Annotated in this window: 57 protein-coding genes (2 of these 57 only partly in view); 25 read left to right on the top strand and 32 right to left on the bottom strand. The window is 54.6% G+C overall.

Annotated elements, in window-relative coordinates:
* Positions 1-118, bottom strand: partial view of a MipA/OmpV family protein gene (locus IM313_RS19985; protein WP_048959711.1) — the beginning only. Its footprint begins 629 nt before the window's first position; 118 of the gene's 747 nt are visible here — the first part of the coding sequence; the start codon lies at positions 116-118; its stop codon lies beyond the left edge, outside the window.
* 430 nt (positions 119-548) lie between these two features.
* Between IM313_RS19985 and yeaG the strand changes: the two genes are divergently transcribed.
* From yeaG to IM313_RS19970, 3 genes are all read left to right on the top strand, one after another.
* Complete coding sequence (gene yeaG / locus IM313_RS19980) at positions 549-2483, top strand: protein kinase YeaG (protein WP_014883443.1); 1935 nt, start codon at positions 549-551, stop codon at positions 2481-2483.
* Positions 2484-2557: 74 nt separating this feature from the next.
* A complete protein-coding gene (locus IM313_RS19975; RefSeq protein ID WP_028012767.1) occupies positions 2558-3841 on the top strand; it encodes a YeaH/YhbH family protein in 1284 nt (427 codons plus the stop codon).
* 99 nt (positions 3842-3940) lie between these two features.
* On the top strand, positions 3941-4447 hold the full coding sequence (locus tag IM313_RS19970; RefSeq protein ID WP_049136801.1) for a YbaK/prolyl-tRNA synthetase associated domain-containing protein: 507 nt from the start codon (positions 3941-3943) through the stop codon (positions 4445-4447).
* Positions 4448-4452: 5 nt separating this feature from the next.
* On the opposite strand, the gene yoaI is transcribed toward IM313_RS19970, so the two are convergent.
* Entirely contained in the window at positions 4453-4557 is a 105-nt protein-coding gene (gene yoaI, locus IM313_RS19965; protein WP_088205013.1) for a small membrane protein YoaI, read from the bottom strand.
* Positions 4558-4701: 144 nt separating this feature from the next.
* On the opposite strand from yoaI, the gene IM313_RS19960 reads away from it, so the two are divergent.
* Complete coding sequence (locus tag IM313_RS19960) at positions 4702-5148, top strand: DUF441 domain-containing protein (RefSeq protein ID WP_008500737.1); 447 nt, start codon at positions 4702-4704, stop codon at positions 5146-5148.
* Here the strand turns inward: IM313_RS19960 and IM313_RS19955 are convergent.
* Positions 5132-5923 (bottom strand): helix-turn-helix transcriptional regulator, encoded by a 792-nt coding sequence (locus IM313_RS19955; RefSeq protein ID WP_045261611.1) that lies wholly within the window; start codon positions 5921-5923, stop codon positions 5132-5134. The genes IM313_RS19960 and IM313_RS19955 overlap by 17 nt on opposite strands.
* Before the next feature lie 99 nt (positions 5924-6022).
* On the opposite strand from IM313_RS19955, the gene IM313_RS19950 reads away from it, so the two are divergent.
* Positions 6023-7210 carry a CynX/NimT family MFS transporter gene (locus IM313_RS19950; protein ID WP_192970922.1) on the top strand — a complete coding sequence of 396 codons (1188 nt, stop codon included), beginning with the start codon at positions 6023-6025 and terminating at the stop codon, positions 7208-7210.
* 31 nt (positions 7211-7241) lie between these two features.
* Here IM313_RS19950 and IM313_RS19945 read toward each other — a convergent pair whose 3' ends face one another.
* The gene (locus IM313_RS19945; protein WP_028012763.1) at positions 7242-7949 is read right to left on the bottom strand and encodes a CTP synthase; all 708 of its coding nucleotides are present in this window, start codon (positions 7947-7949) and stop codon (positions 7242-7244) included.
* A gap of 101 nt (positions 7950-8050) precedes the next feature.
* On the opposite strand from IM313_RS19945, the gene IM313_RS19940 reads away from it, so the two are divergent.
* Complete coding sequence (locus IM313_RS19940) at positions 8051-8395, top strand: DUF488 domain-containing protein (protein ID WP_041910484.1); 345 nt, start codon at positions 8051-8053, stop codon at positions 8393-8395.
* On the opposite strand, the gene IM313_RS19935 is transcribed toward IM313_RS19940, so the two are convergent.
* Complete coding sequence (locus IM313_RS19935) at positions 8396-8701, bottom strand: hypothetical protein (RefSeq protein ID WP_192970921.1); 306 nt, start codon at positions 8699-8701, stop codon at positions 8396-8398.
* Positions 8702-8781: 80 nt separating this feature from the next.
* Positions 8782-9036 (bottom strand): DUF333 domain-containing protein, encoded by a 255-nt coding sequence (locus IM313_RS19930; protein ID WP_045261615.1) that lies wholly within the window; start codon positions 9034-9036, stop codon positions 8782-8784.
* 308 nt (positions 9037-9344) lie between these two features.
* Here IM313_RS19930 and IM313_RS19925 point away from each other — a divergent pair, with 308 nt between their 5' ends.
* Together IM313_RS19925 and IM313_RS19920 are read left to right on the top strand one after the other, a co-directional pair.
* On the top strand, positions 9345-10364 hold the full coding sequence (locus tag IM313_RS19925; protein ID WP_045630223.1) for a sensor domain-containing diguanylate cyclase: 1020 nt from the start codon (positions 9345-9347) through the stop codon (positions 10362-10364).
* A 45-nt stretch (positions 10365-10409) separates the two neighbouring features.
* Positions 10410-10508 (top strand): YoaK family small membrane protein, encoded by a 99-nt coding sequence (locus IM313_RS19920; RefSeq protein WP_014883431.1) that lies wholly within the window; start codon positions 10410-10412, stop codon positions 10506-10508.
* A gap of 126 nt (positions 10509-10634) precedes the next feature.
* On the opposite strand, the gene IM313_RS19915 is transcribed toward IM313_RS19920, so the two are convergent.
* Positions 10635-10883, bottom strand: coding sequence for a GlsB/YeaQ/YmgE family stress response membrane protein (locus IM313_RS19915; RefSeq protein ID WP_028012758.1), 249 nt, complete (start codon positions 10881-10883; stop codon positions 10635-10637).
* 278 nt (positions 10884-11161) lie between these two features.
* On the bottom strand, positions 11162-12646 hold the full coding sequence (locus tag IM313_RS19910; RefSeq protein ID WP_232948098.1) for a sensor domain-containing diguanylate cyclase: 1485 nt from the start codon (positions 12644-12646) through the stop codon (positions 11162-11164).
* 172 nt (positions 12647-12818) lie between these two features.
* Between IM313_RS19910 and IM313_RS19905 the strand changes: the two genes are divergently transcribed.
* The gene (locus IM313_RS19905; RefSeq protein ID WP_192970920.1) at positions 12819-14318 is read left to right on the top strand and encodes an EAL domain-containing protein; all 1500 of its coding nucleotides are present in this window, start codon (positions 12819-12821) and stop codon (positions 14316-14318) included.
* 1 nt (position 14319) lies between these two features.
* Here IM313_RS19905 and IM313_RS19900 read toward each other — a convergent pair whose 3' ends face one another.
* From IM313_RS19900 to icd, 3 genes are all read right to left on the bottom strand, one after another.
* A complete protein-coding gene (locus IM313_RS19900) occupies positions 14320-14565 on the bottom strand; it encodes a DUF2543 family protein (RefSeq protein ID WP_028012755.1) in 246 nt (81 codons plus the stop codon).
* Positions 14566-14634: 69 nt separating this feature from the next.
* Positions 14635-14982 (bottom strand): DUF1304 domain-containing protein, encoded by a 348-nt coding sequence (locus tag IM313_RS19895; RefSeq protein WP_028012754.1) that lies wholly within the window; start codon positions 14980-14982, stop codon positions 14635-14637.
* 77 nt (positions 14983-15059) lie between these two features.
* On the bottom strand, positions 15060-16310 hold the full coding sequence (gene icd / locus IM313_RS19890) for an NADP-dependent isocitrate dehydrogenase (RefSeq protein WP_003857898.1): 1251 nt from the start codon (positions 16308-16310) through the stop codon (positions 15060-15062).
* A gap of 117 nt (positions 16311-16427) precedes the next feature.
* Here icd and rluE point away from each other — a divergent pair, with 117 nt between their 5' ends.
* From rluE to IM313_RS19850, 8 genes are all read left to right on the top strand, one after another.
* Complete coding sequence (rluE, locus tag IM313_RS19885; protein WP_045261618.1) at positions 16428-17081, top strand: 23S rRNA pseudouridine(2457) synthase RluE; 654 nt, start codon at positions 16428-16430, stop codon at positions 17079-17081.
* Between the two features lie 9 nt (positions 17082-17090).
* Positions 17091-17564 (top strand): NUDIX hydrolase, encoded by a 474-nt coding sequence (locus IM313_RS19880; protein ID WP_028012752.1) that lies wholly within the window; start codon positions 17091-17093, stop codon positions 17562-17564.
* Positions 17565-17604: 40 nt separating this feature from the next.
* The gene (gene mnmA / locus IM313_RS19875) at positions 17605-18717 is read left to right on the top strand and encodes a tRNA 2-thiouridine(34) synthase MnmA (protein WP_192970919.1); all 1113 of its coding nucleotides are present in this window, start codon (positions 17605-17607) and stop codon (positions 18715-18717) included.
* Between the two features lie 26 nt (positions 18718-18743).
* Complete coding sequence (hflD, locus tag IM313_RS19870) at positions 18744-19373, top strand: high frequency lysogenization protein HflD (RefSeq protein ID WP_013097081.1); 630 nt, start codon at positions 18744-18746, stop codon at positions 19371-19373.
* A 19-nt stretch (positions 19374-19392) separates the two neighbouring features.
* Entirely contained in the window at positions 19393-20763 is a 1371-nt protein-coding gene (gene purB / locus IM313_RS19865) for an adenylosuccinate lyase (protein WP_014883421.1), read from the top strand.
* 123 nt (positions 20764-20886) lie between these two features.
* Positions 20887-21558: a two-component system response regulator PhoP gene (gene phoP / locus IM313_RS19860; RefSeq protein WP_025911763.1), complete on the top strand. Its 672-nt coding sequence runs from the start codon at positions 20887-20889 to the stop codon at positions 21556-21558.
* A complete protein-coding gene (phoQ, locus tag IM313_RS19855) occupies positions 21559-23022 on the top strand; it encodes a two-component system sensor histidine kinase PhoQ (RefSeq protein ID WP_045630113.1) in 1464 nt (487 codons plus the stop codon).
* 90 nt (positions 23023-23112) lie between these two features.
* Entirely contained in the window at positions 23113-24234 is a 1122-nt protein-coding gene (locus tag IM313_RS19850; RefSeq protein ID WP_047364295.1) for a cupin domain-containing protein, read from the top strand.
* Between the two features lie 42 nt (positions 24235-24276).
* On the opposite strand, the gene pepT is transcribed toward IM313_RS19850, so the two are convergent.
* Positions 24277-25500, bottom strand: coding sequence for a peptidase T (pepT, locus tag IM313_RS19845; RefSeq protein WP_032644861.1), 1224 nt, complete (start codon positions 25498-25500; stop codon positions 24277-24279).
* A gap of 237 nt (positions 25501-25737) precedes the next feature.
* On the opposite strand from pepT, the gene potA reads away from it, so the two are divergent.
* The 4 genes from potA to potD are packed head-to-tail and all read left to right on the top strand — an operon-like array spanning position 25738 to position 29546.
* Positions 25738-26886: a spermidine/putrescine ABC transporter ATP-binding protein PotA gene (potA, locus tag IM313_RS19840; RefSeq protein ID WP_167401640.1), complete on the top strand. Its 1149-nt coding sequence runs from the start codon at positions 25738-25740 to the stop codon at positions 26884-26886.
* Positions 26870-27727, top strand: a complete 858-nt coding sequence (gene potB, locus IM313_RS19835; protein WP_041910497.1) for a spermidine/putrescine ABC transporter permease PotB — start codon at positions 26870-26872, stop codon at positions 27725-27727. Before potA ends, potB begins: the two co-directional genes overlap by 17 nt.
* A complete protein-coding gene (gene potC / locus IM313_RS19830) occupies positions 27724-28515 on the top strand; it encodes a spermidine/putrescine ABC transporter permease PotC (protein WP_048959704.1) in 792 nt (263 codons plus the stop codon). The genes potB and potC overlap by 4 nt, the downstream gene beginning before the upstream one ends.
* A complete protein-coding gene (potD, locus tag IM313_RS19825; protein ID WP_028012743.1) occupies positions 28512-29546 on the top strand; it encodes a spermidine/putrescine ABC transporter substrate-binding protein PotD in 1035 nt (344 codons plus the stop codon). Before potC ends, potD begins: the two co-directional genes overlap by 4 nt.
* A 39-nt stretch (positions 29547-29585) precedes the next feature.
* Here the strand turns inward: potD and cobB are convergent, their stop codons facing one another.
* Genes cobB through lolC form a run of 5 tightly spaced genes read right to left on the bottom strand, consistent with a single transcriptional unit; the run spans position 29586 to position 34525 of the window.
* Positions 29586-30407, bottom strand: a complete 822-nt coding sequence (gene cobB / locus IM313_RS19820; protein ID WP_041910499.1) for a Sir2 family NAD+-dependent deacetylase — start codon at positions 30405-30407, stop codon at positions 29586-29588.
* A 14-nt stretch (positions 30408-30421) separates the two neighbouring features.
* A complete protein-coding gene (gene nagK, locus IM313_RS19815; RefSeq protein ID WP_028012741.1) occupies positions 30422-31333 on the bottom strand; it encodes an N-acetylglucosamine kinase in 912 nt (303 codons plus the stop codon).
* 54 nt (positions 31334-31387) lie between these two features.
* Positions 31388-32632: a lipoprotein-releasing ABC transporter permease subunit LolE gene (gene lolE, locus IM313_RS19810; protein WP_028012740.1), complete on the bottom strand. Its 1245-nt coding sequence runs from the start codon at positions 32630-32632 to the stop codon at positions 31388-31390.
* Positions 32632-33333, bottom strand: coding sequence for a lipoprotein-releasing ABC transporter ATP-binding protein LolD (gene lolD / locus IM313_RS19805; protein WP_008500772.1), 702 nt, complete (start codon positions 33331-33333; stop codon positions 32632-32634). The genes lolE and lolD overlap by 1 nt, the downstream gene beginning before the upstream one ends.
* Positions 33326-34525 (bottom strand): lipoprotein-releasing ABC transporter permease subunit LolC, encoded by a 1200-nt coding sequence (gene lolC / locus IM313_RS19800; protein ID WP_028012739.1) that lies wholly within the window; start codon positions 34523-34525, stop codon positions 33326-33328. Before lolC ends, lolD begins: the two co-directional genes overlap by 8 nt.
* A 256-nt stretch (positions 34526-34781) precedes the next feature.
* Here lolC and IM313_RS19795 point away from each other — a divergent pair, with 256 nt between their 5' ends.
* From IM313_RS19795 to IM313_RS19785, 3 genes are all read left to right on the top strand, one after another.
* Positions 34782-35855, top strand: coding sequence for an acyltransferase family protein (locus tag IM313_RS19795; RefSeq protein ID WP_063437660.1), 1074 nt, complete (start codon positions 34782-34784; stop codon positions 35853-35855).
* Positions 35856-36004: 149 nt separating this feature from the next.
* Positions 36005-39451 carry a transcription-repair coupling factor gene (gene mfd, locus IM313_RS19790; protein ID WP_063942645.1) on the top strand — a complete coding sequence of 1149 codons (3447 nt, stop codon included), beginning with the start codon at positions 36005-36007 and terminating at the stop codon, positions 39449-39451.
* Positions 39452-39600: 149 nt separating this feature from the next.
* Positions 39601-40566 (top strand): L,D-transpeptidase family protein, encoded by a 966-nt coding sequence (locus IM313_RS19785; protein ID WP_192970918.1) that lies wholly within the window; start codon positions 39601-39603, stop codon positions 40564-40566.
* 152 nt (positions 40567-40718) lie between these two features.
* Here the strand turns inward: IM313_RS19785 and IM313_RS19780 are convergent, their stop codons facing one another.
* The 10 genes from IM313_RS19780 to bhsA all read right to left on the bottom strand — a co-directional run bounded on the left by IM313_RS19780 (position 40719) and on the right by bhsA (position 50518).
* The gene (locus tag IM313_RS19780) at positions 40719-40991 is read right to left on the bottom strand and encodes a hypothetical protein (protein WP_192970917.1); all 273 of its coding nucleotides are present in this window, start codon (positions 40989-40991) and stop codon (positions 40719-40721) included.
* Positions 40991-42370, bottom strand: a complete 1380-nt coding sequence (locus IM313_RS19775; RefSeq protein WP_192970916.1) for a hypothetical protein — start codon at positions 42368-42370, stop codon at positions 40991-40993. Before IM313_RS19775 ends, IM313_RS19780 begins: the two co-directional genes overlap by 1 nt.
* Positions 42370-42627: a PAAR domain-containing protein gene (locus tag IM313_RS19770; RefSeq protein ID WP_192970915.1), complete on the bottom strand. Its 258-nt coding sequence runs from the start codon at positions 42625-42627 to the stop codon at positions 42370-42372. The genes IM313_RS19775 and IM313_RS19770 overlap by 1 nt, the downstream gene beginning before the upstream one ends.
* Positions 42627-43337, bottom strand: a complete 711-nt coding sequence (locus IM313_RS19765) for a hypothetical protein (protein WP_192970914.1) — start codon at positions 43335-43337, stop codon at positions 42627-42629. Before IM313_RS19765 ends, IM313_RS19770 begins: the two co-directional genes overlap by 1 nt.
* 2 nt (positions 43338-43339) lie before the next feature.
* On the bottom strand, positions 43340-44056 hold the full coding sequence (locus tag IM313_RS19760) for a hypothetical protein (RefSeq protein ID WP_192970913.1): 717 nt from the start codon (positions 44054-44056) through the stop codon (positions 43340-43342).
* A gap of 3 nt (positions 44057-44059) precedes the next feature.
* Positions 44060-44770: a hypothetical protein gene (locus IM313_RS19755; RefSeq protein ID WP_045261632.1), complete on the bottom strand. Its 711-nt coding sequence runs from the start codon at positions 44768-44770 to the stop codon at positions 44060-44062.
* A gap of 13 nt (positions 44771-44783) precedes the next feature.
* A complete protein-coding gene (locus tag IM313_RS19750) occupies positions 44784-46922 on the bottom strand; it encodes a DUF3274 domain-containing protein (RefSeq protein WP_192970912.1) in 2139 nt (712 codons plus the stop codon).
* Positions 46919-49432, bottom strand: a complete 2514-nt coding sequence (locus tag IM313_RS19745; protein ID WP_192970911.1) for a type VI secretion system Vgr family protein — start codon at positions 49430-49432, stop codon at positions 46919-46921. The genes IM313_RS19750 and IM313_RS19745 overlap by 4 nt, the downstream gene beginning before the upstream one ends.
* Positions 49433-49630: 198 nt before the next feature.
* Positions 49631-49831, bottom strand: a complete 201-nt coding sequence (locus IM313_RS19740) for a hypothetical protein (protein WP_126327399.1) — start codon at positions 49829-49831, stop codon at positions 49631-49633.
* A gap of 429 nt (positions 49832-50260) precedes the next feature.
* Positions 50261-50518: a multiple stress resistance protein BhsA gene (bhsA, locus tag IM313_RS19735; protein WP_023332711.1), complete on the bottom strand. Its 258-nt coding sequence runs from the start codon at positions 50516-50518 to the stop codon at positions 50261-50263.
* Between the two features lie 244 nt (positions 50519-50762).
* On the opposite strand from bhsA, the gene comR reads away from it, so the two are divergent.
* Positions 50763-51398 carry a TetR family copper-responsive transcriptional repressor ComR gene (gene comR, locus IM313_RS19730; protein WP_028012732.1) on the top strand — a complete coding sequence of 212 codons (636 nt, stop codon included), beginning with the start codon at positions 50763-50765 and terminating at the stop codon, positions 51396-51398.
* Positions 51399-51457: 59 nt separating this feature from the next.
* Here the strand turns inward: comR and IM313_RS19725 are convergent, their stop codons facing one another.
* The 5 genes from IM313_RS19725 to thiK form a co-directional block, all read right to left on the bottom strand.
* A complete protein-coding gene (locus IM313_RS19725; RefSeq protein WP_028012731.1) occupies positions 51458-51997 on the bottom strand; it encodes a glycine zipper 2TM domain-containing protein in 540 nt (179 codons plus the stop codon).
* 193 nt (positions 51998-52190) lie between these two features.
* Positions 52191-53495 carry an NAD(P)/FAD-dependent oxidoreductase gene (locus IM313_RS19720; RefSeq protein WP_028012730.1) on the bottom strand — a complete coding sequence of 435 codons (1305 nt, stop codon included), beginning with the start codon at positions 53493-53495 and terminating at the stop codon, positions 52191-52193.
* A gap of 237 nt (positions 53496-53732) precedes the next feature.
* Positions 53733-54275: an alpha/beta hydrolase YcfP gene (gene ycfP, locus IM313_RS19715; RefSeq protein ID WP_008500781.1), complete on the bottom strand. Its 543-nt coding sequence runs from the start codon at positions 54273-54275 to the stop codon at positions 53733-53735.
* Positions 54276-54309: 34 nt separating this feature from the next.
* Entirely contained in the window at positions 54310-55335 is a 1026-nt protein-coding gene (gene nagZ, locus IM313_RS19710) for a beta-N-acetylhexosaminidase (RefSeq protein ID WP_192971186.1), read from the bottom strand.
* Positions 55336-55346: 11 nt separating this feature from the next.
* Positions 55347-56112, bottom strand: the 3' portion of a protein-coding gene (thiK, locus tag IM313_RS19705; RefSeq protein ID WP_192970910.1) for a thiamine kinase. The gene runs 59 nt beyond the window's last position; the window shows 766 of its 825 coding nt (coding positions 60-825); the start codon falls outside the window, past its right edge; it ends in the stop codon at positions 55347-55349.

Here is a 56112-nt window from a genome sequence, read left to right as displayed (position 1 = left end):
TGTATGGGCTGTTAATGACGCCAACGCCCGCACCCACCGTCCACTGACTTTCCGCCTGAGCGGTGCTAACTGCGGTCGCGGCAAGGATGCCCAATGCCAGAAGTTTGAGTTTGGTCACAATCCATTCTTTCCTGTAGTCAAATAATCAGCGGGTGAAGTGTAACCGCCATTCCCGTACATCCCAAAATTTTTTGCCTGCTAATCAGTCTGATTAACCCATTATTTTTAACTTTTCAGATGACAACCCGCTTTCATTTATATGACCGCTGAATGAAAAACGTGCTTAAGCCTTATAACCCGGGTGGAAATTTTTGGATGAGTTATTGATATGTCATTGAAATTAGTTTTTCTCAGCATGCAAGTTTGGCAAATGCCATCTACGCTTAAATTTAAGAAGAGTTTTCCTGAACACCTGCGGTTCTTAGCGTCTGACCTGGCACACAGGTTGCTGCTCTGGCAGTGGGGTGCGAGAGATTCTCTTCCGGGAGCCTCCACTACTCATACGAACGGCTCTTATCCTGTGCTAAAAAACGAAAGGACGGCATGCCATGAATATATTCGATCACTATCGCCAGCGCTACGAAGCTGCCAAGGACGAAGAGTTCACACTGCAGGAGTTTCTTACCATTTGTCGGCAAGATCGCAGTGCCTATGCCAATGCGGCAGAACGGCTATTGATGGCTATCGGTGAGCCAAACATGGTTGATACTGCCCTGGAGCCACGGCTTTCCCGTCTATTTTCGAATCGGGTGGTCGCCCGATATCCGGCGTTCGAAGAGTTCTATGGTATGGAAGATGCCATTGAACAGATTGTCTCCTATCTGAAGCATGCCGCCCAGGGTCTGGAAGAGAAGAAACAGATCCTCTATTTACTCGGCCCCGTCGGCGGCGGTAAATCCTCGCTGGCTGAACGCCTGAAGTCGCTGATGCAGCGCGTACCGATTTACGTGCTGAGCGCCAACGGCGAACGCAGCCCGGTGAACGACCATCCGCTGTGCCTGTTTAACCCGCAGGAAGATGCGCAAATTCTGGATAAAGAGTTTGGCATCCCGCGTCGCTACCTCGGCACCATTATGTCGCCGTGGGCGGCAAAACGCCTGCACGAATTTGGCGGTGATATCACCAAATTCCGCGTCGTGAAAGTGTGGCCATCCATACTGGAGCAGATCGCTATCGCCAAAACGGAACCGGGTGATGAGAACAACCAGGATATCTCGGCGCTGGTGGGTAAAGTCGATATCCGTAAGCTGGAAAACTTCGCACAAAACGACCCGGATGCCTATGGCTATTCCGGTGCGCTGTGCCGCGCCAACCAGGGGATTATGGAATTCGTCGAGATGTTTAAAGCACCGATCAAAGTGCTGCATCCTCTGCTGACGGCGACCCAGGAAGGGAACTACAACGGGACGGAAGGGATCTCCGCCCTGCCGTTTAACGGGATTATTCTCGCCCACTCGAACGAATCGGAATGGGTAACCTTCCGTAATAACAAAAACAATGAGGCCTTCCTTGACCGCGTGTACATCGTCAAGGTGCCTTATTGCCTGCGGATCTCCGAAGAGATCAAAATTTACGAAAAACTGCTTAACCACAGTGAGCTGGTGCATGCGCCATGCGCTCCTGGCACGCTGGAAACGCTCTCGCGCTTCTCCATCCTGTCGCGTCTGAAAGAGCCGGAAAACTCCAGCATCTATTCGAAAATGCGCGTCTACGACGGTGAAAGCCTGAAAGATACCGATCCGAAAGCGAAATCGTACCAGGAATACCGCGATTACGCCGGGGTTGATGAAGGGATGAACGGCCTCTCCACGCGTTTCGCGTTTAAGATCCTCTCACGGGTCTTTAACTTCGACCACGCGGAAGTGGCGGCCAACCCGGTTCATCTGTTCTACGTCCTGGAGCAGCAAATCGAGCGCGAGCAGTTCCCGCAGGAGCAGGCTGAACGCTACCTTGAGTTCCTGAAAGGCTACCTGATCCCGAAATATGCCGAGTTCATTGGCAAAGAGATCCAGACGGCCTATCTGGAATCCTATTCAGAATACGGGCAGAACATTTTCGACCGCTATGTCACCTATGCTGACTTCTGGATCCAGGATCAGGAGTACCGCGACCCGGATACCGGCCAGCTGTTTGATCGTGAATCCCTGAACGCGGAGCTGGAAAAAATCGAGAAGCCTGCTGGGATCAGCAACCCGAAAGACTTCCGTAATGAGATTGTGAACTTCGTCCTGCGCGCCAGAGCGCATAATAACGGGCGCAATCCGAACTGGACCAGCTACGAGAAGCTGCGCACGGTTATTGAGAAGAAAATGTTCTCCAATACCGAAGAGCTGCTGCCGGTGATCTCGTTTAACACCAAAACCTCAACCGACGAGCAGAAGAAACACGACGATTTTGTCGACCGTATGATGGAAAAAGGCTACACCCGCAAACAGGTTCGCCTGCTCTGCGAATGGTATCTGCGCGTGCGTAAATCGTCCTAAAACAAGTGCCCGGTAGCGCCTGCGCCTGCCGGGCCAACAAAAACGCAAGTTGGCAAATGCAGTACGGGGGGTATATGACCTGGTTTATTGACCGGCGTCTTAACGGCAAAAACAAGAGCACGGTGAACCGCCAGCGCTTCTTGCGCCGTTATAAAGCGCAAATTAAACAGTCGATCTCCGAGGCCATCAACAAACGCTCGGTGACCGACGTCGACAGCGGCGAGTCTGTCTCCATCCCTACCGATGACATCAGCGAACCGATGTTTCATCAGGGGCGTGGCGGCCTGCGCCATCGCGTTCATCCAGGTAACGACCACTTCGTTCAGAACGACAGGATTGAGCGCCCTCAGGGCGGCGGCGGTGGTTCAGGAAGCGGTCAGGGGCAGGCCAGCCAGGACGGTGAAGGCCAGGATGAGTTCGTTTTCCAGATTTCGAAAGATGAATATCTCGACCTGCTGTTTGAGGACCTTGCGCTGCCGAATCTGAAAAAGAATCAGCATCGTCAGCTTAACGAGTATAAAACCCATCGCGCGGGCTATACCGCTAACGGCGTGCCCGCCAATATCAGCGTTGTGCGTTCGTTGCAGAATTCTCTGGCGCGCCGCACGGCCATGACGGCAGGCAAACGTCGCGAACTGCGCGAGCTGGAGAGCAGCCTGAAGGTCGTGGAAAACACGGAGCCGGCGCAGCTGCTGGAAGAGGAGCGCCTGCGTAAAGAGATTGCCGAGCTAAGAGCGAAGATCGACCGCGTGCCGTTTATCGATACCTTCGACCTGCGCTACAAGAACTACGAAAAACGTCCCGAACCCTCCAGCCAGGCGGTGATGTTCTGTCTGATGGACGTCTCCGGCTCGATGGACCAGGCCACCAAGGATATGGCGAAGCGTTTCTATATCCTGCTCTACCTGTTCCTGAGCAGAACCTATAAGAACGTGGAAGTGGTTTATATCCGCCATCACACCCAGGCCAAAGAGGTGGATGAACATGAGTTCTTCTACTCCCAGGAGACCGGGGGGACCATCGTATCAAGCGCCCTGAAGCTGATGGATGAAGTAGTGAAAGAGCGTTACGACCCGGCGCAGTGGAACATTTATGCCGCGCAGGCGTCGGATGGCGACAACTGGGCCGACGACTCACCGCTGTGTCACGAGATCCTGGCGAAGAAAATTCTGCCGGTGGTGCGTTACTACAGCTATATCGAAATTACCCGTCGCGCCCACCAGACCCTGTGGCGGGAATATGAACATCTGCAGTCCATGTTCGATAACTTTGCCATGCAGCATATCCGCGATCAGGATGATATTTATCCTGTGTTCAGGGAGCTGTTCCACAAGCAATCTGCTACCAGCAACGCATAACCCAACAGCCAGCGAATCCGCTGGCTGTTTTCTTTCGACCCCGTTTATCCCGTGCTAATGTAGCAAGCTGCATACTGGATTATCACCGGGAAAATTGTGATGACTGACGACGTTATGGGGACAAGTACCCACCATCAGCTGATTACCTTACTCACCGAGCAGGGCGCGCGTTTTCGCGTCATGGAGCACGAGGCGGTGGGGAAATGCGAAGCGGTGAGTGAAATTCGCGGGACCGATCTGCGCCAGGGGGCAAAAGCCCTGGTCTGCAAGGTGAAGGGCAACGGCGTTAAAAAACACGTACTGGCGATTCTGGCCGCCGACCTGCAGGCCGATCTGAGCCAGCTTGCCAGCCATTTTGGCGGGCTTAAAGCCTCCCTCGCCAGCCCGGCCGAGGTCGATACCCTTACCGCCTGCGTTTTTGGCGCGATCCCGCCCTTTAGCTTCCATCCTGATTTGGCGCTGGTGGCCGACCCGCTGCTGTTCGAGCGTTTCGACGAAATTGCCTTTAACGCCGGTTTACTGGAGAAATCCGTGATTATGGACACCCAGGATTACCTGCGCATTGCCCGTCCTGAGCTTGTAAACTTCCATAAGCCGTCGTCGTGACGGCGCTAGCCTCTTCTTTCCAGAAACAGCACGGAGGCGACGAGAATCACGGCAATAGCGAAAAACGATGAGGAGATAATGAGCGTTTCAACAAACATGTGATCGTTCATGATGGCGATCCCTTTGCGATACCTGCCTTCGTTTTAATCCGCGTAAATGACAGGGTAATGACAGCGATAAAATCTTTTAAACGCTGTCCTCCGCCGCGTTTACGCGTACAGTAAGCAGGATAATTATTCTGGCAAGGATCCCCCATGTTTGACCCAACTCTGCTCATTCTTCTGGCGCTCGCCGCGCTCGGCTTTATCAGCCATAACACCACCGTCGCCATCTCGATTCTGGTGCTGATTATTGTGCGCGTGACCCCGTTAAATACCTTTTTCCCGTGGATAGAAAAACAAGGCCTCACCATCGGGATCATCATTTTAACCATCGGGGTGATGGCTCCCATCGCCAGCGGCACCCTTCCCGCCTCAACGCTGCTGCACTCGTTTGTGAACTGGAAATCGCTGGTGGCGATCGCGGTGGGGATTTTTGTTTCGTGGCTGGGCGGACGCGGCGTGACGCTGATGAGCAGCCAGCCCTCGCTGGTGGCGGGCCTGCTGGTGGGCACGGTACTCGGCGTGGCGCTCTTCCGCGGCGTGCCGGTAGGCCCGCTGATTGCGGCAGGGCTGGTGTCCCTGTTTATCGGGAAGTCATAGTCAGGCTGGCCATGTAACGCGCCGGCGTCTGGCCCAGCCCCTTTTTGAACATGGTGATAAACGCGGTGGTAGAGTCATAGCCCAGAGACTGTGCCACCTGCTGCACCGATTTCCCGCTAATCAAATGCTGTAACGCCACGATCAGCTGAAGCTGGTGACGCCAGCGGCGAAAGCTTAAACCGGTCTCTTTGACCACCAGCCGCGCCAGGTTGCGTTCACTCATCGCGAAATGGCTCGCCCACTGTGCCAGCGTCTGCCAGGCGGCGGGCTCTTCCGCCATCTTCTCGCTCATCAGCCGGATTTTAGGATGGGGAGAGACGGGCAGCTGCAGATGCTCCTGGCGCTGGAGCGGCAGTTCGTCAAACAGGACGTCCACCAGACGCGATGTGGCCGCAAGATGCAGCTGTTCTCGCGGTTTTTCCGCCAGGGATAAAATCAGCTCCCGCACCAGGGGAGAGATTTTCAGGGTGCAGCAGCGGTCGGGCAGGCTGGCGGCACCAGGCTCAATAAACAAAAAGCAGAGCTGCGCCCCCGGCGTGGCCCTGTTGCTGTGCGGCATTTGGCCTGGGATCCAGACGGCATACTGGGGCGGTACCATCAGCATCGCATTTTCCACTTCGCAGGTGATCGCGCCGCCAAGGGCCAGAATCAGCTGCCCCTTACGGTGTTGATGCTGCGGAATATATTGTTCTTCCGTCACCACGCGGATGCGAAACGCGACGGCCGCATCGTGCTGGCTATCAGGATCGTAGCCGTCCAGTCCCAGACCAATCATCAGGTTGTCCGATATTAGCGATAAACTGTCATTTTAGCCTGATTTCAACCGCTGAGAAAATCGGTATTGTGTGCGCTCGCTTGAACGTATGAGAACACAATGACTACTGCTCTTCGCACCTCAGGAAAACAGGGCGCGCTGTTGATTGCAGGCATCCTGATTATTGCCACCACGCTTCGCGTCACCTTTACCGGCGCAGCGCCGCTGCTCGATACCATTCGCCTTGATTATGGCTTAAGCACGGCGCAAACCGGTCTGCTGACCACCCTGCCCCTGCTTGCCTTTGCTCTTGTCTCCCCGCTCGCGGCGGGCGTTGCCCGGCGTATCGGCATGGAGCGCAGCCTGTTTATCGCCCTGATGCTGATTTGCATCGGGATTGCGGTTCGCTCCCTGCCCTCCGCTACCCTGCTTTTCATCGGAACGGCGGTGATTGGTTGCGGGATCGCGCTGGGGAATGTGCTGTTGCCCGGCTTAATTAAACGTGATTTCCCGGGCCAGGTTGCCCGACTCACGGGCGCCTATTCCCTGACGATGGGTGTCTCTGCCGCGTTAGGCTCGGCGCTGATCGTACCTTTGGCTCAGGGTGATGCGGGCTGGCATGGCGCGCTGCTGATGCTGATGGCGTTTCCGCTGATCGCGCTGCTGCTCTGGCTGCCGCAGTGGCGTCAGAAACACGTCGCAACGGTAACGGGCGCAGGCGCGCTGCATAACCGCGCGATCTGGCGCTCGGCACTCGCCTGGCAGGTGACGCTCTTTCTGGGGATTAACTCGCTGATTTATTACGTCATCATCGGCTGGCTGCCGGCAATACTGCTCAGCCACGGCTTCAGCGAAGCGCAGGCCGGCTCGGTGCACGGCCTTTTACAGCTTGCCACGGCCGTGCCGGGGCTTGCCGTTCCGCTCGTCCTCCAGCGTCTGAAGGATCAGCGAACCATCGCCGGAGCGGTTGGGCTGATGTGCGCGGTTAGCGCGGCGGGTTTGTGGTTTATGCCTGAGATGGCGGTGATGTGGACGCTGGTGTTTGGCTTTGGTACCGGGGCAACGATGATCCTCGGCCTGACGTTCATCGGCCTGCGCGCCAGCTCCGCACACCAGGCGGCAGCGTTGTCCGGTATGGCACAGTCTATTGGTTATCTGCTCGCCGCCTGCGGTCCGCCGCTGATGGGTAAAATTCACGATTCGGCTGGAGACTGGCGGATCCCGCTTCTCGCCTGCGCGCTGGCCGCTGTCGTCATGGCCATCTGCGGCGTACTTGCCGGGCGCGACCGGGAAATCGCGCCCCGATAAACACAGTGGCAGACCATCGGGTCTGCCTTTTTTACCCGCGCGCCGCGCGCAGCATTGCCTGCACCAGCACCACCGGACGCCCTTCCAGCGCAGCACGCTCGTGCTGGAATAAGGTGATAACAAAGAACGGATGGGTCACCAGCTCCGCAGCGCGAATTTCCCCCTGCTCGTCCCAGCCCGTTACGCGCATATCACCGCTCTCCAGTTCCTGAGCAAACGCCGCCGATACGCCATAGTTACAGTGATAACCCTCTACGATTTCCGGCTTTCCGTAGGCCTTCGCGATCAGCGTATTATTGCGCAGCTCAATGGCATCGGTTTTCTCCACCAGCGAGCAGGTCAGCGGCGCAATCACCATCGTGCCTTCGGTATCCGTCTCAGCATGTGCCGCGTCGCTCCAGCCCAGCACGTTACGGGCATACTCAATTAACGCATGCTGGAACCCACCGCAGGTGCCCAGGAACGGAATGCTGTTTTCACGCGCGTAGCGTGCGGCAATAAAGGCCGCCTCGGTATTTTTATAGGGGCTTGCGGGAACCAGCCAGATGGCATCGTAGCCCACCAGATCCTCAGAACTGGTTAATTCCGTGGTGGCAAGCCAGTCGTAATCGGCGGTGAGGTCAAGGACCGCGGCGGCGTCGTCAATGGCCAGCGGGATCGCCTTGTGTGCAATAACATCAGGATTGTAATCGCCAACCAGCGCAATGCGCAGCGTCGTTTTAACCGGGAGGTGTTCCATGAAAGGTTCCTTATGCCAGAGTATTATCAGATAACATAAGGAACCTCAGACTACCGATCTTCTGCAATTATCACAATACCTTAAATTGGGAGGGTGGAATTATGATTCAGTGCAAACGCGTCTATGAACAGGCGAGCCCGGGCGATGGCTATCGGGTTCTGGTGGACAGGCTCTGGCCCCGTGGGGTGAAAAAAACGGACCTCGCGTATGACGAATGGTGTAAAACGCTCACACCGTCCAGCGCGTTACGCAAGGACTTTCATAGCGAAGCGATTGATTTCGCGGCCTTCACTAAAGCCTACAAGGAAGAGCTGGCGCAGCATAAGGACGAAGGAGAGCGTCTGGCGGCGCTGGCGAAAAAGCAGACCGTAACCCTGCTCTACGGCGCGAAGGACACGAAGCAGAATCACGCTCTGGTCTTAGCCGACTGGCTGCGCCATCTGTGATCAGCCGACCGTCAGCTCATCGTGAATTTGCGGAGCTTCGTCCGGGGTGAGCGGCATCAGGTGTTCGGCGCGCACAAACGCAAAGCCGTGCTGATTGTCAAAGGCGTAGACGTCTCCCGTCACCAGCCAGAGCGCGCGGTCCGCGCTTGCGGGTAACTGCGTCATCACGCCGTTGACCGGGTTAACGAAACGCTGGCCGGGTTGGCAGAGACCAAATAGCTCCACAGATTTACCAATATTGCGACGGCCTGACGCCGTGCGGGCACCGACGATCATCGCCACGCTGCCCGGTTTAAGCTGAAACATACTTCTCTCGCGGTAACGGTAGCCAGAAATTGGCTAAGAATAATCCTAAAGAGAAGTGTATCGCAGCTACTGTCCCTCTGTCACCTGGCAGGTTGCGGATGATCGCGACGATAGAGCGTCCATTCGTCGATCACTTCGCCACCGGGCAGCTTGCACTCGGTGCGGACCCCCTGCGGGCTTTGAATTGGGACCTGTTCCCCGCCCTTTTCAAGGCAGTAAACGGAAGCCGGGTTCGCCATGCCCACGGCGTGCGGCGGTTTCGGGGCGTCGGGTGGGGTTGTTTTTGCGGTGCAGGCAACCAGGGGAAGCGCCAGCGCCAGTAGCAGAAATCTCATCTTGTTGATCCTTTTGACATCATCATTGGCTAAGGGTAACGGCTTGTCGCCGCTTTCTCCATGATTTCTCCATTCTAACTGCACTTTTCAACGCTACAGTCTGGCATGTTCTCACTTTGACCAGAGAACATCATTCCGTAATCAAGATGTCTTTGCCCCGTTCTCAACAACGGGGCTTTTTTTCCCGCCTGCTGCCTACCTCTCCATATATTAAATTTTCTATATTCATGTTTTACTATGCCGGAAGCCTAAAAATTCAGCATAACATGCAGATGCAGACGTCTTCTGCCTGGGAGTCATTCTACGTCATGTCGGATCTTATCCTCGCTCGCGTTTCAGAAACCCTTGCCACCGAGCAATCCCTTGAAAGCCTCGTTCGTCAGCTGCTGGAGATGCTGGAAATCGTCACCGACATGGAGTCGACGTATCTGACGAAGGTGGATATAACAGCCCGGCTGCAGCACATCCTCTATGCCCGAAACAGCAAGCAGATGACTATCCCTGAAGGGTTAAGCGTGCCATGGGATGAAACGCTGTGTAAGCGCGCGCTGGATAGCGACACATTATTCAGTAACGATGTCCCCGAGCGTTGGCCGGAGTGTGAAGCGGCGAAAGCACTCGGCATTACCACTTACATGAGCATCCCCGTTCATCTTGCCGATGGCTCGCTTTACGGTACGCTCTGCGCCACCAGCACGGCAAAAAAACCGCTCAGCGCGCGCGGCGAGCAGATGTTAAAACTCTTCGCCGGGTTAATTAGTCAGTACATTCAGAAAGAGTCTCTGGTGACCCAGCTCCGTGAAGCAAACGCGGCGCTTATCGCCCACTCCTACACAGATGCCCTTACAGGGTTACCCAACCGTCGCGCCATTTTTGAGGATCTGACCACCCTGTTTTCGCTGGCGCGGCATCTGAAACGTAACGCCATCATTGCCTTTATCGATCTGGATGATTTTAAACTGATTAACGATCGATACGGGCATGAAGCAGGCGACCAGTTCCTGATTGAAGTGGGCAAGCGTTTGACCGCAGAAAAACAGCAGGACGATATCATCGGCCGGCTGGGCGGCGATGAGTTTCTGGTGGCCACTCTGAGCAACGTCGAGAATGAGGAGCAAATCCACCTTCTCAGAACGCGCCTCAGCGCCCGAATTGCGGGGGAATACTGGCTGGGTAGCATCAGCATCATTTATCCTGGCGCCAGCCTCGGCGTTATCGAAGTGGATCCCGGCGTAACCGATCCGGACAGTGCGTTACGTGCCGCGGATATCGCGATGTATCAGGATAAGAAAGGAAAAAGCAAAACAGGCTTTCTCGCGATGGATTAACCCCGTACACTCTACGGCGTTATAAAAACCGAAACAGGTGATGATATGAGAATAGGGATCCTCTTCCCGGTCGTTATTTTTATAACGGCGGTGGTATTTCTGGCGTGGTTTTTTGTCGGTGGTTACGCTGCTCCGGGGGCATAAATGAGAAAAACCACCCTCATTATGTTGATCGTTGCCGTCGTGGCGTTTGCCGGCACGCAGTTTGGCTGGTGGTAAACCCGTTACGTAAAAAGGCCGCCATATGGCAGCCTTTATAACGCTTCAGTATTAGCTTTTGATCTTTCTGTAGATAAACAGCACAACCAGCGCGCCGATCACCGCGACCGCGAAACTGCCGAAGTTAAAGCCATCGACTTTACCAAAACCGAACAGCGTACTGATCCAACCGCCGACTACCGCGCCGACAATACCCAGTATTATGGTGACGATAAACCCACCGCCATCTTTGCCCGGCATGATCCACTTCGCCAGAATACCCGCAATAAGCCCAAAGATAATCCAGGATAAAATTCCCATAACTTTCCTCTCTGTATGGTTTTTGTCATTAAATCAACGACACAAAAAGGATAGCACAGGATCTGAGAAAGGAAATTTGTGATAAGCCTCACAGAGAGAGTCTGCGCATTTCTTCATCAACATGCCCTTCCACAAGAACTGTGGGGTTGCATCTTTTGTTGAGAAAGATTATCTTTCTCAACACTGAATAGTTGAGATAAACACTCAGGTATTCAGTACGACATTGCTCACATTGCTTCCAGTATTTCTTGCCCACTCATGAGTGGGCTTTTTTTTGATCAAGCCCCAACGAAAGCGTGCCGGTTGCGCCCGCCGCGTTTTGCCTGATAGAGCGCCTGGTCGGCAGCATTAATAATATTCTGCTGGCTACCCGCGATATTGACAGCACGCGCACTGGAGACCCCTACGCTTACCGTGACCCGCCCGAAGGGGCTAAATGCGTGTTCAATTTGCTGAGAGAAAACATAGCAAATAATCGTCTGCGCAAGGCGGAGCGCCTCCTGGATATCCGTTTCAGGCAAAATCAGCGCAAACTCCTCCCCTCCATAGCGCGCCACAATCTGGTTGTCGCGGGTGAGACTTTCCCTTAGGCAGTTTCCCAGCAACGCCAGGCATCTGTCCCCTTCCGGATGACCGTAGTTATCGTTGTACTTTTTGAAGTAGTCCACATCCACAAGGAGCAGCGAAACCGGCGCGTCCTTTGCCGCACACGCCGCAATTTCCGAGACGATTTTTTCATCAAAGATGCGCCTGTTATAAAGCCCTGTCAGCGCATCCTCCGAGGCAATAATCTTTAGCGCTTTGTTATCCCGTGCTTTTCTGGATAAGTCGGAATAGAGGAAACAGGACGCCACGATGAGCGTCGCGGTAAACACCAAAATAAGTGCGGCAAGCTGAATCGCCTGCTTGCGCCACGGTGAAAGGGCTTCATCAATGCTTACCGCTACCGTCGTAACCAGTCCGTAGCGCCTGTTTTTCTCATAGGCATAAATGCGTTCGATTTTATCAAACCTGGAGACAGAGCTGGCTATCCCTGTATTTTGTACCTTGAGGTATTTTCTGAAGAGAGGTGAGTCAGAAAAAATCGTACCGATATAGTTATTTTTAAAGGGATAACGAATCAGTAAAACGCCTGCTTGCGTCGTTAAACCAATAACGCCCGCGTGACCAATATTAATCTGTCCATAAAGTGCCAGAAAATTTTCGATACCCAGCGTCACCACCACAACACCGTTAAATGCACCGGTGTGTGTTTCAAGGCGTCGGCTAAGAGTAATAACCCATTTACCATTGGTTCTGCTTATCACCGGCTCACCAATATAAATCTGCTGACTTTTATTTTCCTTGTGATAGACAAAAAATGCTCTATCCGCGCCATTATGGGGGCCCGCAAAATTTTTGTGCAATGCAGTGAAGATATCCCCATGCGCATCATAGACAACCACATTATTAATCTGAGTAAGAAGATTATCCTGATTGCTTATCATTCGCTGAATATTGATCGCCTGTTGCGGGGTCATACCATAAATTTCGATTGTGTCGGAAACGGTGGTAATCAACATTTCACTTTGGCGAATGATCCCTTCCGTGTAGACGTTAAGGGTATGGCTCAGGTTGGCAACGCTGGTATTGATTTGCTGGATTGACTGCTGTCGGGACGTGGCAATCTGGACGGCAAGCGACAATGAAACAATCAATGAGACAATGATGACGGTAATGGTTGTTGTGTAAAAAGTATTTTTCACATGCACGAGCTTTTCCACCTTATCACGCCTGGCATCCCTGGCTGACAACTCTTGTCACTGTAACAAAGCTCAGGTTAAGAGGAAAACAAATTGCACTTAAGCATAACGGCTGCCGTTATTATCAGTCTTGTAGCTTGCACTGCCTGTGATAAGATTTGAGAGATGAGGGAGCGGACAGGGTATCTGGAAAATGAAAAAGATCATTGCCGTTACTATCGTTTCAGCGTTTCTGGTCTTCCTGTCTCTTTTTGCGGTTAATGCAGTTATCGGGAGCCAGCAGAAAAGCAAACAGCTTGAGATTTCCCGAACCCTTTTACAGCATTCAGAAAGTCTGACCCAGAGCATGGCGCAGACGCTCAAAAACCTGACCACACAGGGATGCGACAGAGACAGCCTCGATCGCTACCGGCAGGTCAAGCTCGAAAGCCGCTATGTCGCTGACGTCGGTTTTATTGAAAAGGGAAAAATAGTCTGTACCGCTTTTTGGGGTAAACTCGTTAATCCTGTCTCGCTTCCTGAAGAGCTCCATGAAACGCCCAGAGGATTTCTCCTCGCGCAATTTTCGAGAAAGGATTTTTTTACCGGCAATGCGGCCATCTATAATAATCACATTATCTTCACCTCCCGCTATGCTTACGATAAATTCACCCCGGTTACGGAGAGCTATTCTCTGAGCACCACCACCAGGGACTTAAGCAGAACGTTTTTTTCGGCTACGCCTGAATTAAACCAACAGAGCGAACTGAATTCTTCCTTGTTTACCCTGACCCTCACCCGGTGCAGCACCACGTGGGATTTGTGCGTCATTGTGAAGCATCACAACGCGGGTCTGGCCTCATTATCTCCCGTTCTATTTATCGTTCTCGCGGTCATTTTATGTTTTATCTGGATTGCAATAACGCTCTTTTTCTTTCGACTCAACGAGGACCGGTTCTCCCTGGAGCGGACGCTGGTCAAAGCTGTTATCACTAATACCATCGGCGTTCATTACCAGCCCATTGTTCGGATTGAGGATAAAAAAATTGTAGGCGTGGAGGTCTTGTCGAGATGGCGTGACGCAAGATACGGTGACGTCTCCCCGGAACTGTTTATTCCATTAATCAAAAAAATTGGCCTGTATAAAAATTACTATATTAATATTCTCCAAAAATCCCTTTCGGATATCGCGCCACTTATTATTAAATATCATCTGGTTGTTTCGCTCAATGTTGGCCGAACGGAAATTGAAGACGGACAGTTTATCAGCATTTTGCGCCGTAGCTGTTTAGCTAATAACATTCCGCTCTCTCTGATCAAAATCGAGCTTTCTGAAAAAGCCATTTCAACGGGGAATATTCTGGAAGATTTCTGCAAGGATTTAAAAAACCTTGGCGTGAGAATATCCATTGATGACTTCGGGGTGCAAAACTCAAACCTGGCAAGGCTTTCGCTGCTTGAATATGATGAGATCAAAATCGACAAGTCGCTGGTCGATGGCATCAGTGAACATTACAAGCAGAACATTTTTGTCATCTTTAGCGACGCCCTCGCAAAACTGAATAAAACGCTTGTTTTCGAAGGCGTAGAGAGCGAAATACAGTATCGCTTTATTGCTGAAAGATACCCCGAGGCGCTGATTCAGGGATGGTATTTCTCAAAATCCGTCACCCGAAGCGAGCTTGCGAAGCGACTCGCTGGGATCGCGCGGTAGGTTACTCGTTTCCCCACTGATTGAGAAAGTTCGCAATATCATCAATTCGTTCGGCACGAACCCCGGCTTCACGCGCCATCTCCTGCTGAGCTTCCTCATCGATCTCCTCATTATTCGACAAACGCGTGAGAAGCAGCTGGAAATAATGCGCCAGCGAGTCCTGCTCTGACTCACTCACGGGCTTTGTGGCTTCCGTCGCGTACTCTTCGACGATGTCATAATACTTCAGTGGAATTTCGTTATTCATAACAGCGTTAATCTCTGAGGGTGAAGTCACAAGTATATCCGACGACGTACGTTTAACCAACGCGTTGCGTCAGATAAGCAGGGCAAGCAGGGCTGCAAGAGCAGGTATGGCCTGAACGTACAGTATCTTTCGGCTGGCGGTCGCTGCGCCAAAGAGTCCGGCAATCAACACGCAGGTCAGGAAGAAGATGGCCACAGATATACCCTTTTCACCAAGCCAGAGGCTCCAGAGCAGACCCGCAGCCAGAAAACCATTATACAGCCCCTGATTCGCGGCCAGCACGCGGGTGTCGCGCGCAAAATCGGGACGCAGATTAAAGGCCTTGTGCCCTGTTCTGGTGTTCCACAGGAACATTTCCAGCACAAGAATGTAGATATGGATGAATGCAACGACAGCGATAAGAACAGTAGCGAGCATCGTGTTATTTCCCGCAGGCAGAGGCAAAAAAAACGGGAACCCTCAGGCCCCCGCTCTTGTTTAACCCAGAATCTGGATTACATGTTCGCGATAATCGCGTCGCCAAACTCTGAGCATTTCAGCAGCTTAGCGCCTTCCATCAGACGTTCGAAATCGTAAGTTACGGTTTTCGCGTTGATCGCGCCTTCCATACCTTTGACGATCAGGTCTGCGGCTTCGAACCATTCCATATGGCGCAGCATCATCTCTGCGGAGAGGATGATAGAGCCTGGGTTCACTTTGTCCTGGCCTGCGTATTTTGGTGCAGTACCGTGGGTTGCTTCGAACAGGGCGCACTCGTCGCCGATGTTCGCGCCAGGGGCGATACCGATACCGCCAACCTGTGCCGCCAGGGCGTCAGAGATGTAGTCACCGTTCAGGTTCATACAGGCGATCACGTCGTATTCAGCAGGACGCAGCAGGATCTGCTGCAGGAACGCATCGGCGATCACATCTTTAATGATGATCTCTTTGCCGGTGTTCGGGTTCTTGATCTTCTGCCACGGGCCGCCGTCGATCAGCTCACCGCCGAACTCTTCGGTCGCCAGCTGGTAGCCCCAGTCTTTGAACGCGCCTTCGGTGAACTTCATGATGTTGCCCTTGTGAACCAGGGTCACAGAATCACGGTCGTTGGTGATCGCGTATTCGATGGCCGCACGCACCAGGCGCTTGGTCCCTTCTTCAGAGCACGGCTTAATGCCGATACCGCAGTGCTCAGGGAAGCGAATTTTCTTCACGCCCATCTCTTCGCGCAGGAATTTAATCACTTTTTCTGCATCAGCAGAGTCCGCTTTCCACTCGATACCCGCGTAGATGTCTTCTGAGTTTTCGCGGAAGATAACCATGTCGGTCAGTTCAGGGTGCTTAACCGGGCTTGGGGTGCCCTGATAGTAACGAACCGGACGCAGACACACGTACAGGTCCAGCTCCTGACGCAGCGCCACGTTCAGGGAACGGATGCCGCCGCCGACCGGAGTGGTCAGTGGGCCTTTAATAGCAACGCGGTAGTCGCGGATCAGGTCCAGCGTTTCCGCTGGCAGCCAGACGTCCTGGCCATAAACTTGCGTTGATTTCTCACCGGTGTAAATTTCCATCCAGGAAATTTTACGCTCGCCTTTGTAGGCTTTCTCAACAGCGGCATCAACCACTTTCAGCATTGCCGGGGTAACGTCTACACCGATACCGTCGCCTTCGATGAACGGAATAATCGGATTGTGAGGAACGTTAATCTTGCCGTTTTGCAGGGTGATCTTTTTACCTTCCGCCGGAACAACTACTTTGCTTTCCATTAACCTCTCCTTCGAGCGCTTCTGGTTGTTACTGATCTTATGTTAATAAATTGTAATGAGCCCTTCGATAGTACCTGATTGTCCTGCGCCATGAAAGGTCTTCGTTATTAGGCTATAATGCGGCAATTGATAACGCCTGAAAATACCATGAAGAAAACTTCTTTTACAAAACACCGGGTTGAGCGATTCAGCTCACGACAAGCCGCCAGACGACCACAAGAAACCCAGCCAAAGCGGGTTATTCTGTTCAATAAACCCTACGATGTTTTGCCGCAGTTTACCGATGAGGCCGGACGCAGCACGCTAAAGGATTACATTCCCGTTCAGGGCGTCTACGCCGCCGGTCGCCTGGACCGGGACAGCGAAGGACTTTTGGTCCTAACCAACGACGGCGCCCTACAGGCAAAGCTTACACAACCGGGCAAACGCACCGGCAAAATTTACTTTGTGCAGGTTGAAGGCGAGCCGGACGAAGAGACGCTGGCGAAACTGCGCAGCGGGGTGACGCTGAACGACGGTCCCACCCTGCCCGCCGGTATTGAACGCGTGAATGAGCCGGAGTGGCTGTGGCCGCGTAACCCGCCCATTCGCGAGCGTAAATCCATCCCGACAAGCTGGCTCAAAATCACCCTGTATGAAGGCCGCAACCGCCAGGTGAGGCGAATGACCGCGCACGTCGGCTTCCCTACCCTACGTCTGATTCGCTACGCCATGGGCAGCTACACGCTGGATACGCTGGCGAACGGCGAATGGCGCGATGCTGCCCCTTAAGGAGAAATGATGTTTAAACCTCATGTTACGGTCGCCTGCGTGGTGCACGCGCAGGGAAAATTCCTCGTTGTGGAAGAGAGCATCAACGGCAGGGCGCTGTGGAATCAGCCTGCCGGGCATCTTGAAGCCAATGAAACGTTGCTGCAGGCCGCGAAGCGCGAGCTCTGGGAAGAGACCGGCATTCGCGCTGAGCCCCAGCACTTCATTCGCATGCACCAGTGGATTGCGCCCGACAGCACCCCATTCCTGCGCTTTTTATTCGCCGTTGAGCTTAGCGAAACGTGCGCCACAGAACCGCATGATGACGATATCGATCGCTGCCTGTGGGTCACCGCCGAGGAGATCCTGAACGCGCCAAACCTGCGCTCGCCGCTGGTTGCGGAAAGCATCCGCTGCTGGCAGTCAGGCGCACGCCTGCCGCTGGGTGTCATCGGAGAATTTAACTGGCCGTTTACAGAGGGTGTCAACGGTGGGGGGGCGTGATAGAATACGCCGCCTTGAAGTTCAATGTCGTGAGTATTCCATGTCAGATAACAGCCAGAAAAAAGTGATCGTCGGCATGTCCGGCGGTGTCGATTCCTCCGTTTCCGCCTACCTGTTGCAGCAACAGGGCTATAAGGTGGAGGGCCTGTTCATGAAGAACTGGGAGGAAGACGATGGCGAGGAATACTGCACTGCCGCAGCGGATCTCGCCGACGCGCAGGCCGTATGCGACAAGCTCGGCATTGAACTGCACACCGTTAACTTTGCCGCAGAATACTGGGACAACGTCTTTGAACTGTTCCTGGAAGAGTACAAAGCGGGCCGTACCCCGAACCCGGATATTCTGTGCAACAAAGAGATCAAATTTAAAGCTTTCCTGGAATTCGCCGCGGAAGATCTGGGCGCTGACTACATTGCGACCGGTCACTACGTGCGTCGTGCGGACGTGAATGGCAAAAGCCAGCTGCTGCGCGGCCTCGACGGCAATAAAGACCAGAGCTACTTCCTTTATACGCTGAGCCACGAACAGATTGCGCAAAGCCTGTTCCCGGTCGGCGAACTGGAAAAGCCGGAAGTGCGTAAAATTGCCGAAGAGCTGGACCTGATCACCGCGAACAAAAAAGACTCCACCGGTATCTGCTTTATCGGCGAGCGCAAATTCCGTGATTTCCTGGGCCGCTACCTGCCTGCACAGCCAGGTAAAATTGTCACCGTTGATGGCGACGAGATTGGTCAGCATCAGGGGCTGATGTACCACACCTTAGGCCAGCGTAAAGGCCTCGGTATTGGTGGGACGAAAGAAGGCAGCGAAGATCCGTGGTACGTGGTCGACAAAGACGTCGAAAACAATATTCTGGTGGTGGCTCAGGGTCACGACCACCCGCGTCTGATGTCCGTTGGCCTTATCGCACAGCAGTTGCACTGGGTCGATCGCGAGCCCCTGAAAGGCACGCTGCGCTGTACGGTGAAAACGCGCTACCGCCAGACCGATATTCCTTGCACCATCACCGCGCTTGATGACGACCGTATTGACGTCCGTTTCGACGAGCCGGTCGCCGCCGTTACCCCGGGCCAGTCTGCTGTCTTCTACAGCGGCGAAATCTGCCTGGGCGGCGGGATCATTGAACAGCGCCTGCCGCTGCCCGCTGTTTAACCGATTGCACACATAAAGGAGACCGTGTGGCGAAGAATTATTATGACATCACCCTGGCGCTGGCAGGAATTTGCCAGTCTGCTCGTCTGGTGCAACAGCTGGCGCATCAGGGTCACTGTGACGCTGATGCCCTGCACGTTTCGCTCAACAGCGTTATCGACCTCAACCCCGGTTCAACCCTGGGCGTGTTCGGCGGCAGCGAAACCAATCTTCGTCTCGGTCTTGAAACCCTGCTTGGCGTGCTTAACGCCAGTAGCCGTCAGGGGTTAAACGCGGAACTGACCCGCTACACCTTAAGCCTGATGGTGCTTGAGCGTAAGCTGAGCGCGGCGAAAGGCGCGCTCAATACCCTGGGCGATCGCATCGCCGGGCTACAGCGTCAGCTCGACCATTTTGACCTGCAGTCTGAAACGCTGCTGAGCGCCATGGCGGGCATTTACGTTGACGTCATCAGCCCGCTGGGCCCGCGCATTCAGGTCACCGGATCCCCTGCCGTGCTGCAAAGCCCGCAGGTGCAGGCGAAGGTACGCGCTTCCCTGCTGGCTGGGATCCGCGCCGCCGTGCTGTGGCATCAGGTTGGCGGTGGCCGCCTGCAGTTAATGTTTTCTCGTAATCGCCTGACTACTCAGGCAAAACAAATTCTTGCTCATTGTTAACCTCCCGGAGTTGCGAATTATGGAATTATCCTCACTGACCGCCGTATCCCCTGTCGATGGACGCTACGGCGATAAAGTCAGCGCGCTGCGCGGGATCTTCAGCGAATATGGTTTGCTGAAGTTCCGTGTTCAGGTTGAAGTACGCTGGCTGCAGAAGCTGGCCGCCCAGGCAGCAATCAAGGAAGTTCCTGCTTTTGACGAAAAGGCAAACGATTACCTTGATAAAATCGTTGCTGAGTTTAGCGAAGAAGATGCCGCGCGCATTAAGACCATTGAACGCACCACCAACCACGACGTGAAAGCGGTTGAGTACTTCCTGAAAGAGAAAGTGGAAAGCGTCCCGGCCCTGCATGCGGTATCCGAGTTCATTCACTTCGCCTGTACGTCCGAAGATATCAACAACCTGTCTCACGCGCTGATGCTCTCCACCGCGCGTAAAGAAGTGGTGCTGCCTTACTGGCGTAAAATCATCGACGCGGTGAAAGCGCTGTCCGTGGAATACCGCGACATTCCGTTGCTTTCCCGTACTCACGGCCAGCCAGCCACCCCATCCACGATGGGTAAAGAGATGGCGAACGTGGCGTACCGTATGGAGCGCCAGTATCGTCAGCTGGAGCAGGTTGAAATTCTGGGTAAAATCAACGGCGCGGTCGGTAACTACAATGCCCACATTGCCGCGTACCCGGAAGTGGACTGGCATCAGTTCAGCGAAGAGTTCGTGACCTCTCTGGGGATCCAGTGGAACCCGTACACCACCCAGATTGAGCCGCACGACTACATTGCAGAGCTGTTTGACTGCATCGCGCGCTTCAACACCATCCTGATCGACTTCGATCGCGACGTGTGGGGCTACATCGCGCTGAACCACTTCAAGCAGAAGACCATCGCCGGGGAAATTGGCTCCTCCACCATGCCGCACAAAGTGAACCCAATCGACTTCGAAAACTCCGAAGGCAACCTGGGCCTGGCGAATGCCGTGCTGCAGCATATGGCGAGCAAGCTGCCGGTATCCCGCTGGCAGCGTGACCTGACCGACTCCACCGTGCTGCGTAACCTGGGCGTGGGCATTGGCTACGCGCTGATCGCGTATCAGTCCACCCTGAAGGGCGTGAGCAAGCTCGAAGTGAACCGTGACCGTCTTCTGGACGAGCTGGATCACAACTGGGAAGTATTGGCAGAGCCGATTCAGACCGTGATGCGCCGCTACGGTATCGAAAAACCGTACGAGAAGCTGAAAGAGCTGACACGCGGTAAACGCGTCGATGCCGAAGGCATGAAACAGTTTATCGACGGTCTGGCACTGCCGGAAGAAGAGAAAACCCGCCTGAAGGCCATGACTCCGGCGAATTACATTGGCCGCGCCATCACCATGGTTGATGAGCTGAAGTAATGTTCCTTCCCCCCTTTCCGCCCGGAAAGGGGGTTGCTTTTCCCCGGTTTACTGAATGTTTATCCCCACAGCAACATAATCAGCGTTAAACTATTCATACTATTTATTCTGGGAGAAAAGATGATGCGCGTACTGGTTGTTGAGGATAACGCATTGCTACGCCACCACCTGAAGGTTCAGCTTCAGGAGATGGGACATCAGGTGGATGATGCTGAAGATGCAAAAGAAGCCGATTATTATCTCAATGAACACCTGCCGGACATCGCCATTGTCGATTTAGGCCTGCCTGATGAAGACGGCCTGTCGTTAATTCGTCGCTGGCGCAGCCATGACGTTTCCCTGCCGGTTCTGGTTCTCACCGCCCGCGAAGGCTGGCAGGACAAAGTTGAAGTGCTCAGCGCCGGTGCGGATGATTACGTCACCAAACCGTTTCACATTGAAGAAGTGGCGGCGCGCATGCAGGCGCTGTTACGCCGCAACAGCGGGCTGGCTTCACAGGTTATCTCCATTCCGCCTTTCCAGGTGGATCTCTCCCGTCGCGAGCTCTCGATTAACGATGAAGTGATCAAGCTCACCGCGTTCGAATACACCATTATGGAAACGCTGATCCGTAACAGCGGAAAAGTAGTGAGCAAAGACTCCTTAATGCTCCAGCTCTACCCTGACGCTGAGCTGCGCGAGAGTCACACCATAGACGTGCTGATGGGCCGTTTGCGTAAGAAAATTCAGGCGCAGTATCCGCAGGACGTGATTACGACCGTCCGCGGCCAGGGCTACCTGTTCGAATTACGCTAAATGAGACGGATTTTGCGCCACATTCTGCCCCTCTCGCTGCGGGTTCGTTTTTTACTGGCAACGGCCGCGGTGGTGCTGGTGCTGTCGCTCTCCTACGGTCTGGTCGCCCTGGTGGGCTACAGCGTCAGCTTCGATAAAACGACCTTCCGACTGTTACGCGGCGAAAGTAATCTGTTTTATACCCTGGCCACATGGGAAGACAACCACATCACCGTTGAAATGCCAGAGAACCTGGATCAACAGAGTCCTACTTTAGCCCTGATTTACAATGAAAAGGGAAAGTTGCTTTGGGCGCAACGCGATATTCCGTGGCTGGCGAAAAGCATTCGTCCGGAGTGGCTCAAAACCAACGGGTTTCATGAGATAGAAGCCGATCTCAATACCACCAGCACGCTGATTCGCGAAGATCGCTCGATGCAGCAAAAGCTCAATGAAATCCGGGCTGACGATGCCGAGACGGAAATGACGCACTCGGTGGCGATCAATATCTACCCGGCGACCATGAACATGCCGCAGTTAACCATTGTGGTGATCGACACCATTCCGGTTGAGCTAAAACGTTCCTATAAGGTCTGGGGCTGGTTCGTTTATGTTCTGGCCGCAAACCTGCTGCTGGTGATCCCGCTGCTTTGGGTGGCGGCGTGGTGGAGCTTGCGCCCTATTGAGTCCCTGGCGCGAGAGGTGCGCGAGCTTGAGGAACATCATCGTGAAAAGCTCAATCCGGAAACCACCCGTGAGCTGACCAGTCTGGTGCGTAACCTCAATCGCCTGCTGAAAAGCGAGCGTGAACGCTATGATAAGTACCGTACGACCCTGACCGACCTCACCCACAGCCTGAAAACGCCGCTGGCCGTAATGCAAAGCACCCTGCGTTCCATGCGCAGCTCAAGGCTGAGCGTCGACGATGCCGAGCCGGTGATGCTGGAACAAATCAGCCGAATCTCGCAGCAAATTGGCTACTATCTGCACCGCGCCAGCATGCGTTCCGGCAGCGCGCTCCTGAGCCGCGAGCTGCACCCGGTGGCCCCGCTGCTGGATAATCTCACGTCCGCCCTTAACAAGGTGTATCAGCGTAAAGGGGTCAACATCAGCCTCGACATTTCGCCTGAAATTAGCTTTGTTGGCGAAAAAAATGACTTTATGGAAGTGATGGGCAACCTGCTGGATAACGCCTGTAAATACTGCCTGGAGTTTGTTGAAGTATCGGCGCGCCAGACGGATAACGAGTTACACATTATCGTTGAGGATGATGGCCCCGGGATCCCGCTTAATAAACGTGATGTGGTGTTCGATCGCGGTCAGCGAGCGGATACGCTGCGCCCCGGTCAGGGCGTGGGTTTAGCCGTCGCCCGCGAGATTGTCGACCAGTATGACGGAAAAATCGAAACCAGCGAAAGCTTGCTCGGCGGGGCCAGAATGGAAGTGATTTTTGGTCGTCAGCAGCCCACATCGGACGATAGTTAACCCGTTATGTGAAAAATGCGAGGATCTCGCAGCCGGGGGGCTGAGCTTCCGTTATAATCCGAGTCAGTAAGAGCCTGCGGATAAAAAAATATGGATTATCACTTAACACTTAACTGGCCCGAGTTTATTGAACGTTACTGGCAAAAGCGCCCGGTGGTTCTGAAACGCGGGTTCAGCAACTTTGTCGACCCTATCTCACCTGACGAGCTGGCCGGTCTGGCCATGGAAAACGAAGTCGACAGCCGTCTGGTCAGCCACCAGGACGGGAAATGGCAGGTCAGCCACGGTCCTTTCGAAAGCTACGATCATCTCGGCGAAAGCAACTGGTCGCTGCTGGTGCAGGCGGTTAACCACTGGCACGAGCCGACTGCCGCGCTAATGCGCCCGTTCCGCGCCCTGCCAGACTGGCGAATGGACGATCTGATGATCTCCTTCTCCGTACCTGGCGGCGGCGTGGGTCCGCATCTGGACCAGTACGACGTGTTTATCATTCAGGGCACGGGCCGCCGCCGCTGGCGCGTGGGCGAAAAAGTGCCGATGAAGCAGCACTGCCCGCACCCGGATCTGCTTCAGGTGGATCCGTTCGAAGGCATTATCGACGAAGAGCTGGAGCCAGGCGATATTCTCTACATTCCACCAGGATTCCCTCACGAAGGTTACTCCCTGGAGAACTCGCTGAACTACTCTGTCGGGTTCCGTGCGCCAAGCGGCCGCGAAATGATCAGCGGCTTTGCAGACTATGTCCTGCAGCGCGAGCTGGGAAGCTATCGCTACAGCGATCCGGATGTGCCTGCGCGCGAGCATCCGGCAGACATCGTGCCAGAAGAGCTGGATAAGCTGCGCGGCATGATGCTGGATCTGATCAACGAGCCGGAACATTTCAGGCAGTGGTTTGGCGAATTTATCAGCCAGTCACGCCACGAGCTGGACGTTGCACCGCCGGAGCCGCCGTATCAGGCAGATGAGATCTATGATGCGCTGCAGCAGGGTGACAAGCTGGTTCGTCTGGGCGGATTACGCGTGCTGCGCATTGGTGAAGAGGTCTTCGTCAACGGTGAGAAGCTCGACTCCCCGCACCGTCCGGCGCTGGAAGCCATTGCCAGCCATATGGTACTGACTGCAGAAACCTTTGGCGACGCGCTGGAAGACCCATCCTTCCTCGCGATGCTGGCCGCGCTGGTCAACAGCGGGTACTGGTTCTTTGAGGACTGAGTTGTGACAATGCCCGGTGGCGCTGCGCCACCGGGCATTTTTTTAGCGTTTAGCGGTTAACTCGGCTATGCGCACAATCACCTTCACCGCCTTTTCCATCCCTTCCAGCGTCACAAACTCATGCTTGCCGTGGTAGTTATAGCCCCCGGTAAACAGGTTCGGGCACGGTAGCCCCATAAACGATAGCTGCGAACCGTCAGTTCCGCCGCGAATCGGTTTTAAGACCGGTTCAATATCGCAGTCTCGCATCGCCTGCTGGGCGATATCCAGAATGTGCGGATGGGCCATCACCTTGTCGCGCATATTGTAATAGCTGTCTTCAATGATCAGCTCAATATAGCAGTCAGGATGCAATCCCTTCCCAACCTTCTTGGCGATCTCCATCATTTTGCGCTTGCGCGCCTCAAAGGCTTTACGGTCGAAATCGCGGATGATGTAGTGCATCTGCGCGCTGTCCACGGTGCCTTTGATGCTGGTGAGGTGATAAAAGCCCTCGTACCCCTCTGTCTGTTCAGGGCTCTCTTCCGCCGGGACTTCCGCATGAATACGCGACGCCAGCGACAGCGCGTTCACCATCACCCCTTTGGCAGACCCGGGGTGAACGTTGTTTCCGACAATTTTTATGGTCACCGACGCCGCGTTGAAGTTTTCATACTCCAGCTCGCCCACGCCACCGCCGTCGACGGTATACGCCCACTGCGCGTTAAAAGCGTCCACGTCGAAGTGCTTCGCGCCCTTACCTACCTCTTCATCTGGGGTAAAAGCAACGCGGATGTCCCCGTGCGGGATGTTTTTACCTTTCAGCACCGCCAGCGCCGTCATGATTTCCGCGATGCCCGCCTTGTCATCCGCCCCCAGCAGCGTTTTGCCGTCGGTGGTGATCAGCGTCTGGCCGAGCAACTGGTGCAGCACCGGGAACATCACCGGAGAGAGCACTTCGTCGCCAATCCCCAGCGCGATATCACCGCCGCGGTAGTTTTCCACGATCTGCGGGTTCACGTGTTTGCCGCTAAAATCAGGTGAGGTATCGACATGAGAAATAAAGCCAATCGCCGGAATATCACCCGGCACATTCGCCGGCAGCGTTCCCATCACAGTGCCTTTTTCGCTTAACGTGACGTTGACCAGCCCCATGGCCTCAAGCTGCTCTTTAAGCAGGTTTAACAACTTCCACTGGCCTTCGGTGCTTGGCACCTGGCGGACACCCGGCTTAGATTGGGTATCCAGCGAAACATACTGTAAAAAACGCTCAAGTAATTTATCCATGCAGTCACCCTCACTTTTTGTGACAACATTATCAGTAAGCATCAAAACGCAAATATTGCGTCAGGTCACTTTTATCCCGCAAACGAGAACTTTTTACGTTTATATCTTTATGCGTTAATAAATGTAGCTTATGAATCAGTGACAAGGATTGGCGATTACGGGGGATTGCCGTAGAATGTCCGCCCTCATTACGAGTCACCAAGGTGGTTACACACAAACCCCGCTTCAGTCTGCTGCCTGAGGCGTCTATATGGGACAGCGCAAAAATTGAATACACAATCCCGTTCTCGTTCACCGCTGGTGCAACTGGAACGAATTCGTAAAAGCTTTGATGGCAAAGACGTCATTTCCGACCTCAACCTGACCATCAATGATGGTGAGTTTCTTACGCTGCTTGGCCCTTCCGGCTGCGGCAAAACCACCGTGCTGCGCCTTATCGCCGGGCTAGAAAGCGTTGATAATGGCCGCATCCATCTTGAGAACCAGGACATAACCCAGGTTCCTGCCGAAGATCGCCACGTCAATACCGTTTTTCAGAGCTACGCCCTGTTCCCGCACATGACCGTGTTTGAGAACGTGGCGTTTGGCCTGCGGATGCAAAAAACCCCGGCTAATGAGATCGAACCGCGCGTCACCGAAGCCCTGCGCATGGTTCAGCTGGAGACGTTTGCCCAGCGAAAGCCCCACCAGCTCTCCGGCGGTCAGCAGCAGCGCGTGGCCATTGCCCGCGCGGTCGTCAATAAACCGCGCCTGCTTCTGCTGGATGAATCCCTCTCCGCGCTGGATTACAAGCTGCGCAAGCAGATGCAGAACGAGTTGAAAGCGCTACAGCGCAAGCTCGGTATCACCTTTGTCTTCGTCACCCACGATCAGGAAGAGGCGCTGACCATGTCAGACCGTATCGTGGTAATGCGTGACGGTAAGATTGAACAGGACGGTACGCCGCGTGAAATATACGAAGAGCCGAAAAACCTGTTTGTCGCCAGCTTTATTGGCGAGATCAATATCTTCAACGCCACCGTACTTGAGCGTCTGGATGCACAGCGCGTTCGCGCGAACGTCGAGGGACGCGACTGCATTATCACCGTGAACTTTGCCGTCGAGAAAGGACAAAAACTCAACGTCCTGCTGCGCCCGGAAGATCTCCGCGTTGATGAGATCCACGACACGGCCGACGTCGAAGGTCTGATCGGTTACGTTCGCGAACGTAACTATAAAGGGATGACCCTCGAGTCCGTTGTGGAACTGGAGAACGGCAAAATGGTGATGGTCAGCGAATTCTTTAACGAGGACGATCCTGACTTTGACCACTCTCTTGACCAGAAAATGGTTATCAACTGGGTAGAAAGCTGGGAGGTTGTGCTGGCTGATGAAGAACACAAGTAAGTTCCAGAAGGTGGTTATTGCCACTATCGTCGGTTGGCTTGTGTTATTTGTCTTTTTACCCAACCTGATGATCATCGCCACCAGCTTCCTGACCCGCGACGATGCAAACTTCGTTTCGCTGGTCTTTACGCTGGACAACTACGCGCGCCTGCTCGATCCGCTCTATTTCGACGTGCTGTTGCACTCGCTCAATATGGCGCTGATTGCCACCGTGGCCTGCCTGCTGCTGGGGTACCCTTTCGCATGGTTCCTGGCAGGACTGCCGCAAAAGGTGCGCCCGCTGCTGCTGTTTCTACTGATTGTGCCGTTCTGGACCAACTCGCTGATTCGCATCTACGGGCTGAAAATCTTCCTCAGCACCAAAGGCTACCTCAACGCGTTTCTGCTGTGGCTGGGCGTGATTGATACGCCAGTGCGCATCATGTTTACCCCAGGTGCGGTAATCATTGGCCTGGTCTATATCCTGCTGCCGTTTATGGTGATGCCGCTCTACTCCAGCATTGAGAAGCTCGATAAACCGCTGCTGGAAGCGGCAAAAGATCTGGGGGCCAGCAAGCTGCAGACCTTTATCCGCATTATCATTCCGCTGACCATGCCCGGCATTATTGCGGGCTGTCTGCTGGTGATGCTCCCGGCGATGGGCCTGTTCTACGTTTCTGACCTGATGGGCGGGGCGAAAAACCTGCTTATCGGCAACGTGATTAAGAGTCAGTTCCTGAACATCCGCGACTGGCCGTTCGGCTCCGCGACCAGCATTACGCTCACGGTGGTGATGGGGCTGATGCTGCTGGTCTACTGGCGCGCTTCTCGCCTGCTCAACAAGAAGGTGGAACTCGAATGATCGGTCGACTGCTTCGCGGCGGTTTTATGACCGCCATTTACGCTTACCTTTATATCCCGATTATCATTTTGATCGTGAACTCGTTTAACAGCTCGCGGTTCGGGATCAACTGGCAGGGGTTTACCACCAACTGGTACAGCCTGCTGATGAACAATGACAGCCTGCTGCAGGCCGCACAGCACTCGCTGACGATGGCGATCGTCTCCGCCACCTTCGCCACGCTGATTGGCTCGCTGACCGCCGTGGCGCTGTATCGCTACCGTTTTCGGGGCAAGCCGTTCGTCAGCGGCATGCTGTTTGTAGTGATGATGTCGCCGGACATCGTGATGGCGATTTCGCTGCTGGTGCTGTTTATGCTGCTGGGCGTACAGCTTGGCTTCTGGTCGCTGCTGTTTTCCCATATCACCTTCTGCCTGCCGTTTGTGGTGGTCACCGTCTACGCGCGTCTGAAAGGGTTCGACGTGCGCATGCTGGAAGCGGCGAAAGATCTGGGTGCCAGCGAGATGATCATCCTGCGCAAAATCATCCTGCCGCTGGCGATGCCTGCCGTCGCCGCCGGATGGCTGCTCAGCTTTACCCTGTCGATGGATGACGTCGTGGTTTCCTCCTTCGTGACCGGGCCGAGCTACGAAATTCTGCCGTTGAAGATCTATTCGATGGTAAAAGTTGGCGTCTCACCGGAGGTGAACGCGCTGGCGACCATACTGCTGCTGTTTTCGCTGGTTCTGGTGATCGCCAGCCAGGTTCTTGCTCGTGATAAAACAAAATCTCAGGGGACAATGAAATGAAAAAAATGCTCGCCGCTGCGGCGCTGGTGCTTGGCATGGGTGCCGCGCACGCTGATGACAGCAAAACGCTCTACTTCTACAACTGGACGGAATACGTGCCGCCGGGCCTGCTGGAGCAGTTCACAAAGGAGACGGGCATCAAGGTTATCTATTCGACCTACGAGTCGAATGAAACCATGTATGCCAAGCTCAAAACCTACAAGGACGGCGCCTACGATCTGGTCGTTCCTTCCACCTACTTTGTCGACAAAATGCGCAAAGAGGGCATGATCCAGAAGATCGACAAAACGAAGCTAACTAATTTTTCAAACCTCGATCCTGAGATGCTCAACAAGCCGTTCGACCCGAATAACGACTACTCCATTCCGTACATCTGGGGGGCGACGGCGATTGGCGTGAACAGCGAGGCCATCGATCCGAAAACGGTCACCGGCTGGGCCGATCTGTGGAAACCGGAATACAAAGGCAGCCTGCTGTTAACCGATGACGCGCGTGAAGTGTTCCAGATCGCGCTGCGTAAGCTTGGCTATTCCGGTAACACCACCGATCCGAAAGAGATCGACGCGGCTTACAACGAGCTGAAAAAGCTGATGCCTAACGTGGCGGCATTCAACTCTGATAACCCGGCAAACCCGTATATGGAAGGCGAAGTAAACCTGGGGATGGTGTGGAACGGCTCTGCGTATGTTGCCCGTCAGGCCGGTACGCCGCTGGAGGTGGTCTGGCCGAAGGAAGGCGGGATCTTCTGGATGGATAGCCTCGCGATCCCGGCCAACGCGAAGAACGTGGACGGTGCGCTGAAGCTGATTAATTTCCTGCTGCGTCCGGACGTGGCGAAACAGGTAGCCGAGACGATTGGCTACCCGACGCCAAACCTGGCCGCCCGCAAGCTGCTGAAGCCTGACGTGGCTAACGATAAGTCACTCTATCCGGATGCCGAAACCATCAGCAAAGGAGAATGGCAGAACGATGTAGGCGACGCGAGCCGCCTTTACGAAGAGTATTATCAGAAGTTAAAAGCAGGTCGTTAATGCAATACATAACGGGCGACGCAACGTCGCCCGTTACTCTTACAGCCCCTTCAGAAGCTTATCTACAAACGCTGGCACCACCTCGCTCGCCAGGCCATATTGCTTCTCTTCAAACTCGCTGCCCACCTGGCTCGGCTCCAGATTGAGCTCCACCGTATGCGCCCCATGCAGTCGCGCTTCGTGAACAAACCCCGCCGCCGGGTAAACGTGCCCTGATGTGCCAATAGCGATAAACACGTCCGCCATCGCCAGCGCGCTGTAGATCTCATCCATCCCCAGCGGCATTTCGCCAAACCAGACCACGTGCGGACGCAGGCGCGACGGGAACTGGCAGCAGTGGCACTTGTCCTCTGGCAGCACGTCCTCTTTCCAGTCCAGCACCTGGCCGCTCCAGGCGCAGCGAACTTTAAGCAGCTCGCCATGCATGTGGATGATGTTCTTGTTACCGGCCCGCTCGTGCAGGTTGTCGATATTCTGCGTCACCAGCAGAAAGCGGTCCCCGAGCGCCTCTTCCAGCTTCGCCAGCGCCAGATGCGCCGCGTTCGGCGCAATCTCAGGCTGCTGAAGCTGCCGACGGCGAGCGTTGTAAAACGCCTGCACGAGATCCGGATCGCGGGCAAAGCCTTCCGGCGTCGCCACGTCCTCGACGCGGTGCTCTTCCCACAGCCCGTCTGCCGCACGGAAGGTTTGAATTCCTGACTCGGCGGAGATCCCCGCCCCGGTCAGTACCACCACTCTGGGTTTATCCATCGCTTCTGGCATGATTCTGTCTCTGAAAAAGATCCGCTGGCGCAAGCGCTCTCGTAAGCGGCGTTTGTTTTTGCGAAAACGGCTGAGTCGACCCTGGCGACGCGACAGCATAAAGACCTCGTAAACTAATCGGTGAGATGAAGGAATGCGGCTCCGCGCATGCCTCCCGCGTCCCCGTGTCGCGCGCGTTCAATGCGCGGCACGCGGGCGACCGGCAATAAATGTCGGGGCAGACGCCCGGACAACCGTTCCGTAATCGCAGTAAAGTTTGACAGCCCTCCCCCGATCACCAGCAGATCCGGGTCGACGATGGTGAGAATATTTCCCAGACACACCGCCAGCAGATCCAGATAGCGCTCGACGTGCTCACGCGCCTGCGCATCCCCCTGCTCCCACAGGGTAATGATTTGAGGGGCCTCAAGTTTCTGATGATAGAAGTGTTCGTAAAGCCATGCAAACCCGCGTCCTGAGAGATAGTTCTCGATACAGCCGTGCTGGCCGCAGCCGCAGCGGGTCAGCGGGAAGTCACGCCCCACCACCTCCAGCGCATCCACCGGGAGACGGATATGACCAAACTCGCCGGTGATGTAGCTGCGCCCGGTAATCGGCTTGCCGTTGATGACAATCCCCCCGCCTACGCCGGTACCGAGGATCAGCCCCATCACCAGCGGATAGCGACGGAATTCATCGTCCCAGGCTTCAGAGAGGGCAAAGCAGTTGGCATCGTTATCTAAACGCACGTCGCGTTCAAGGAGGGCCGAGAGGTCGGCGCGGAGCGGTTTACCGCTGGCGGCAGGCACGTTGGCGGCATACAGCGTGCCATCATCGGTTTCCGGCATCCCCGGAATACCGATGCCGACGCTGCCTTTCACGCCAAAGCGTTCATCCGCCTGCGCCACCAGCGCAGTAATGGCGGTTAAAAATTCATCGTAGCTTTCGCGCGGCGTGGGAACGCGGGTTTCCCACTGCAGTTTGAGGTCTTTATCAAACACGCCGAGCGCAATCTTGGTGCCGCCAATATCAAATCCATAATACATAACGCATTCCTCTTTCTGACATAGCGGCCTCAGGACCGCTACACCATGACGTAATTACTGGCCACTTAATACCCTCGCCGGATCAATTCGGCTTGCGCGACGCGCCGGATACCAGCTTGCCAGCAGACTCAGTAAAAGTGCTGTAACCAGCACATAAAAAACGTCCAGCCAGTGCAGTTCAGACGGCAGGAAGTCAATAAAATAGATGTCACCGGACAGGAACTGGTGACCAATAAGCTTTTCAATCCCGTTGATAATCGGCGTCAGCTGCAGAGAAACCACCACGCCAATCACCACGCCGCAAAGGCTGCCGAACAGCCCTGCCAGCAAACCGTACCAGACGAAGATGGCGCGAATAAGACCGTCTTTTGCCCCGAGGGTACGCAACACGGCGATGTCGCCGCTCTTGTCCTTAACCGCCATTACCAGCGTCGAGACGATATTAAAGCACGCCACGCCAATCACCAGCACCATCGCCAGATACATGATCGCACGGATCATCTGGATATCACGGTACATATAGCCGTAAGTGCCGATCCAGCTTTTGATGTAGACATAGTTATTGGTGACGCTGCCGGCATCACGCACCAGTTTGTTGGCGTTAAAGACGTCGTTCACCTTAATCGCAATGCCCGTCACGCTGTCGCCCATGTCGAGATACTGGCGCGCATCTTCCAGCGGAACCATCGCAAAGCTATGGTCAAGCTGGCCGCTCAGCTGAAGAATACCGGTAACGTGCAGGCGCACGCGCTTGGGCTGCTGTAATTTGTGATCGGCGCTGGCGTTCGGGATCATGATTGACACCCAGTCGCCCTGCTTCACCTTCAGGGCATCGGCAACGCCTTTACCCATAATGATCTGCTGCTCGCCGGCCTTAAAGTTCGCCCACGCGCCGTTCTGAACATATTTCGGCAGCGCGCTGAGCCGCGCTTCCTGGGCCGGGTTGACCCCTTTCACCTGGATGGCGCGCAGGTTTACCCCGCTCTCCACCAGCCCGGTAAAGTTAATGTAGGGCGCGGCCGCGGCAATGCCCGGCACTTTTTCCACTTTGGTGAGTGCATCGCTCCAGTTGGCCCACGGCTGGTTAACCGGCTCGATCTCCCCGTGCGGCACCACCGCCAGAATGCGGTTATTCAGCTCGCGCTCAAAGCCGTTCATGGCGCTCAGGCCGACAATCAGCACCGCCACGCCCAGCGCAATACCGATGGTGGAGATCACGGAGATCAGCGACACCATACCGCCGCGACGGCGGCCGCGGCTAAAACGTAACCCGATGAGTAACGATAACGGTGACGCCATTACTCTGCTCCCATCAGGGTCAGTTCCGCGTTCAGATGGCCGTCGCGCATCTCAAGCTGGCGACCCATGCGTTTTGCCAGCTGCAGGTCGTGAGTCACCACCAGAAACGCGGTTCCCTGCGAGGCGTTCAGCTCGCCGAGAAGCTGGAAGATACTGTCCGCATTGCGTGCGTCCAGGTTACCGGTCGGTTCATCCGCCAGCACCAGGCGCGGATTATTGACCAGCGCGCGGGCAATCGCCACGCGCTGGCGCTCGCCGCCGGACAGCTCCGACGGGCGGTGATTTCCCCGGTGGCCCAGTCCTACCGCTTTCAGCATGTCGCTGGCGCGGGCGTTAATCTCTGCCGGTTTCTTTTTGCCAATCAGCAGCGGCATCGCCACGTTTTCCAGCGCCGTGAAATCCGGCAGCAGGTGGTGGAACTGGTAGATAAAGCCGAGCTCGCGGTTGCGCAGCTCGGCCTTCGCCGCCGAGGACATTTTGCTCATCGGCTGGCCGGAGAAGATCACGTCGCCGTTGGTTGGCGTGTCCAGCCCGCCCAGCAGGTGCAGCAGAGTACTTTTGCCCGAGCCGGAGCTGCCGACAATCGCCATCATCTCGCCCTCGCCCACGCTGAAGCTCACATTGTGCAGCACGTCAGTCTGCACAGTGCCTTCCTGATAGCGTTTGGACAGGTTGTCGCATTGCAACAGGATCTTATTCATAACGTAAAGCCTCAGCGGGTTGAGTGGCGGCAGCGCGCCAGGAAGGATAAAGCGTAGAAAGCAGCGCAATGGCCATCGCGGCCAGCGCAATTCCGACCACCTGCAGCGGCTCGATAGCCACCGGCAGCGCCGCGCCGTCAAGGAGCGCGCCGATGATCGGCATTAAGTTATTAAGCTGGCTGGCAAGCAGTGCGCCGAGCACGGCGCCCAACAGCGCGCCGATAATGCCTGCACTGGCCCCCTGCACCATAAAGACCGCCATGATCTGGCGCGGCGTCAAACCCTGGGTTTGCAGGATGGCGACTTCGCCCTGCTTCTCCATCACCATCAGGCCCAGCGAGGTGATGATGTTAAATGCAGCCACGGCGACGATCAGGCTCAGCAGCAGCCCCATCATGTTTTTTTCCATGCGCACGGCCTGGAACAGCTCGCCTTTACGCTCGCGCCAGTCCTGCCATTTGGTGCCGTCCGGCAGTTTTTGCTGGCTGAGGGTATCGACCTTCAGCGGCTGATCGAGCCACAGGCGCCAGCCGGTGATATTTCCCGCCGGGTAGCGCATCAGGCGTGACGCATCCTGAATGTTCACCAGCATCTGATAGCCGTCAACTTCGCTGTTGGCGGCAAAAGTACCAATCACGTTAAACAGGCGCTGGCTCGGCAGGCGACCCATTGGCGTAAACTGGCTGGCGGACGGCACCATCACGCGCAGCTGATCGCCGCGGTTGACGCCAAGCTGCCCGGCAAGCTGCTCACCCAGAATCACGTTGTATTTTCCGGCTTCCAGATCGGTTTGCTTCACGTTAACCAGGAACGGCGTCAGCGGGTCTTTTTGCGCCGGGTCAATCCCCAGCATCACGCCGACCGCCACGCTGCGGGCGCTTTGCAGCACCACATCGCCAGTGGTTAAGGGCGCAACGCGCGTGACGCCCTGTAACTTCGCCGCGCTTTCCGGCAGCTGTTGCGGGTTAACGGAACCGTTATTCGATGAGAGAACGGCCTGCGGCATCAGCCCCAGGATGTTGTTTTGCAGCTCGCGCTCGAAGCCATTCATGACGGAAAGCACCGTCACCAGAGCCATCACGCCGAGCGTAATGCCAATAGTCGAAAGCCAGGAGACAAAGCGACCGAAGCGGTCCGCGGCGCGCCCACGCATGTAACGTAAGCCTATGAAGAGTGCGACAGGTTGATACATGAAGTCCGTCTGTTTGCTGATAGCAGACCCACGAGTATATAAGCGAATCCGTTAAGGGTAAATGACTGAAACCGTAAGCTTTGGTAATCATTTTTCCGAAAAATTCAGATAAATCAGGGTACTAATGTCTGAAACCGCGCCTCGCAACCTCCACCTTTTCCGAAAAACCTCCTGATACAGACTGTTACCCATTACATCACGGTTTCGTTTAACAACAATTGCTCGTTCGTCTATGGCAATAAGGTAGTTGCGAACAATGAAGCAAAAAGCATTATGGATAAACCAGATAAAAGGGCTGTGCATCTGTCTGGTGGTGATTTACCACTCGGTTATCACCTTTTATCCTCATCTCAGCGGGCTACAGCATCCGCTCTCCGGTCTCCTCGCCAAATGCTGGGTCTATTTTAACCTCTATCTCGCCCCGTTCCGGATGCCGGTTTTCTTCTTTATCTCCGGCTATCTGATCCGTCGTTATATTGATGAGGTAGACTGGCGCACCAGCCTCGACAAGCGGATCTGGAGCATTGTCTGGGTTCTGGCGCTGTGGGGGATCCTGCAATGGCAGGCGCTGACCCACCTGAACGCCTGGCTGGCGCCCGATCGCGAGCTTGCCACCTCGTCGAACGCGGCCTACGCCGATTCTCTGGCAGGATTTGTGCGGGGCATGCTCACCGCCAGCACCAGCCTGTGGTATCTGTATGCTCTGGTGGTCTACTTCACGCTGTGTAAACTGCTGAGCCGCTGGAAGCTGCCGGTACTCGGACTTCTTGCGCTGGCGAGCATCGCGATCAACTTCCTGCCGCTGCCGTGGTGGGGAATGAACAGCGTGGTACGCAACATGATCTACTACAGCCTGGGGGCGTGGTATGGCGCCGAGCTGATGGCGTGGATGAAAAGCTTCAACCTGCGCCGCACCTGGCTGGCTACTGGCGCTTTCGCGGCCGTCTCCGTGGTGCTGTGGTTTGCTAACGTTCCTCTCCTGCTTTCTCTGCTGTCGATCGTGTTGATCATGAAGCTGTTCTACAGCCTTGAGCAGCGTTATGCCGTACATCCCAACAACCTGCTGAACGTGATTGGCTCAAACACCATTGCGATCTATACCACCCACCGCATCTTAATTGAGGCCTTCAGCCTGATCCTGATCGGCGAGATGAATGCCGCCCTGTGGCCGGTCTGGGCAGAACTGTGCTTAATACTGGTCTACCCGATTGCCAGCCTGCTGATCTGTACCCTTGCCGGGCTCGGGGTGCGTAAAATTTCCACCGCGCTGTTCGGGGACCTTTTCTTCTCTCCTCCGTCTACGCGGAGCCTGTCACCTGCCACCCGCTAACGCCCTCTCCGCCCCGGTTTTGGGGGCGTTTAGCCCTGCCGTGCGGTTACAATTTGCTTATGTAAAACGATCGAGGATAATAAAGACATTGCGTATCAGTGATATGCCCCAATACTGTTGGTATATCCATAAGAGACTCTGACATAGCCATGCCTGAACACTATCGTTATTCCTTGCCCGTCAAAGCGGGCGACCAGCGCCAGCTGGGTGAACTCACGGGCGCGGCGTGCGCCACGCTGGTGGCAGAAATCGCTGAGCGGCACCCTGGCCCGGTGGTGCTGGTTGCCCCGGATATGCAAAACGCCCTGCGCCTGCACGATGAAATCCGCCAGTTCACCGATAGCCTGGTGTTCAGCCTGGCCGACTGGGAAACGCTGCCGTATGACAGTTTCTCCCCGCATCAGGAGATCATCTCCTCGCGCCTGTCGACGCTATATCAACTCCCGACCATGCAGCGCGGCGTGCTGATTGTGCCGGTGAATACCCTGATGCAGCGCGTCTGCCCGCATAGCTATCTGCACGGCCACGCGCTGGTGATGAAAAAAGGCCAGCGCCTGTCTCGCGACACCCTGCGAGACCAGCTTGACGGTGCCGGATATCGCCATGTCGATCAGGTCATGGAGCACGGGGAATATGCCACCCGCGGCGCGCTGCTCGACCTTTACCCGATGGGCAGCGACCAGCCGTATCGTCTGGATTTCTTTGATGATGAAATCGACAGCCTGCGCGTGTTCGATGCCGACACCCAGCGCACGCTGGAAGAGGTGGAATCCATCAATTTACTGCCTGCCCACGAGTTCCCGACGGACAAAACCGCCATCGAGCTGTTCCGCAGCCAGTGGCGCGACAGGTTCGACGTAAAGCGTGATGCAGAACATATCTATCAGCAGGTCAGCAAAGGTACGCTCCCGGCCGGAATCGAATACTGGCAGCCGCTGTTCTTCAGCGAGCCGCTGCCCGCCCTGTTCAGCTACTTCCCGGCGAATACGCTGATTGTGAACACCGGCGATATCGACGCCAGCGCCAGCCGCTTTGAAAGCGAAACCCGCGCGCGCTTCGAAAACCGGGGCGTTGACCCGATGCGTCCGCTTCTGCCGCCGGAAGCGCTGTGGCTGCGCACCGACGAACTCAACGCCGAGCTGAAGCGCTGGCCGCGCATGCAGCTGAAAACCGATTCGCTTGCCGATAAGGCCGCCAACACCAACCTCGCCTTCCGCACGCTGCCGGAGCTGGCCGTTCAGGCTCAGCAGAAATCGCCGCTGGATAATCTGCGCAAGTTCCTGGAATCCTTTACCGGGCCGGTGGTGTTCTCCGTTGAGAGTGAAGGCCGCCGCGAGGCGCTCGGTGAGCTGCTGGGACGCATTAAGGTGGCGCCGAAGCGCATCCTGCGTCTGAGCGAAGCGACCGGAAACGGTCGTTATCTGATGATCGGTGCCGCCGAGCACGGGTTCATCGACACGCTCAACAACCTGGCGCTGATTTGCGAAAGCGACCTGCTGGGCGAGCGCGTCGCGCGCCGCCGTCAGGACAGCCGTCGGACCATCAACCCGGACACGCTGATCCGCAACCTGGCCGAGCTGCATCCAGGCCAGCCGATTGTTCACCTGGAGCACGGCGTTGGCCGCTATCAGGGGATGACCACGCTGGAAGCAGGCGGTATCAAAGGTGAATACCTGATGCTGACCTACGCCAACGACGCCAAACTCTATGTGCCGGTCTCGTCGCTGCACCTGATCAGCCGCTATGCGGGCGGCGCGGAGGAAAATGCGCCGCTGCACAAGCTGGGCGGCGACGCCTGGGCGCGTGCACGCCAGAAAGCGGCGGAAAAAGTGCGCGACGTGGCGGCCGAACTGCTGGATATCTACGCCCAGCGCGCGGCCAAAGAGGGCTTCGCCTTTAAGCACGACAAAGAACAGTACCAGCTGTTCTGCGACAGCTTCCCGTTTGAAACCACGCCGGATCAGGCCCAGGCGATCAATGCCGTGCTGAGCGACATGTGCCAGCCGCTGGCAATGGACCGCTTAGTCTGCGGCGACGTCGGCTTCGGTAAAACCGAAGTGGCGATGCGCGCCGCCTTCCTTGCGGTTGAAAACAACAAGCAGGTGGCAGTGCTGGTGCCGACCACCCTGCTCGCCCAGCAGCACTTCGACAACTTCCGGGACCGTTTCGCCAACTGGCCGGTACGCATCGAGATGCTGTCGCGTTTTCGCAGCACCAAAGAGCAGACGCAGATCCTGGAGCAGGCCAGCGAAGGCAAAATTGACATTCTGATCGGTACCCACAAGCTGCTGCAAAGCGATGTGAAGTGGAAAGATCTGGGGCTGCTGATCGTCGACGAAGAGCACCGCTTCGGGGTGCGTCATAAAGAGCGCATCAAAGCGATGCGCGCCGACGTCGATATCCTGACCCTGACCGCGACGCCGATCCCGCGAACCCTGAACATGGCGATGAGCGGCATGCGCGATCTGTCGATTATCGCCACGCCGCCGGCGCGCCGTCTGGCGGTGAAAACCTTTGTCCGCGAGTACGACAATCTGGTGGTGCGTGAGGCCATTCTGCGTGAAGTGCTGCGCGGGGGTCAGGTCTATTACCTGTATAACGACGTGGAAAACATCCAGAAAGCCGCCGACAGGCTGGCGGAACTGGTACCGGAAGCGCGTGTTGCCATCGGTCACGGACAGATGCGCGAACGCGAGCTGGAGCGGGTGATGAACGACTTCCACCACCAGCGCTTTAACGTGCTGGTGTGTACCACCATCATCGAAACCGGGATCGACATTCCAACGGCGAACACGATTATCATCGAACGCGCGGATCACTTCGGCCTGGCCCAGCTTCACCAGCTGCGCGGCCGAGTCGGGCGTTCGCACCATCAGGCCTACGCCTGGCTACTGACGCCGCATCCGAAAGCGATGACCACCGACGCGCAAAAGCGCCTGGAAGCCATCGCCTCGCTGGAAGACCTCGGCGCAGGCTTCGCGCTGGCCACGCACGACCTGGAGATCCGAGGCGCGGGTGAACTGCTGGGTGAGGACCAGAGCGGCTCCATGGAGACCATCGGCTTCTCGCTCTATATGGAGCTGCTGGAAAACGCGGTTGATGCCCTGAAGGCCGGGCGCGAGCCGTCGCTGGAAGATTTGACCAGCCAGCAGACCGAGGTCGAGCTGCGAATGCCTTCCCTGCTGCCGGATGATTTCATTCCGGACGTGAATACCCGACTGTCGTTCTACAAGCGCATCGCCAGCGCGAAGACGGAAAACGAGCTGGAAGAAATTAAGGTTGAGCTGATCGACCGCTTCGGCCTGCTGCCAGATGCTGCGCGTAATCTGCTGGATATCGCGCGCCTGCGCCAGCAGGCGCAGAAGCTGGGCATTCGCAAGCTTGAGGGCAACGAAAAAGGCGGCGTCATTGAATTTGCCGAGAAGAACCACGTCAACCCGATGTGGCTGATCGGCCTGCTGCAAAAACAGCCGCAGCACTTCCGTCTTGATGGCCCGACGCGACTGAAATTTACCCAGGAGCTGACGGAGCGCAAAACGCGCATGGACTGGGTGCGTAACTTTATGCGTCAACTGGAAGAGAACGCGATCGCCTGACCTCCCTTCCCCCCGTTAGCGCAGTGCTGGCGGGGGGACAATTTACAAACTCTTTGCACTTCACCCGATCTTCCCGACACACCCATTCGCCATAATTATCTTTAACCCCTTATAAAACAATAACCTTATCATTTATACGGATTATGGTGATGATGACCTCTTCGCGTTTTACCCGCTGGATAACCCTGTTTGCGCTGGCAGCCACCGTCGCGGTTGCGCTTCCTGCGCGGGCAAACACCTGGCCCCTTCCCCCGCCCGGCAGCAAGGTGGTGGGCGAAAACCGTTTTCATGTGGTTGAAAACAATGGTGGCTCACTGGAAGCGATAGCCAAAAAATATAACGTCGGTTTTCTGGCCCTGCTGCAGGCGAACCCCGGCGTCGATCCGTACGTCCCGCGCGCGGGCAGCGTACTGACGATTCCGTTACAGACTATCCTGCCGGATGCCCCGCGCGAGGGGATCGTGATCAACCTGGCGGAGTTGCGTTTGTACTATTACCCGCCGGGTAAAAATGAGGTTACCGTCTACCCTATCGGTATTGGTCAACTGGGCGGCGATACGCTGACGCCGACGATGGTCACCACCGTCTCGGATAAACGCGCCAACCCAACCTGGACGCCGACGGCCAACATTCGCGCCCGCTATAAGGCCCAGGGTATCGATCTTCCTGCCGTGGTTCCGGCAGGCCCGGATAACCCGATGGGTCATCACGCGATCCGCCTTGCCGCATACGGCGGCGTGTACCTGCTGCACGGTACAAACGCGGATTTTGGCATCGGCATGCGCGTCAGCTCCGGCTGCATTCGTCTGCGCGATGACGATATCAAAACGCTGTTTAACGTCGTTACGCCGGGAACGAAGGTGAATATTATCAATACGCCGATTAAGGTCTCTGAAGAGCCAGGCGGCGTGCGGCTGGTTGAGATTCACCAGCCGCTTTCAAAAAATATCGGCGACGATCCCCAGACGTTACCCATTAACCTGAATGCCGCGATGGTGAGCTTCAAAACGAATGCGAATACCGATAGCCTGGTGATGGAGCGCGCGATGGAAGCGCGGTCAGGCATGCCGACCGATGTCACCCGGCATCACGATGTTATCCAGCAATCGATGTAAATTGGAAAGAAAAACGCCCTGCACGTCTGCTTTACTTAAGGCTCGCTTGACTTAAACCTGAACGGATATTTAGATGACACATAAAGCACTGAACGATCGTATCGTCGGTGCTTTTTTTCTGGCAGGAAATCCTGGATACATAATCAACATCATTAAAAAACCTTATAGCCTGTGAAAATTCTCAGCGGCACACAAATATAGCATTCCTGTCGGGAAGGGATACGTATCGGCATATATAAGTGGTAGATTCCTGGAGAGTCCTTCAATGATTTTAATTTATTATATGCACCCCAGTGCTTTTTGTTCCTGTAATCAAAAGACAAATCAATATCCACCACCATTAACGCAAGCATTACACCGAGGGCCAAATCATCATAATAAAATACAGATTTATGAGGTAAAATAAGATCGATTAGTTCATTCATCAATACAGCCCCATGTGCTGGTAAGCTTTATCACTCTGTAGCCAGGTAATAAATACCCCTGCAGCCGTAAACAATCCAGTAAATATTACAAACAGAATAACCAAGAACCCGCCAGAAATATCTTCCCCCTCGTTAACGCTGAAACCAAACATAGTTAATATAACAGCGAAAAATAACATCATTCCGGATAGTCCGGCGGAAGACCACGGTGGAGTGTACATTTTTTCCGCCGGATAATCGGGCTGATGGGTTAATCTGGATGATACCGCCGTAATAGAAAACTTTTTCTGTTCGGATGCCGCCACAAACTGGTCGCCCTGTGCATACGTTACTGCATCTGATGCCAGCGCCAGTGCCAGCCACGGATACCCTGCAGAATGCTCACCGAGCGACATTTCAAGCTCCAGCCGATCCGGTACGACTTTTTTTTCGTCCAGCACTTCCAGCAGCGGATACTTTTCTGTGCGCGTTAAACCTGTATACCAGATCTGTTTGGGTTTACTGACAGCCTCCGCACGCAGATAAACAGGTACTGCACTTTCTACGTCAATAACCCCCGTCATCGGTTGATAAAGATAAACAGGTTTTTCTCCTTCCGTTTTAACGTAGTAATTCGTCAGGAGAAGCGCGGTAGCATTCTCCATCCACTTGCATTCCCCTTCTTCAGAATGCAAATCTACACAGATAAGCAGGCGTTCAACGACGTAGCCGTTCGTCTGTTTTATCCACTCTGTGACTAACGTATAGTCCGGGCATTCAGGCAAAAATGTGATTTTTTTGGTTGAAATCCCGGAGCGTTCAAGCACACGCCGGAGTTCATCACTACAGGATTCATCCCCACCTCGCACCCATACAAGCGCTTCAATCTGCCTGTACCGGGAGAGTTTTTCCATCATCGGCTCCAGGAGGTGGATAATTGCCTGCCCGGCTCGCGTGAAATCGAATGATTTATCCAGGTCAATTTTCAACGGCATTTTAGCGGCCAGCGGAAACTCCCCCTCCAGTTTCAACATGTTCAGCGCCAGCTCCTTGGTTGCCTTTGGCGGGGTCAGTATCGACCAGCCAGCCAGGATGATGTTACGCCTGGCATAGCTGACAACCTTGTATTCCTGCCGTGCCGCAATCAATAACCGCGTTTCTATGTAGTGTCTGTGCGCGTTATACGCAATACAGAACGCCTGTACTAAAAAGGTTACTGCAGCGACAGGTATTACCACGGCATCAATAAGAAAACCTGAATCAACATGTTTATTACCCGGCCAGGTGACAGCCCGGATACCAGTACAAACAATCACCACGAGCACATAGACAACACACACACCAATAGTGGGAAAATCATGCTTAAATTCGTTCTGCTTAGGGTAAAGCCACCAGTTCATCACACAGCCCCCGCAGTGGGCAGTGTGGTGCGAATGGCACAGCCGCACGCCGCTTTACAGCCATCCACGACCACGCCCCGGCCGTTCATCGTCCATGTCGGATGGCTCTCTTTAATGGGGAACGTCCCCTTGTGTTCGGGACACATCACCTCATCCCCTTTCAGCGCGACAGGCATGCCCATAAACTGCGCGCCTGACGCCTTAATTACCTTCCCGCCGCTCACCAGCGGGTCATTCAGTCGAATTACGCCGTTCATCAGTATCCTTTCCTTCCTGCGTCCATATCGCAGCGCATATGGTCCCAGCCGGTATAATCTTTCACTTCCGGTACTTTATTGGGTAAGCCCTGATAGTTAGCCTTAAACTGCGCTGTATCTTCTTTCAGACCTTGTTTGGTGATGTAATCCAGCCCCCAAGCTGGGCCAGCATTACTTGGCTCCAGTTTTCCATTTACCTTACCTCCCATTCCGTCATCCACGGTGTATTCAATCCCAGGACCACCGGGCTGAATGCGCGGGTCATCAAACGGTTTGGACGACATATACAGTCGATGTTTGGTCTGCAAAAAACCCTGATCGTTGACCACTGTGAAGGAAAGAACATCTTCCTGCTGTGGGGCATTCATTCCATTAAGATCATTTTCACCAGGGGAAAACTGTGCAATTTGCCAGGTCTGCCCATAATCTTTCGAAACCCTAAATCCACCAACACCCCAACCAGTTATTGCAATATATTTCTCAGATGGATGGACATATTTTTTGGTAAATATCCGGTAAAACTGGCTGACAGGCTCCGTGTGGATACCCCGCAGTGTATCCGTATACCAGAGCTCGCCCTCACAGTCCCAGCCCTTCAGCTCCAGATAACGGTGATCGTCAAACCGATAAACCACCTGCGTCGGCGGCTCTGAAGCCTTGCAACCGGCCACCAGCAGCAGCGCGGTCAGCACTGAAAAAAGTCCTTTCATGGCTATCTCCCTGCATCCATATTGCATTGCATATGGTCCCAGCCGGTATAATCTTTCACTTCCGGTACTTTATCGGGTAAGCCCTGATAGTTAGCCTTAAACTGCGCTGTATCTTCTTTCAGACCTTGTTTGGTGATGTAATCCAGCCCCCAGGCTGGGCCAGCATTGCTTGGCTCCAGTTTTCCATTTACCTTACCTCCCATACCGTCATCCACGGTGTATTCAATTCCAGGACCACCGGGCTGAATGCGCGGGTCATCAAACGGTTTGGACGACATATACAGTCGATGTTTGGTCTGCAAAAAACCCTGATCGTTCACAACAGTAAAGGAAATAACATCGTCATAATAAGGGGCATTACTTCCATCAGGCTCATTGCCTCCCGGCGACATTGATGCACCACCTTTTTCCCATGTTTTTCCATAGTCTTTTGATACTGAAAAACCACCAGTTATATTTCCCCACCACGGAATGGCAATATAACGTTCTGAAGGGTGGACGAACTTTTTAGTGAAAATTCGATAAAACTGACTGGCTATTTGCGAATGAATGCCTTTTTGCGTATCCGTAAACCAGAGCTCTCCTTCGCAGTCCCACCCCTTCAGCTCCAGATAACGATGATCATCAAAACGGTACACTACCTGTGTTGGCGGCTCTGAAGCCTTGCAACCTGCGGCCACCAGCAGCAGCGCGGTCAGCAATGAATAAAGTCCTTTCATCTTTTAACGCCCCGCATCCATATCACAGCGCATATGGTCCCAGCCGGTGTATCCCTTCACTTCCGGAACCTTATCGGGTTGATTCTGCCAATTGGTTTTAAGTTGCTCAGTAGAGCCTTCTAAACCTTGTTTGGTCATATACACCATTCCCCAAGGCCAGCCAGGTGAACGAGGTTCCACTTTCCCGCTTACCTTTTGCCCAGTTCCGTCGTCAACGGTATATTCAATCCCAGGACCACCAGCGGCAAGGCGCGGGTCGTCAAACGGTTTGGACGACATATACAGTCGATGTTTGGTCTGCAAAAAACCCTGATCGTTGACGACCGTGAAGGAAAGAACATCTTCCTGCTGTGGGGCATTCATTCCATTAAGATCATTTTCACCAGGGGAAAACTGTGCAATTTGCCAGGTCTGCCCATAATCTTTCGAAACCCTAAATCCACCAACACCCCAACCAGTTATTGCAATATATTTCTCAGATGGATGGACATATTTTTTGGTAAATATCCGGTAAAACTGGCTGACAGGCTCCGTGTGGATACCCCGCAGTGTATCCGTGTACCAGAGTTCACCCTCGCAGTCCCAGCCCTTCAGCTCCAGATAACGATGGTCATCGAACCGGTACACTACCTGCGTTGGCGGCTCTGAAGCCTTGCAACCTGCGGCCACCAGCACTGACACCAGGGCAATACCTGCTGTACGTTCTATCTTCATGCTTGTCTCCCTGTCACGATTCCCACCACGATTTTTGTTTCGCTATTCCCAGGTCGCTGTCAGATTTTGGCTTAGGCATATCCCATTGTAGATTTGCCACTTCCTGATTCCCTGTTGCCAGATCACGGGATGGCTTAACCGACGTGGCATTGTTAAACTGGTTTTCCACGCCGAACTCACCTTTAGGCAGAACATCTTCAGGTTTATTCATAAACCATTTTGTTGTTTCATCATTCAACTTTCCGGTTCTGTAATAATCTACAGCTGACTTGAACCCATTCTGCGGGTCTCGCCAGTCTGCGCGGTGTAACAAGCCTTCCCAGAACTTACCCGCCTGATAGTCAAAGGACTTGCACTGACCGATAGCCAGGTCGAACGCCATCGCGTGCGACGGTGCAAATTCACTGGCGACGATAGAAGAGTGCTGGCTGTAGCCTACCGGATCGGTGTTCTGCCACTCCTTTTCAAGTTCGTCACGGGATTTAAGCCAGGTCAGCGTCAGCTGAGAAAAATCTCTCGTTCCCGTCACTTCACCGCGAATAACTTCATGCCCCCGGTCAAAACTTTCCACCTGCAGCTCATTCGGCGTTAATACATGACCCGGTTGCCAGCTGATACGCTGATAGTTATCAAGCGCATAGGTAGCCGATGCCGTGCGCGAAATGGCACTGGCTTTAGCTGAATAGGAAATGTAGGCATCCGGGCTGTCCGGGTCGATATACGCGGTGTACGGTTTATCACTGGTTTTCGGATCGTTATCCGGATGGTTATCCTGCCCCATGAGTTTAAAAATAAATGGCTCCGGCAGCTCTTCGCCGTTAATCACCACATCGCTGTACGAATATCCCGCATTCATCACCGGCGTGGTACTGAAATCCCCCTTTCGCTCCGGTGCCATCTTAAACGGCTCCGTCTCCAGTCGCCCTACCCAGCGGTGCTGGCAGAACACACGCTGACGCAGGTTAGGAATGCCAGCAGCTAACTTATCGGGAATACCCCGCCAGCCAAATCCCTGGATGTTTTGCAGGGAGACGGTACCGTCCTGCGGACACCAGTAGTTATAAACCTTACCGTTATTGTCACGACGATACTTAGCATCCTTCCTCAATGGGTTATCGGAAGGCTTGCGTGATGCGCAGCTGGCTTCCATCGCCAGCATATCCGCGTCTGACAGATCACCGCCTTTGTACTGAATGCCCATCAATGCACAAAAATGTTTAAACGTTTCCTGACGGGCAAACGCCGTCTGGTGATGACCGGGCTGGGCGTCTTCACTGAGACGTCCTTCCAGCGAATACGGTGAGTGGTTCAGAATGGTGCAATTAACCGGATCAAAACTCTCCTGTTTGACCAGCATATTTGCCAGCATGGTGATAATCGTGCCCTGGCTGTGCGCCACTACATTAATAACATCCTTCCCGGTCACTGGATTTCGGCGGATAGTCAGGATCAAATCCGCCAGACGCTGCGCGGCAAAGAATTGATAGATGCGGTGCGGGTTCGGAAAGATGGGGTGCGTGTAATCGCCGCCATTCATGTGCAATGTGGCAAACCCTGCGGCGGCCAGCGCCGCGCCACCAGCTCCCGGTCCTAACATATCGGGGATGTTGGTTGTCGCATTGGCAAACGTCCCTCCACCTTTGGCAAAATTCGTATCGAGGGCGTTTTTGAAATTATCGTTCTGGTACTTAAACGCACCTTTGCCGTCGTTACCCAGCGCCGCTTTATTCTCCTCGTTATCCTCCTGATAAGCATCAAACGGCAGGTGCGCATTGTCTCCCTGCCTGTAAACCTCTTCCCTGTAGCGTTGCTGGTCTGCAACGTAATCCTCATGCGTTACCGGCTTGTATCCCCAGTAAAACGGGATAACCGGTGAACGGCCGGGGTGCGCAATTCTATATTCCCCCCATTCATGCGCGTAAAAATCCTGACGATTAAGACGCTTACTCAGGCCCGCAAGAATGCCTTTCTCCTGATTCTGATACGCTTCGCCCACGTCATTCACCCCGTGGACCAGAATTACAATTCCCGGCATCGGACGCGGCACGCCAACACGACGGGTCTGGGCCACCTCCCCCAAATCTTTGTGTATCGGGATATCCCCTTCTGATATGACCCGTGGGGCATACGGGCTTTGTCTGGCTTCCGTCATTCCATTAACTCCATTTTGTAGGTGTCAAGGTCATCGGCATCGAGCAACGATGAATGGCCGTTGCTGTCCGTTATGCCTTCCACCACTTTTCCGGCCGAGCTGGTCAGCCTGAATTTTTTGTTCGCGAGAATTTGCTCCGGGTCATCTCCGGCGTGCAGCTGGTAGCGGAGCTTAAATGCGCCCTTATTGAACGACGGGACCGTGACCTGCGCGCTTTCCGGGCCGTCGTACTTCAGACTGGGTCCTTTCAGTTCGATTCCTGTTGGCGAGAATATGGTGACCAGTCCGTTCGGACTGACGCGTATTCCGCCACCGCCACAGACCAGCTGTATGCCCTGTCTGGCGCTGCCGTTCAGTTGCCCGGCGGTGCTCGCCATCGTGAAATCATTCTGCGAGAGCATATGCATGGCACCGCGCTGGGCCTGCGTCGTGATATCCCCGGCACCGGCAATCATCTGAATGCCGAGCTTGCGGGCAAACAGCGAGAGTTTTTCCCCCACGGCCAGAGAGAATTTTTTCACCACGTTTACGCTGGTATCCTGGCCCGCAGTCACAATCACATCTTTCCCGGCAGACAGTTGCAGACTGTCCGGCGTGACGTGTGCCTGCCCTTTGTCGGCATAGGTAAGCAGACCCGGCCCTGCCAGATTACTCAGCACTTGGTTCAGCTGGTTTTGCTGATCGGTTTCCACATTACTGGCCCCGGCCGTCAGTGCGCTTTGTTGCAGCGTCATTGCCAGCGACAACGCTTTCTCCAGAAGCGCAATGGCGGCCGTCATATCCAGTTGCTTACCCGCAGCACGCGGTTGCGCCTCCGTGGTGATCATCACCCCTTTGGCCGCACGGAGCGCCATGTGATTGTCAGTACGCGCTTCCACACCTTCACCGCGCTGTTTTCCCTCCGCGTCAACGAGGTGGCCAGCGCTGACCTGACTCTTGCCGTACTCCGTGGAAATCTTGATGTGTTCCTGACCGCGGCGGTCCTCCAGGCGGATTTTGTTTGAAGCAGCAGTGCGGATCACGTTGCGGGTGTCGTTGCGGTTTGTAACCAGATCAGGGTGCGCGCCGTCATGCATGACATGCGCAATAAAGGGCCGGTCCGGATCGCCGCCTTCAAAGGCTACAGCCACTTCTGTGCCGTCCAGCAGCGGGAAATGAAAACCAAACACATCCCCGCCGTACGGTCTGCCCAGACGCATCAGCGCACTTTCAAAACCGTCACGTTTCTCGTCGAGGTCAAAATCAAACTTCACGCGGTATCGGCCCCGGGCATCGACTCCGGCATAAGTGCGATCCCGATTGATGGCCGCCACGCGACCGGGTACCGTACCGGCAATCATCGGTCGCGGCAGATATTCCGGACGATAGCTGTAGCCGTTCAGATAAGGGATCCCCTTCAGGATGGCGCGGTAGTGCTGTGCTCGACTGCCGGAAAGCGTCATTGTGGTGACAAGAAAACCGTGCTTAAACCCGTCAGGAATATCCCCTGTCGGGTGGAACATCACACCCGGCAACAGTGCCGGGTCACTGGTTGTTCCACCCAGCACACTCTGTTTGTTCAGCAGGCGCTCATAGCGCAGGCGCGCGTAGAACGTGGCTGTTTCCGCCTCTTCACCGTAAAAATCGCCGTTCTCCAGATAATGATCGGCATAGTGATACTGTTTGCCGCTAGTTATCCCGTCGGGAATATCATTATCGAAAATGGTTTTATCCGCCTGTGGCGAAAATGGATTACGGTAGTTATACGTACGCACCAGCACGCTTTCGGGAATGAGTTCGTATTGTTCTTCGAGCTCGGTAATGTATTCTTCATGACTGGTCATGCCGGAATGGCGGACGTACGGCAGCGGCTTATCGCTGAAGACATAGCGGCGGCCACCGTCACCAAAGATAACCACCGTTTCGCCCTGCACCTTGTCGTGGTTTTCAAAGCGGAACCAGATCCCTACCTCGGCCAGCAGACGGCGGATAAACTGGAGATTGGTTTCCTTCCACTGAATGACCATTTCCCTTCGGGGATAGCTGCGACTCAGCTGGTCAAAATCAATGTTGTAGCCTTCAAACAGACTGCTTTCCTTCATCAGCTGAGTGACGAGTTCGGGTACGGTTACATCCATGTACACGGCCGAGCGGTAATTTCGGTCCAGCAGCGCCAGCTCATGCTCCAGCACACACTCGTACAGGGCTTCATCGGCAGATGACTTCAGACGGGAAAACGACGTGATCACCCCGTTAATCTGGCGCACCGGCAGCCAGGGCTCCTGATCGTACCAGCCTGCTTTCGGATTCGGGGCACGCAGAATAAATTCCGCGCTCTGATTGAGGACTTCGTTGACTGCAATGTTTGATGTTGGGCTGGTAAAGCGGATGGTGTAGCGGTAGGGCTTACTGAGTTCTTCTTCCCCGGTAAAAGAGTGAACATCCGGTAAAACAGATTTGCCTCGTGTAAAATACAGTAAATAACGGTTTAACGTATCCTGTTGCTGAACAATGCCAGATGGTCCTTCCATCGCCAAATATCCCTGTTAAAAATGACTATTTATTAAAAATACAATACGCCCACAGTCCATTTAATAAAACGCCATTCCGTAACACATCACAGAATGTTACAAAATACATGTCATTCAGTTTAAACATAAATAAGACAAAAACATTCACGCCACAAATAAAAAAAGACCAAAAATAACGCCTTGGCCATATATAATAATTCAGCCGGTAACAACAATATGGACGACGCATTTTTCTTGTGAACGCATCATCAGATATTCAGGAACCGCTGCCAAAGGATAATTCAGACCTTTTTCCTGATATAAATCACTCTTCCCTGGCGAACAGCAATAAATATTAAACCGCTTCGCCGCAGGATAAGAATATACGGCAGTTTCCGTAAGCGGGATTTTATCTGCCATCAGTCTGTGAGGATAAAGTCCGTCCCGGTATCCCGGGTTCGCAGGAGGCGGCAACGAGGTGCTGTTTAAACTCAGGAGAATACTCAGGGCAGCCTTTTCGCCTACCGGGAGTCACATTTTTCCGTATATCTGACACGTTGATACCCACCACTTATTTGGTGGACACCACGTTGTTGGATGCATCAGATTATGACCAGACGGCTCTCGCAGGACGCATCCAGAGAGCGGGAAAAAGTATCCAGTCGGACGGGAAAGCATCCGCAACGAAGTCCATATCGAGTTCAGACGTAAAAAATCCGGGCCAGAGGGGCTGAACCCGGATTGTTTCTTACTGGCAGGATCGTTCAAGTGTTCTTAAACGATCGGCATTACTGCACATGTGCAGGGCGTTTTTTATTGCAGTGGCATAAATGAGGGTTTATGCCCGGCTTATTTGTAGATGACAGCGGTGCCGTGCAAGGTGTTAGGACCGGTCACAGAGGTGATGCGGTAAGATTTTGCACCCATTGCTTCCGCTTTTTGTGCCAGCTGATCTTCCAGAGAGCCCAGGTTAGTCCCGGCAGACGCAGAGATCGTCCCGACTTTATGCTGATCGGCTGGAGTGGATTGTACCTGTACAGCAGCAAAGCTTGCGAAAGAGAGTGAACTCAGTACAGCAGCAGCGATGAGGGTTTTGACGTTTTTCATAATGTTTACCTTTGGCAGATGAATTTTTTGGTCGTTAGCTATTTAGTTAACGATCGATAGGTAAATAATAAATGTGATCCAGCTCACGCGTCAACACATTTTTATAACGAGCATTAATTAAATTTTAAAATTGTTATTTTTCATACATATATGATTAATTTATTTTTAAGCATTCTGCACTGGTGATGGGTTGCGTTTATTTTTATAATGGTCATTCAACAAACCAACAGAGGACCAACGGCAAATGACAACCGACGTCACGAGTTGTGTGAAGAAAAGCCGTGGCCGACCAAAAGTGTTTGACAGGGATGCAGCGCTTGATAAGGCCATGACTCTCTTCTGGCAACATGGGTATGAAGCGACCTCGCTTTCCGATCTGGTAGAAGCCACCGGAGCTAAAGCGCCGACGCTTTATGCTGAATTTACCAATAAAGAGGGGCTGTTCAGGGCGGTGCTGGACAGGTACATTTCGCGCTTTGCGGCGAAACACGAAGCCCAGCTCTTTTGTGAAGAGAAAAGCGTTGAACAGGCGCTACGGGATTACTTCACCGCCGTTGCCACCTGCTTCACCAGTAAAGAGACGCCCGCGGGCTGCTTTATGATTAACACCTCTGCCACCCTGGCGGCAGCATCAAAAGAGATCGCCAATACGGTGAAATCGCGTCATGCGATGCAGGAGGAGACGCTCAGCGCATTTCTGGCTCAGCGCCAGCAGCGCGGTGAAATTCCCGCACACTGCCAGCCTCAGATGCTTGCGCAATACCTGAGCTGTATTTTACAGGGAATGTCGATCAGCGCCCGTGAAGGGGCGACGCTGGAAAAACTGCAGAACATTTCCGACACCACGCTGCGCCTGTGGCCTGAACTGCTCAAAATCTGACGCAAAAAAAAGCTCCTCAGCCTGAGCGCTTGAGGAGCTAAGTTCAGAGAACATCTTTTTTACGCTTTGTTATTCAGTACCAGCTGGCCGTTTCCATCCAGTGGAATTTGGGTGCCCGGGTCTTTATCCATGCGGATTTTGCCCTGCTGATCGCCAATTTTGTAGGTCACGTCATAGCCCAGCATTTTTTCCGACTTGTCATAGACGGTTTTACAGCGCTGCTGGGTAGTGGTGTAAGTATCGTTATCCTGCATTGCGCCCTGCACCTGGTTACCGGCATAGCCGCCACCCAGCGCGCCGACCACGGTCGCGACATCTTTACCCCGACCACCGCCAAACTGGTGACCAATCACCCCACCCGCTACCGCACCCAGAACAGAGCCGGCAATACGGTTTTCATCCTGTACCGGACGACGGTGGGTTACGGAGACGTTACGGCACTCCTGACGTGGGGTTTTTACGGTTTCTTTAATAGGCGTTGCTGAAACCACCTGCGCATACTGCGGGCCGCGATCTAAAACGTTGAGACTGGCAACAGCAGCCACACCTAACGCAGCTGCGACGCCGATCCCTATACCCGCCAACATTGATTTATTCACGGGACTTCCTCCTTTGTTGCTATTGGTAACAATTCTGCTATGGAGGCGCGGCTTCGCCAATAAGACAAAGGATCAAAAAGTGGACATCGGGGAGAGATATATCGCGTTTAGGAGAACTCTTAGGCACCTAATCCACGACGAACAGCATGATATGCTAAAAAATCCCTCCGGAGGGCCCGGAGGGAGTGAAAGATTAGTGCAGCTTCAGACGTGGACGAATGACGCGGTTGATTCTGCCCACCAGCATCATCAGGCCCGTTTTAAAGTAGCCGTGCAGCGCGATCTGGTGCATACGGTACAGGGAGATATACACGAAGCGTGCAATGCGCCCTTCCACCATCATCGAGCCACGCATCAGGTTACCCATCAGGCTACCGACGGTAGAGAAGTTTGACAGCGATACCAGAGAACCGTGGTCTTTATAGACATACGCCTTCATTGGCTTGCCTTTGTACTGCGCCAGGATGTTGTGCAGCACCAGGCTTGCCATCTGGTGCGCGGCCTGAGCGCGCGGCGGCACGAAGCCCCCTTCAGGACGCGCGCAGGAAGCACAGTCACCAATAGCGAAGATTTCAGGGTCGCGCGTGGTTTGCAGCGTCGGCTCGGTGACCAGCTGATTAATGCGGTTCGTCTCCAGACCACCGATATCTTTCATAAAGTCAGGCGCTTTGATACCTGCCGCCCAGACCATCAGATCCGCTTTGATGTACTCGCCGTCTTTGGTGTGCAGTCCACCTTCGTCAGCGCTGGTCACCATGGTCTGCGTCAGGACGCGCACGCCCAGTTTCGTCAGTTCATTGTGCGCTGCGCCGGAAATGCGCGGAGGCAGCGCAGGCAGAATACGCTCACCCGCTTCAACCAGCGTCACGTTCAGCGCTTCGTTAGTTAACCCTTTGTAACCGTAGCTGTGCAGCTGTTTAACCGCATTGTGCAGCTCTGCGGACAGCTCAACGCCCGTCGCGCCGCCGCCGACAATGGCAATGTTAACCTTGCCATTCGCACCCAGATTGCTGGTGTACTTCAGGAACAGGTTCAGCATTTCCTGGTGGAAACGACGCGCCTGGTGCGGGTTATCGAGGAAGATACAGTGCTCTTTAACGCCCGGCGTGTTGAAGTCGTTGGAGGTACTGCCGAGCGCCATCACCAGCGTGTCATACGCCAGCTTGCGCTCGGGGACCAGCAGCTCGCCTTTTTCATCACGCAGCTCGGCCAGGGTAATGGTTTTGCTCTCACGGTTGATGTCAACCACCGAGCCCAGCTGGAACTGGAAATGATGGTTGCGCGCGTGCGCCAGATAGCTCAGCGCGTCCACGCCCTCATCCAGTGAGCCGGTCGCCACTTCGTGCAGCAGCGGTTTCCACAGGTGGCTGTGGTTACGATCCACCAGCGTGATTTTGGCTTTTTTACCGCGCCCCAGCTTCTTGCCCAACTGTGTGGCCAGCTCCAGCCCGCCAGCACCACCGCCTACAATCACTATCTTTTTCAATGGCGTAGTCAACGTGACCCCCTCAAATTATTAACCAATTGTTAATTAAAAGTTATGAAAATAACCCTTAATTAACAACAGGTTACAGCACTGAAACCATTCAGGTGCATTGAGAATAACACGTCAGGCGCATTGGTCATACCAAAATTGATATGCATCAAGTTTTGATGGCTTAAAAGTAGACAATTCTGGATAAAAAGAAACCCGGTGCGCGTTCGCGACCGGGTTTCTGAAGTGGCAGGCTGTGGTTTAGCCCAGCGTTTTAAAGGCTTTGATGCGCTGGAGGTGCGGGGAGATGTTCTTGAACTTGTGGGTCTGCTCTTCGTCCCAGACGATCTCGTAATAGTGATGCAGCAGCTCTGCGGCCCGATGGCTGTTCAGTGCTTCATCATTACGCGAGAGGATCACCAGACAGCGATCGCGGTTTTTCTCACGGAAGTTGCTCACGCACTTGGTCGCAATATCGACATACTCTTCCGGGCGGTCAATTTTGCCTTCCATGTTCTCATTCGGGAAAAGGTTAGGATTGAAGACCACCTGGCGGATGTCGCACAGGAAGCCAATCCGCTCCGCCCAGTAGCCGCCCAGCCCCACGCCGCAAATCAACGGGCGATCGTCGACGTTAAGCTGCAGCATCTTGTCCACCTCTTTGAGCAGATGCTGCATATCATGCTTCGGATGGCGCGTGCTGTAGCTAATCAGCCGTACATCGGGATCGATAAACTGCAGCTGTAGCACCTTCTCATGATTACCAGGACTGTTTGAGTCAAAACCGTGTAAATAGATGATCATTGTCTTCTCACCACGCTACGCCTTCCGGGAGGGTTTACAGGCTGGCTTTATGTGCCTGCCAGAGCTCATTCAGGTCTTCAAGCCGGGCGTTGACCGACTTCCAGCGCGCCGAATCCATCAGCTCCTGACGGCTAAATGAACCTTTATGATACAAATGCGTAACACGCTCTGCATTGATCGGTGACAGGTTATCCAACACGCTAACGGCACCTTTACGATTATTGCAGACCAGGATCATATCGCAACCTGCATCCAGCGAGGCCTGACCGCGCTCAGCATAGCTGCCCATGATTGCCGCCCCTTCCATCGACAGATCGTCGGAGAAAATGACGCCGTTGAAACCCAGCTCCTGGCGCAGAACGGTTTTCAGCCAGTGCGGGGAGCCGCTGGCAGGACGCGGATCGACATCGCTGTAAATCACGTGTGCCGGCATAATGGCGTCCAGCTTGTTATCGGTGATAAGCGAGCGGAACACCGACATATCTTTGGCGCGAATTTCCGCTTCCGGACGCGGGTCGCGCGGGGTCTCTTTGTGGGAATCCGCCGTCACCGCCCCGTGGCCCGGGAAGTGTTTCCCGGTGGTTTTCATTCCCGCATCGTGCATCCCGTCGATAAACCGGGTCGCCATTGCCAACGCAATACGCGGATCTTCATGGTAGGAGCGCTCGCCAATCGCGGCGCTGATATGGCCCACGTCCAGCACCGGGGCAAAGCTGATGTCGATATCCATGGCAATCATTTCGCTGGCCATCAGCCAGCCGGCTTCCTGCGCCAGTTTCCCACCCTCTTCCGTGCCGAGCAGCGCGGCGAAAGACTGGGCTGCCGGCAGGCGGGTAAAACCGTCGCGAAAACGCTGCACGCGGCCGCCTTCCTGATCGACGGCCACCACCAGATGATTGCGCGACGCGGCGCGGATCTGGCGCACCAGTTCACGCAGTTGCGCCGGATCGTGATAGTTGCGGGTAAACAGGATCAGGCCGCCCACCAGCGGATGCGCCAGAATTTCACGCTCCTCCGCATCCAGCTCAAACCCTTCTACATCCAACATGACTGGACCCACACTCACCTCTCTTATCCTTTCGTTTGTAACTGGCGCCAGGCATCGTCTGCCAGCGCAATAAAGTGTTTATCTCTGGACTGCTGCAAACGCATCTCAAACCAGCCCGCCATCAGCATGATGACCCAGGGCCGCCAGCGTCTCACCTGCCGTGCCAGCGCATCGGCGTTAAAGTGCGCAACGCTGGCATACTCTCTGATGAGTTTCTGCCGCGCGGCTTCACTTTCCGTCCAGACCGCGGCCAGCTCCAGCGCCACATCGCCGTCTCCGGCATATTCCCAGTCGATAAGCCTGGCGCCCTGTGGCGTATGCACGATGTTCCCGGCGTGCACATCCATATGTAACGGCGAGAGCCGAATCGGTTGCGGCTCGCCCGCTTTACGCAGCCGTTTGAGATGCGCAAGCCACACTGGGGTACGTCTTGCTGGAGAGGCTTGTTGCCAGTAGTTTTCCAGCAGTGGAAGTAAGGCGATTCGCCACCCCAGACGCTGTTGCTGGTGCAGATGATACAGCATCGCCGCAAGCGCTGGGGTGTCCGGCAGCGCGCTTTTCACCTCCCCCTCCAGATAGTCGACGGCCATCCAGCCCTTGCTGAAAAATCGGGGTTCAGGCACGAGATCCGACGGAAGGCGTTTGAGGGCGCGAAACTGACGGCGAAACTGGAAAGCCGGGGCGAAGGGATCGTGGTTCTGCCGCAAGACCAGACGGTGCGCGTCCCGCGCTATAATGCAACTCGCGCCGCTAAGCCCGGAGTAGGCCTGCGGCGCGATAAGGCGGTAC

It is taken from the genome of Enterobacter cloacae complex sp. P2B (genome assembly GCF_014895985.1).
Lineage (GTDB): Bacteria > Pseudomonadota > Gammaproteobacteria > Enterobacterales > Enterobacteriaceae > Enterobacter > Enterobacter bugandensis.
Note: the sequence above shows the minus strand (reverse complement) of the source record. Positions and strands in the feature narration are given on the sequence as shown.

What these genes read in the sequence shown, in the direction of transcription:
- phoP (WP_025911763.1), top strand. Translation starts at nt 20,887, where the DNA reads ATGCGCGTACTGGTTGTTGAGGATAACGCATTGCTACGCCACCACCTG.
- IM313_RS19935 (WP_192970921.1), bottom strand. Translation starts at nt 8,701, where the DNA reads ATGTTTCAGCTTAAACCGGGCAGCGTGGCGATGATCGTCGGTGCCCGC.
- cobB (WP_041910499.1), bottom strand. Translation starts at nt 30,407, where the DNA reads ATGCTGTCGCGTCGCCAGGGTCGACTCAGCCGTTTTCGCAAAAACAAA.
- IM313_RS19940 (WP_041910484.1), top strand. Translation starts at nt 8,051, where the DNA reads ATGATTCAGTGCAAACGCGTCTATGAACAGGCGAGCCCGGGCGATGGC.
- IM313_RS19925 (WP_045630223.1), top strand. Translation starts at nt 9,345, where the DNA reads ATGTCGGATCTTATCCTCGCTCGCGTTTCAGAAACCCTTGCCACCGAG.
- IM313_RS19770 (WP_192970915.1), bottom strand. Translation starts at nt 42,627, where the DNA reads ATGAACGGCGTAATTCGACTGAATGACCCGCTGGTGAGCGGCGGGAAG.
- IM313_RS19920 (WP_014883431.1), top strand. Translation starts at nt 10,410, where the DNA reads ATGAGAATAGGGATCCTCTTCCCGGTCGTTATTTTTATAACGGCGGTG.
- IM313_RS19755 (WP_045261632.1), bottom strand. Translation starts at nt 44,770, where the DNA reads ATGAAGATAGAACGTACAGCAGGTATTGCCCTGGTGTCAGTGCTGGTG.
- IM313_RS19960 (WP_008500737.1), top strand. Translation starts at nt 4,702, where the DNA reads ATGTTTGACCCAACTCTGCTCATTCTTCTGGCGCTCGCCGCGCTCGGC.
- IM313_RS19765 (WP_192970914.1), bottom strand. Translation starts at nt 43,337, where the DNA reads ATGAAAGGACTTTTTTCAGTGCTGACCGCGCTGCTGCTGGTGGCCGGT.
- IM313_RS19900 (WP_028012755.1), bottom strand. Translation starts at nt 14,565, where the DNA reads ATGAATAACGAAATTCCACTGAAGTATTATGACATCGTCGAAGAGTAC.
- IM313_RS19760 (WP_192970913.1), bottom strand. Translation starts at nt 44,056, where the DNA reads ATGAAAGGACTTTATTCATTGCTGACCGCGCTGCTGCTGGTGGCCGCA.
- pepT (WP_032644861.1), bottom strand. Translation starts at nt 25,500, where the DNA reads ATGGATAAATTACTTGAGCGTTTTTTACAGTATGTTTCGCTGGATACC.
- lolD (WP_008500772.1), bottom strand. Translation starts at nt 33,333, where the DNA reads ATGAATAAGATCCTGTTGCAATGCGACAACCTGTCCAAACGCTATCAG.
- IM313_RS19975 (WP_028012767.1), top strand. Translation starts at nt 2,558, where the DNA reads ATGACCTGGTTTATTGACCGGCGTCTTAACGGCAAAAACAAGAGCACG.
- IM313_RS19905 (WP_192970920.1), top strand. Translation starts at nt 12,819, where the DNA reads ATGAAAAAGATCATTGCCGTTACTATCGTTTCAGCGTTTCTGGTCTTC.
- phoQ (WP_045630113.1), top strand. Translation starts at nt 21,559, where the DNA reads ATGAGACGGATTTTGCGCCACATTCTGCCCCTCTCGCTGCGGGTTCGT.
- lolC (WP_028012739.1), bottom strand. Translation starts at nt 34,525, where the DNA reads ATGTATCAACCTGTCGCACTCTTCATAGGCTTACGTTACATGCGTGGG.
- mfd (WP_063942645.1), top strand. Translation starts at nt 36,005, where the DNA reads ATGCCTGAACACTATCGTTATTCCTTGCCCGTCAAAGCGGGCGACCAG.
- IM313_RS19785 (WP_192970918.1), top strand. Translation starts at nt 39,601, where the DNA reads ATGATGACCTCTTCGCGTTTTACCCGCTGGATAACCCTGTTTGCGCTG.
- IM313_RS19895 (WP_028012754.1), bottom strand. Translation starts at nt 14,982, where the DNA reads ATGCTCGCTACTGTTCTTATCGCTGTCGTTGCATTCATCCATATCTAC.
- potD (WP_028012743.1), top strand. Translation starts at nt 28,512, where the DNA reads ATGAAAAAAATGCTCGCCGCTGCGGCGCTGGTGCTTGGCATGGGTGCC.
- IM313_RS19950 (WP_192970922.1), top strand. Translation starts at nt 6,023, where the DNA reads ATGACTACTGCTCTTCGCACCTCAGGAAAACAGGGCGCGCTGTTGATT.
- rluE (WP_045261618.1), top strand. Translation starts at nt 16,428, where the DNA reads ATGCGGCAATTGATAACGCCTGAAAATACCATGAAGAAAACTTCTTTT.
- potC (WP_048959704.1), top strand. Translation starts at nt 27,724, where the DNA reads ATGATCGGTCGACTGCTTCGCGGCGGTTTTATGACCGCCATTTACGCT.
- IM313_RS19745 (WP_192970911.1), bottom strand. Translation starts at nt 49,432, where the DNA reads ATGGAAGGACCATCTGGCATTGTTCAGCAACAGGATACGTTAAACCGT.
- mnmA (WP_192970919.1), top strand. Translation starts at nt 17,605, where the DNA reads ATGTCAGATAACAGCCAGAAAAAAGTGATCGTCGGCATGTCCGGCGGT.
- IM313_RS19775 (WP_192970916.1), bottom strand. Translation starts at nt 42,370, where the DNA reads ATGAACTGGTGGCTTTACCCTAAGCAGAACGAATTTAAGCATGATTTT.
- IM313_RS19970 (WP_049136801.1), top strand. Translation starts at nt 3,941, where the DNA reads ATGACTGACGACGTTATGGGGACAAGTACCCACCATCAGCTGATTACC.
- ycfP (WP_008500781.1), bottom strand. Translation starts at nt 54,275, where the DNA reads ATGATCATCTATTTACACGGTTTTGACTCAAACAGTCCTGGTAATCAT.
- yeaG (WP_014883443.1), top strand. Translation starts at nt 549, where the DNA reads ATGAATATATTCGATCACTATCGCCAGCGCTACGAAGCTGCCAAGGAC.
- IM313_RS19930 (WP_045261615.1), bottom strand. Translation starts at nt 9,036, where the DNA reads ATGAGATTTCTGCTACTGGCGCTGGCGCTTCCCCTGGTTGCCTGCACC.
- IM313_RS19780 (WP_192970917.1), bottom strand. Translation starts at nt 40,991, where the DNA reads ATGAATGAACTAATCGATCTTATTTTACCTCATAAATCTGTATTTTAT.
- IM313_RS19955 (WP_045261611.1), bottom strand. Translation starts at nt 5,923, where the DNA reads ATGATTGGTCTGGGACTGGACGGCTACGATCCTGATAGCCAGCACGAT.
- lolE (WP_028012740.1), bottom strand. Translation starts at nt 32,632, where the DNA reads ATGGCGTCACCGTTATCGTTACTCATCGGGTTACGTTTTAGCCGCGGC.
- comR (WP_028012732.1), top strand. Translation starts at nt 50,763, where the DNA reads ATGACAACCGACGTCACGAGTTGTGTGAAGAAAAGCCGTGGCCGACCA.
- IM313_RS19740 (WP_126327399.1), bottom strand. Translation starts at nt 49,831, where the DNA reads ATGGCAGATAAAATCCCGCTTACGGAAACTGCCGTATATTCTTATCCT.
- IM313_RS19945 (WP_028012763.1), bottom strand. Translation starts at nt 7,949, where the DNA reads ATGGAACACCTCCCGGTTAAAACGACGCTGCGCATTGCGCTGGTTGGC.
- IM313_RS19750 (WP_192970912.1), bottom strand. Translation starts at nt 46,922, where the DNA reads ATGACGGAAGCCAGACAAAGCCCGTATGCCCCACGGGTCATATCAGAA.
- nagK (WP_028012741.1), bottom strand. Translation starts at nt 31,333, where the DNA reads ATGTATTATGGATTTGATATTGGCGGCACCAAGATTGCGCTCGGCGTG.
- IM313_RS19850 (WP_047364295.1), top strand. Translation starts at nt 23,113, where the DNA reads ATGGATTATCACTTAACACTTAACTGGCCCGAGTTTATTGAACGTTAC.
- icd (WP_003857898.1), bottom strand. Translation starts at nt 16,310, where the DNA reads ATGGAAAGCAAAGTAGTTGTTCCGGCGGAAGGTAAAAAGATCACCCTG.
- bhsA (WP_023332711.1), bottom strand. Translation starts at nt 50,518, where the DNA reads ATGAAAAACGTCAAAACCCTCATCGCTGCTGCTGTACTGAGTTCACTC.
- IM313_RS19795 (WP_063437660.1), top strand. Translation starts at nt 34,782, where the DNA reads ATGAAGCAAAAAGCATTATGGATAAACCAGATAAAAGGGCTGTGCATC.
- IM313_RS19880 (WP_028012752.1), top strand. Translation starts at nt 17,091, where the DNA reads ATGTTTAAACCTCATGTTACGGTCGCCTGCGTGGTGCACGCGCAGGGA.
- purB (WP_014883421.1), top strand. Translation starts at nt 19,393, where the DNA reads ATGGAATTATCCTCACTGACCGCCGTATCCCCTGTCGATGGACGCTAC.
- potB (WP_041910497.1), top strand. Translation starts at nt 26,870, where the DNA reads ATGAAGAACACAAGTAAGTTCCAGAAGGTGGTTATTGCCACTATCGTC.
- IM313_RS19915 (WP_028012758.1), bottom strand. Translation starts at nt 10,883, where the DNA reads ATGGGAATTTTATCCTGGATTATCTTTGGGCTTATTGCGGGTATTCTG.
- yoaI (WP_088205013.1), bottom strand. Translation starts at nt 4,557, where the DNA reads ATGAACGATCACATGTTTGTTGAAACGCTCATTATCTCCTCATCGTTT.